This is a genomic window from Neisseria sp. P0022.S010 (assembly GCF_051956635.1).
In genome coordinates this window covers 1-47,304 of record NZ_JBQCXF010000006.1, presented here as the reverse complement: position 1 = coordinate 47,304, position 47,304 = coordinate 1, and the positions used below count along the sequence as shown (strand labels likewise).

Sequence of the window (47,304 nt, the reverse complement as noted above, 5' to 3'; positions counted from 1 at the left end):
CACTCATTAGCACACACGACAAAACCTTCCAACTCCAACAAGGCGAAACCTTATTGGAGGGCTTGGAGCGCACTGGACACGAAGTTGAATACCAATGTCGCAGCGGTTATTGCGGTTCATGCCGGGTTAAAATCTTGGATGGGAAAGTCTCTTATGATAATTTTCCGCTCGCTTTTGTCGCGCCCGGAGAAATTTTGCCGTGCTGCTGTCGGGTTACTGAAGACATCAAACTCGATTGTCGGGAGCGCATCAAAGAGCCGGATTTATTTGATGTCGATTTATTTGAAGACAAATAAAAAATGCCGTCTGAACATTGTGGCTGAAATCCTTGATTTCATGTCCACTGTTCAGACGGCATTTTGTATGGTTAAGCTTATTTACGCTCACCAACCGGCAAAACAGTACGGCCGAAAGATTCGTTGATGACCTCTGCCGCTGCCAAGTAGAACGCACCAAGTGCAGTTACCAAGCCTAAGCAACCGCCGATATGGACGATGCTGTGGTTTTGCATACCGTCGCCAATACCCAAAGCAAAGAAAGTCAGCGTCAAGCAAAAGAAAATACCGCTCAATACTTTAGGCTTGGTCAAGGTGGCCACAAACATCATCAGTGAAAACATACCCCATGCGCAGAGATACCAGCCGATAAACGCGGCAGCAGTTTCACCTTTAAAAAAGATGGTAAACAAAGCCCATGTCCACCAGAAGGCGCCATAGCTGATAAAAGCGGTAAAGCCGAACGTATTGCCTTTCTTGAACTCAAACATACCGGCAATAACTTGGGCGATACCACCAAAGGCGAGAGCCATGCCCAAAACTAAACCGACACCCTCTTGAGCAGTAAAAATGCCGCCGTTAATCAGACTGAGCAACCAAGTTGTCAATGCAAAGCCACACAGGCCTACTGGACCTGGGTTCGCCAGGTTTTCTTTAGTAGTAGTCATTTTATTTCTCCTCTAGTTATTAGAAATAGGAAACCCATTGTTACAGGTTTTATTTAAAATTAAAAGAAATAAATTTAAAAAAATCAGGCCATCTGAAAAATATTTTTCAGACGGCCTTAAATATTAATAATTAAACTATCCCAAAATTGCCAAGATTTCCCTTAATTCGTTGGCATCAATTTGGCCGGGGGCCGACGTTTTTTGTGCTGCACCAAAGGTAACAGCCGAGCCGAAAGTCGAGCCGGCCAAGCGGCTGACGGCTCCGATTTTACCCATAGACATAGTAATAATCGGGCGGTCGATAATTTGTGAAACATCATATGTTGCCTGCAATAAAGTCAATACATCTTGCGGCGATTGCGGCATCACGGCAATTTTGCAGATATCCGCGCCCCACTCGGCCATTGTTTTCAGACGGCCTGTAATGTCTGCCAAAGACGGAGTGGCTTGGAAATCGTGATTGCAAAGCAAGGCGGCAGTTTGATACTCATGCGCCAATGCGATGGTTTGTTTTACGCCGCCTTCCTCGGCAAAAAGCTCGATGTCGATAATATCGGCTTGTTTGGAACAGATAATTTTTTCCAATAATTCAAAATAATAGTCGTCCGAACAAGGCGTATTGCCGCCCTCTTGCGCCCTTCTAAACGTAAACAGCAAAGGCTTGTCAGGAAAAGCCTGTCGGGCAATGCCTAATTGCTCGGCAATAAAATCGGCATCAAGCGCTTCTTGAAAAAAATCTGCACGAAATTCAATAATGTCAAAAGCCGTCTCTTTCAATATGCGCAAAGCCTGCGCCAATTCCTGCGTATTGGCAGCCACCAGCGGCACGGCAATTTTAGGCAGACCTTTGCCGATCTCGATATTTTTGATGATGACAGGTTTCATATTGTTCCTTTTTGCTGTTCAAGCCAATCAGTGCAGATGCTCGTAAATGGTTTCCGCCAAGGCTTTGCTGATGCCTTCCACTTTTTCCAAGTCCTCACGGCTGGCGGCAATTACGCCGCGCAGGCCGCCGAATCGGGTGAGCAATGCTTGGCGGCGTTTGCTGCCGATACCGGGGATTTCACTGAGTGAGGAAGTAACGCGTGCTTTGTCGCGTTTTTTGCGGTGGCCTGTAATCGCAAAGCGGTGCGATTCATCGCGTACGGTTTGCAATAAATGTAAAGCCGGGCTGTTGGGCGGTAGGCGGAAAACTTCTCCGGTAAAAGGCAGTATGAGTTCTTCCATGCCGGCTTTGCGCTCTGGGCCTTTGGCGATACCGACCAAAGGAATGTGCAGCCCGAGTTCTTCCCATACGGATACGGCGACGCCGATTTGCCCTTTGCCACCGTCAATCAATACGACATCGGGCCATTTGACGGCCTCGCCGTTGGCTTCGGCTTCCTGCATTTTGCCGTAACGGCGCGTCAACACTTCGCGCATGGCGGCGTAGTCGTCGCCGGGTTTGGCGGTGGTGATGTTGTAGCGGCGGTATTGCGAGGGTTGGATGTTTTGCTCATCGTACACAACACAGGACGCAATCGTGGCCTCGCCTTGCGTGTGGCTGATATCGAAACATTCAAGGCGGTTGAGGCCGTCTGAATCCATGCCGAGGATTTTGGCCAGTTCATCAATACGGTGTTGCTGGCTGCTTTGTTGCAGGCGGCGTTGGGCAATCGCCATTTGTGCGTTTTGTTCCGCCATTTTCAACCAGACTTTGCGTTCGCCTATGGTTTTGGTGACAAATTGCATCTGCTTGCTGTGTTCGCCTTCCAAAGCCTCTTTCAACGGATCGGGAACGGGAAAGTTGCTGATGATGATGTCGGGTTTGCTTTTGCCCAAATAATGTTGGGCGACAAAGGCTTCGGCGTAATCTTGTCCGTTTGGTTCGGGGTCGTTTTTGGTGTCGGGGAAAAAGCTTTTATCGCCGACATGCCGTCCGCCGCGGATGCTGACCCAGTGTACGCAGACCAGGCCGTCTGAAACCGCCAGCGCAAGCAAATCGATATCGTTTGGATTGTTCGGATTTTTGCTGTCGATAAACTGATTACTCTGCATGATACCGAGCGCTTGAATTTGATCACGGTAACGGGCAGCTTCTTCAAATTGCAGATTCGCTGCGGCGGTTTGCATTTTGTGTTGCAAGGTACGCGTCAGTTCGTCGGTTTTGCCATTGAGGAAAGTCGCGGCTTCACGCACGCTGTCGCGATATTCTTCTTTGCTGATGTAGCCGACACAAGGCGCGGTACAGCGTTTGATTTGGTAAAGCAGGCAAGGACGGTCGCGGTGTTCAAACACGCTGTCTTCGCAGGTACGCAACATAAATACTTTTTGCAACACTTGAATGCTGTCGCGCACGGCGTTGCTGTTGGGATACGGACCAAAATATTGGTTGGGTTTCTTCAGCGTGCCGCGGTAATACGCCATTTGCGGATATTGATGGCCGCTGAGCATCAAATAAGGATAGCTTTTGTCATCGCGGAAAAGGATATTGTATTTCGGCGACAGGGCTTTGATGAAGTTGTTTTCGAGAATCAGCGCTTCGGCTTCGGAACGCGTGATGGTGGTTTCGATATGGTGAACCTGTTTTACCATCAATGCGATGCGCGGCGAATGGTCGTTTTTTTGGAAATAGCTGGAAACGCGCCGCTTGAGATTGACCGCTTTGCCGACATACAAAACATTGTTGTCTTCGTCAAAAAAACGGTACACGCCCGGCAGATTGGGCAGATTTTTCAGGAAAAGAGGTAAATCGAACGGTTCGGTTGCGCTCACGGGATTTTCTTTTGGAATAAGCAGGCCGTCTGAAAACTTTTCAGACGGCCTTTTTCATTGACGTTTAAGATTCTTGAGACGGAGTATCTTCAGCTTCTACCACTTGGTTTTCAGCTGCATCGCTTTCTAAAGCGGCTTCATCTTCAGCCTCTTCAGCCACGCGTTCCAAGCTGACCAAGGTTTCGCCTTCATCCAGATTAATCAGACGCACGCCTGCGGCAGCTCGGCCGGTCTCACGGATTTGCTCAACTTTGGTACGAATCAGGACGCCACCGCTGGTAATCAGCATCAGGTCGTCGGTTTCGCTGACCAAAGTGGCGGCAACCAAATCGCCGTTGCGCTCGCCGGTATTGATGGCGATATTGCCTTGGCCGCCTTTATTTTTACGACTGTAATCGGCAATCGGGGTACGTTTGCCATAGCCGTTTGCCGTAGCGGTCAATACTTGTAGATCGCTTTGCTCGGCTTCAGGAGCGAAAGTAATCAGGCTGACAATCTTGCCATCGGCCGGCAGGCGCATACCGCGCAGGCCGCCGCTGCCGCGACCGGACGGACGGACACCGTGTTTGCCGCTTGGCAATGCGTTTTCGGCATTTTCATCATCCAGGCCGTCTGAATCTTCATTTTCGGTTTCGATATCGGCATCTTCTGCTTCGTCGCTGCCAGATTTTTCCCAATATTCGTTAAAGCGGATGGCTTTGCCCAAGTTGGAGAACAACATAATATCGTCCGCACCGCCGGTTTGCGCTGCGCCGACCAAGTAATCGCCTTCTTTAAGTGCGATGGCTTTAATACCTTGGCTGCGGACGTTTTTAAACGCAGACAGCTGGACTTTTTTCACCATGCCTTGTGCAGTGGCGAAGAAGACGTATTGGTCTTCCGGGAACTCGCGGACGGCCAAAATCGCGCTGACTTTTTCGCCTTCTTCCAATTGGATAACGTTGTTAATCGGACGACCACGGCTGTTGCGGCCGCCTTCCGGCAGTTTGTACACTTTAATCCAATGGCACTTGCCCAAATTGGTAAAGCACATCAAATAATCATGCGTATTGGCAACAAACAGGGTTTCGATAAAGTCTTCGTCTTTGGTGGCCGCTGCCTGCTTACCGCGGCCGCCGCGACGCTGCGCCTGATAATCGGTGGTCGGCTGGGTTTTAATGTAGCCACCATGAGTCAGGGTAACGACCATTTCGCGTTGCGGAATCAGGTCTTCATCGGCAATGTCGCCACCGAATGGATTGATTTCGCTGCGACGCTCGTCACCGAAGTTGGCTTTAATGTCTGCCAATTCTTCGCGGATGATTTGGGTAACGCGTTCAGGTTTGGAAAGAATATCCACGAAATCAATGATTTTACTCATCAGATTTTTATATTCGCCGACAATTTCTTCCTGATCGAGGCCGGTCAGGTTGCGCAGGCTCATGCGCAGGATGGCATCGGCTTGTAATTCGCTCAGGTAATACCCTTGGCTGTGCAGGCCCAAATTCTCTGGCAAGCCTTCCGGGCGCATCATTTGCAGGTCTAAATCCGTGCGGCTGAGCATATCTTCAACCAAGCTGCTGCGCCATGGGCGGGACAGCAATTTTTCTTTAGCTTCCGGCGCATTGGCAGATTCTTTAATCAGACGGATGATTTCGTCGATATTGGACAAGGCCACCGCTTTACCTTCGGCAATATGACCTTCATGACGCGCTTTTTTCAGGCGGAACAGGGTACGGCGGGTAACGACTTCGCGACGGTGGCGCAGGAATTCGGACAGGATTTGTTTCAGGTTCAGCAAACGCGGCTGGCCGTCAACCAAGGCCACCATGTTGATACCGAAGCTGTCTTGCAGCTGGGTCAGTTTGTAGAGTTGGTTCAAAACGACTTCGGCATTTTCATTGCGTTTCAATTCGATTACGACACGCATACCGGATTTGTCGGACTCGTCGCGCAGGTCGGATACGCCTTCCAGCGTTTTTTCGCGTACCAATTCGCCGATTTTCTCAACCAGCTTGGCTTTGTTTACTTGATATGGGATTTCATCGATTACAATGGCTTCGCGCTCGCCGTTTTTGCCGATAGGCTCGATATGGGTTTTACCGCGCATGACCACGCGGCCGCGGCCGGTTTTATAGCCTTCGCGCACGCCGCTCAAGCCGTAAATAGTCGCGCCGGTCGGGAAATCGGGCGCTTGGATAATGTTGATCAGCTCGTCGATTTCTGTTTCAGGCTCGTCCAACAAGCGCAGGCAGGCATTGATGGTATCGCCCAAATTGTGCGGCGGGATATTGGTTGCCATACCGACGGCAATACCGGACGAACCATTGACTAGCAGCGCGGGGAAACGGGTCGGCAATACCAGCGGCTCATGTTCGCTGCCGTCATAGTTGGGGCCGAAATTGACGGTTTCTTCTTCAATATCCGCCAACATTTCATGGGAAATTTTTTCCATGCGGATTTCGGTATAACGCATGGCCGCCGCGGCCAATCCGTCAACGGAACCGAAGTTGCCCTGACCGTCGATCAACACATAACGCATGGAGAAGTCTTGCGCCATGCGGACGATGGTGTCGTAAACGGCCGTATCGCCGTGGGGATGGTATTTACCGATAACGTCGCCGACGATACGCGCCGATTTTTTATAGGCGGAATTCCAGTTGTTTTTCAACTCGTGCATCGCGTACAACACGCGGCGGTGTACTGGCTTGAGACCGTCGCGGACATCCGGCAGGGCTCGACCCACAATCACGCTCATGGCGTAATCGAGGTAGCTCTTGCGCATTTCGTCTTCAAGGCTGACAGGCAGGGTTTCAAGTGCAAATTTATGGTCGTTGCGGATGGTTGCGTCGGTCATGATTATCTGTAATTTCGTATGGCAAAAATCTTGTTGATTCTACCACAAAACAAGCAGTTTATGGCTTTTGCGTGAAGGCCGTCTGAAACAGGGTTTCAGACGGCCTTTATTCTTTCTAAGCAATCATTTAAAGGCTGCAAGAAACTTCATTGGAAGCCTGAAGGCTCAACGCTTTGCGTTTTTTGGCCTTTTCATAACGGCAACGTTGGCGCGGTGTATTGATTTCCAATGGCGGCACGGCAACCGGCTTGCCGTCTTCAACGGCAACCATGGTGAAGTAGCAGCTGTTGGTATGGCGAACTTCGCCGGTGCGGATGTTTTGCGCTTCAACGCGGATGCCGACTTCCATAGAAGTGCGTCCGGTGTAATTGATGCTGGCGTAAAAGGTTACCAGTTCACCGACATGGATAGGCTCTTTAAACAAAACTTTATCGACAGACAAGGTAACGCAGTAGTTGCCGCTGTATCGGCTGGCGCAGGAATAAGCGACTTGGTCGAGCAGGCGCAATAATTCGCCGCCGTGGACGTTGCCGCTGAAGTTTGCCGTATCCGGCATCATCAGCTCGGACATGATAAGTTCGTGAGAAGGAAGTTGGCGTGCTTGTTCCATGGTTTGACCTCTTGAAGTGGTTTGTTTTTAAGGCCGCCTGTTATTTCAGACGGCATGTTTTGTAGGAATTTTGATTCTACCGTTTTTGAGTGGAAAAATTCAATCTGCCGCACCTGGTCATAGCCATTTTCTACGAGAGAAGAAAATCAACAGGCAGATAATGATGCACAGCATCACACCCAAAACCATGAAATAGCCGTGATGCCAATGCAGCTCGGGCATATTGTCGAAGTTCATGCCGTAGATGCCGGTGATGACGGTCAGCGGCATGAAGATGATGGTAATAACCGTCAACACGCGCATTTGCTGGTTCATGCGGTTGGATTGGAAGGAAAGATAAATGTCCATCATGCTCAACACCATATCTCGAGAGGCATCAAGCGATTCGATAAGCTGCATATTGTGGTCGTACACGTCGCGCAGATAAACGGTTGATTCTCCTTTGAAAATGGCGAAATCGCCGCGTACGGCCAGCTGGTAAAACACATCGCGCAATGGCAAAAGCGTGCGCCGTAGACGAACGGCATCGCGCTTGAGTCGGTGGATTTTGCCGAGAATGTCGCTGTTTTCGTTTTTAAACAAGGATTTGTCTATGACTTCGACGCGGTTGTTGTACTCTTCCAGGACGATAAAATAGTCGTCCACAATACGGTCGAGCAGGCAATAAGCAAGAAACGCCGTATTTTTGTTCAAAATATTGTGCGGATTTTCATGCATCTGCCGGCGGAGATGGCTGAACAAGCCCAGCGGTTTTTGTTGGAAAGACAACACAAAATCTTTGCCGATAATCACATACACTTGGTCGGAATGGAGCTTGCCTGTGGTGGTGTAATGGTAAACCTGTGCGGCAGTAAACACATAGTTGCCGTAGTCTTCGATTTTCGGGCGCTGCTTGCGGCTGAGAATGTCTTCAATAACCAGCTCATGGATGCCGTAAGGCTCAAGCGCGTGTTTGAGCAAAGCAGCATCATTGATGCCGACAAAATGCAGCCAGTTGATTTGGCCTTCTTGTGGGCGTGCAATATCGGGCAAAGCCTTTCCGGCAAGATAATCATGCTGAACAAAGGTATCGGCGGAATATAAGGTTTGGTGGATGGCGGAACGCGGCGCATTGTCCGTGTTGCTGCGCTGCATGGCCTGCTCTTGCAGATTGTCGTTTGTCTCAACAGGATTGGCTGGTTTATTCATAAAAAGAAATCATGTTTATTGGTTTGAATGGATTGTACAGACATAAAAGGCCGTCTGAAAACTGATTTTCAGACGGCCTGATGACATTGATTAATGCTTTATTAGGCTTGAGGCGCTGTTTGTTCCAACTCTAATGCGGCGGCGAGCAAGGATAAGCGTGCCATTACGCCGTAAACGTAAAGGCGGTTGTGTTCGTTATCCACGTCGCAGTCTTTTTCGGAGCGCGGCATACCGAGCGAGTCCCATTGTTCGAATACGCGTTTGCAGGCTTCGGGGGCTTCTTGGGAGTTGTCGCCGCTGCCGGTGGGAATGCTGTTGGACAGCGGGACGAACACCATGCCGCCGGCGTTGAGGTTTTCGTCCGCTCCGCGTCCTTCGTGCACACGGAAGAAACCGCCGATAACGAAACGGTCCATCATATACACGACAGGTTCACTGACGGCGCCGTTTATGGTTTCATAGGTATAAATACCTTCTTGGACAATGACTTCGCTGACTTCCAAACCTTCTTTGACTTTTGCCATTTTATTGCGGTTTTTACGGTTCAATCCGCGCACTTCATCGGCGGATTTAACACTCATCACGCCCATGCCGTAAGTGCCTGCGTCGGCTTTGACGATCACAAAAGGCTGGTCGGAAATACCCAATTCATCGTATTTGGCTTGAATTTTCGCCAATACGCGCTCTACCGCGCCTGCCAATGCGTCCTCGCCTTCGCGCTCTTGGAAATCCAAACCGCCGATTTTTTCAAAATAAGGATTGATTTGCCATTCGTCGATGTCAATCAGCTTGGCAAATTCGGCGGCAACTTGGTTGTATGCGCCGAAATGCTCAGTTTTACGGCGCGTCGTCCAACCGCCGTGCAATGGAGGCAATACGGTTTGGCTGATGCCTTTGAGAATATCGGGAACGCCGGCGGACAAGTCGTTATTCAACAAAACAACGCAAGGCGAAAAACCGTCGGCAAGGTGGACACGCTCGCGGGTACGCAATAAAGGTTCCAGCAGGATTTTATCGCCCAACGCGGTTTCAAACTCAGTCGGCTCGGTAACTTCCGGATTCAGGCTGCCCAAACGGACTTCATACCCTGCCGAACGCAAAATCTCGCTAAGCGCGTAAACGTTTTGCAGATAGAATGTGTTGCGTGTGTGGTTTTCAGGAATAATCAATACGGATTTTGCCGTTTCACAGGCGCGCTGTACCGCATCTTGCGCGGCAACCGCCGCCAGCGGGATAAAATTTGGATTCAAATTATTGAAGCCACCCGGAAACAAATTCATATCGATAGATGAAATTTTGTAACCGGCATTGCGGATGTCAACCGAACCATAAAACGGCGGACGGTGTTCGTTCCAGTGCGAACGAAACCATGCTTCGATTTTGGCATGATTGGCAAGAATTTTTCTCTCGAATTCCTGAAATTGAGTCAGGTACTCAGGAGCCAGAACCGGTAATTTCATTCTCTATACCTCTTGGTAAATGTGGATATTAAGTGAGAATGATAGAACTTTTTAGTGCATTTCGACAAGCATTCTTTCAGATAAAATGCATCTTTTTGTCAACAATTCTACAATTTGTCTAATTTTTAATAAGAAATTTTGAAACTTTACAACAAATTTTAAAAATTGGACAAATTTCTATTGCACAGCCCCTATAAAAAGCCTAAAATCCGCCCATAAACACAAACCATCATTCATACTTACCAATTAGCAAAGAAACTCATCATGAGCGCACAAACCCTTTACGATAAACTTTGGAACAGCCACGTCGTCCGCGAAGAAGAAGACGGCACTGTCCTGCTTTACATCGACCGTCATTTGGTTCACGAAGTTACCAGCCCGCAGGCATTTGAAGGCTTGAAAATGGCCGGCCGCAAACTCTGGCGTATCGACAGCGTAGTCTCCACAGCTGACCACAACACCCCGACCGGCGACTGGGACAAAGGCATCCAAGACCCGATTTCCAAACTGCAAGTCGATACTTTGGACAAAAACATCAAAGAGTTTGGCGCACTCGCCTACTTCCCATTCATGGATAAAGGCCAAGGCATTGTGCACGTTATGGGCCCGGAACAAGGTGCCACCCTGCCCGGCATGACCGTCGTTTGCGGCGACTCGCACACCTCCACCCACGGCGCATTCGGTGCATTGGCTCACGGTATCGGTACTTCCGAAGTCGAACATACCATGGCAACCCAGTGCATTACCGCAAAAAAATCCAAATCCATGCTGATTTCAGTTGAAGGCCGTCTGAAACCCGGTGTTACCGCTAAAGACGTAGCGCTTTATATCATCGGCCAAATCGGTACGGCCGGCGGTACAGGTTACGCCATCGAGTTTGGCGGCGAAGCCATCCGCAGCCTTTCTATGGAAGGCCGCATGACCTTGTGCAATATGGCGATTGAAGCCGGTGCGCGCTCAGGCATGGTTGCCGTCGACCAAACCACCATCGACTATGTAAAAGGCAAACCTTTCGCACCTAAAGGCGAAGCATGGGACAAAGCCGTCGAATACTGGCGCACGCTGGTGTCTGACGAAGGCGCAGTTTTTGATAAAGAATACCACTTCAAAGCCGAAGACATCGAGCCTCAAGTAACCTGGGGTACATCGCCCGAAATGGTTTTGGACATCAACGGCAAAGTGCCAAACCCTGCCGAAGAAACCGATCCGGTCAAACGCAGCGGCATGGAACGCGCCCTTGAATACATGGGCTTGGAAGCGGGTACGCCATTGAACGAAATCCCTGTCGATATCGTCTTTATCGGTTCTTGTACCAACAGCCGTATCGAAGATTTGCGTGAAGCCGCCGCTATCGCCAAAGGCCGCAAAAAAGCGGACAATGTACAACGCGTGTTAATCGTTCCCGGCTCCGGCTTGGTTAAAGAACAAGCCGAAAAAGAAGGTTTGGACAAAATTTTTATCGATGCCGGCTTCGAATGGCGCGAACCGGGCTGCTCGATGTGCCTCGCCATGAATGCCGACCGCCTGACCCCGGGACAACGTTGCGCCTCCACTTCCAACCGTAACTTCGAAGGCCGTCAAGGCAATGGCGGACGCACCCATCTCGTCAGCCCGGCTATGGCAGCCGCAGCCGCGGTAACCGGCCGTTTTACCGACATCCGCACTATGGCTTAAAACATGTTCAGACGGCCTTTATTTATCAGGCCGTCTGAAACAATACATTGCCCAATTAAGTTTTCCCATTGCGCAAAACGTTTGAAAACCTTCTCAATCAATCGATACCTTGAAAGGAATCTACTATGAAAAAACTGTTTGCATTGGCTGCCGCAGCCTTCATCCTGACCGCTTGTTCCAGCACTTGGTTCGGCGCAAAAGAAGACACCAACCGCAACTGGGATAAAACCAAAGAAACTGCAGAACGTGTAGCCGACAAAACCAAAGAAACCGCTGAACGCGTAGCTGATAAAACTGAAGAAGCCGTTAAAAAAGGCGGCAATGCAGTAGGCCGCGGCGTCAGCCATGTCGGCAACAAAATTGAAGCAGCTACCGAATAATTTGGTAAGGTGGGCCGTCTGAAGCTCCTGACTCCGTTTCAGACGGCCTGATACCTTATTATTACTTTTTATTTGTTCAGACAGTTTCACGATTCCAAGCAAAGGAAGAAACAATGAGTAATCCGTCAAGCTGGTTTGGTATTCACGCTCATGATTTGGATCGAGCCAAAGCATTTTACGAATCCGTATTCGACAAGCCCCTGCAAGACGTTGGCGGCAACGGATTCCGTTTCATCATTTTTCCGGCCGATTACACACAACACGGCACGGCGGGCATGATTTGGCACGACAGCAATGCCCAACCCGGCCACGGTGGAACAACCATTTTCTTCAATTGCCCGGATTGTGCCGAAACCGCAGAAAAAGCCGTTGCAGCAGGCGGCAAACTGTTACAAGAGAAATTTCGCATTGCCAATGGCTTTGCCGCATTTATCGAAGATACAGAAGGCAACCGAATCGGTTTGCACAGCACACGCTAACCCGAATAGCCATAAAATTTCCCATTATTACTATAAGAATCTGACATGAAAGCCTTTACCAAAATTACCGCCATCGTCGCCCCGCTCGACCGCAGCAATGTCGATACCGACGCCATCATCCCCAAACAATTTTTAAAATCCATCAAACGCAGCGGCTTCGGCCCTAATGCCTTTGACGAATGGCGTTACCTCGACCACGGCGAACCGGGCATGGATAACAGCAAACGCCCGCTGAACCCCGATTTCTCCCTGAACCAACCACGCTATCAAGGCGCGCAAATCCTGTTGACGCGCAAAAACTTCGGCTGCGGCTCTTCACGCGAACACGCCCCTTGGGCATTGGACGACTACGGCTTCCGCGCCATCATTGCCCCTAGCTTTGCCGACATCTTCTTCAACAACTGCTACAAAAACGGCCTTTTACCCATCGTTTTGACCGAAGAACAGGTTGACCAGCTTTTCAAAGAAGTTGAAGCCAACGAAGGCTATCAACTCTCCATCGACCTTGCCGAACAAACCCTGACCACCCCTAGCGGCGAAACATTCACATTCGACATTACCGAACACCGCAAACACTGCCTCTTAAACGGCTTGGACGAAATCGGCCTGACCCTTCAACACGCCGACGAAATCCGCGATTTCGAAGAAAAACGCCGCCAAAGCCAGCCTTGGCTGTTTAACGGTTGATATACAAAAGGCCGTCTGAAAAATTTAAGCGTTTCAGACGGCCTTTAATCTACACAAATATATTATGATTACCGACACCATCGCCAACGCCGCCCGCTACGCCGCACTGCATCCTGACTTTGCCGAGGCCTTCCATCTGTTGCAGACCCTAGATTTTGCCAAGCTGCCGGACGGCCAATTGCCGTGCGAAAATCCCAATATCCGTATTTTTATCGGCAGCGAGCCGATGAGGACTCAAGGCGAAGCCCGGCCTGAAGCGCACTTAAAACACATTGATATTCAAACACCGATTGATGGCAGCGAAACATATGGCTGGATAGACAGAAGCCGTCTGAAAAACGGTTTGGGCTACAACGAAAAGCGCGATATTGAGTTTTTCGACTGCGAGCCGGAAACTTGGTTGACCTTGGAGCCCGGCGAATTTGCGCTATTTTTCCCGAATGATGCGCATGCCCCATTGGTCGGCGACAGAGCAAACATACGCAAAGTTGTTTTTAAAATCCGTGTTGAAACCGAATGCCTATAATTTTTCAGACGGCCTTATTTCCTTATCCAGGACACAATATGTCTTTTTTCAGCAGGTTGTTCCGCTCCAAACCTAAATTAATGACTTGGCAGGAATTTGTCGAATACTTTGCCCGTCGTATCCAAGAAGAATTGGATCTTGAGGCGAAAATCGACTGGGGCGAAAACATTGCTTCTTCGCCTATCATCGTCCAGTTGTCCGAAGATGATGAAGCATCGTTCAGCACATATTTGAGCAACCATTACACAAGTTATCTGCAGAATCCCGAGGCCTTGGAAGCTATTGTTGCTGCCAATTTAGCGGTTATCGATAAGATTCAAGACACTGATGCCAGTGTTTCAGCACAACAAATTCTTCCGACGATTAAAAATACGATTTATCTGGAAAACGTCAGACTGATTACAAATACGGACGAAGACGAGCCTGCCGATTACCTGGTATACAAACCGATTGCAGGCGATATCATGTTGCTTTATATGGTGGATACGGAAGAATCCATGCATACGCTTAATCGTGAGCATATGAAAGAGGCCGGTATTGAAGATGAAGACGCCTTGTATCGTACCGCCATGGATAATTTGCGCCAACGGATGAATGGACGTGTCCAAATTCATCATGCCGAAGGTTGGTCATTGACCCAAATCCATTTGGACAACGACTATGATGCTTCCCTGATTTTGCTTTTGGACGCAGTACTTAAAGACGATCCTATGCTGCCGGCCAACCCCGTTTTTGCAGTCCCGGCACGCAACGCCCTGCTCGTTTGCAGCCCGTCCGATGAAGAAGCTTTACAGGCGATGGCGAATATTGCCCTGCAGGCATTTGAAGACTCTGCCTACGCGATTTCTACCCAGCTTTACCAGTACCATAATGGTACAATCAGCGTTTTCAGAGCAAATTGATTTAAGGCCGTCTGAAAAACAGGCGACCTGCCCTTTACCTAAAACCTTCCCATAAGGAAATCCGAAATGACCAAACATATCGCTATCTTGCGCGGCGACGGCATCGGCCCTGAAATCGTTGCAGAAACCGTCCGTGTACTCGACAAACTCATCGAACAAGGTTTGGATGTCAGCTACGAATATGCGCCTTTGGGCGGCGAAGCCTATGACGAATACGGCCATCCTTATCCAGAATTCACGCAAAACCTTTGCCGCAAAGCCGATGCGGTCCTGCTTGGTGCAGTTGGTTCTCCTCAATACGACAATCTCGACCGTCCGTTGCGCCCTGAGCGCGGCTTGTTGGCCATCCGTAAAGACTTGAATCTGTTTGCCAACCTGCGCCCTGCCATCCTTTATCCCGAGCTGGCCAACGCTTCCACTCTGAAACCGGAAATCGTAGCCGGCCTCGACATCCTTATCGTACGCGAACTGACCGGCGATATTTACTTTGGCGAGCCGCGCGGCATCCGTGTTTTGGAAAACGGCGAACGCGAAGGCTATAACACCATGAAATACAGCGAAAGCGAAATCCGCCGTATTGCCCATGTTGCCTTCCAATCCGCCCAAAAACGCAGCAAAAAAGTCTGCTCCGTAGGCAAAGCCAACGTTTTGGAAACCACCGAACTGTGGCGCGAAATTTTTGAAGAAATCGGCAAACAATACCCTGATGTCGAGCTTTCCCATATGTACGTGGACAACGCCGCCATGCAGTTGGTACGTGCGCCCAAACAATTTGACGTGATTGCCACCGGCAACATCTTCGGCGACATCCTCTCTGACGAGGCCTCCATGCTGACCGGCTCCATCGGTATGCTGCCTTCCGCTTCATTGGACGAAAACGGCAAAGGCCTGTACGAACCGTCTCACGGCTCCGCACCCGACATCGCCGGTCAAAACAAAGCCAATCCGCTGGCGACCGTATTGTCTCTTGCCATGCTGCTGCGTTACAGCCTGAACGACGAAACACGCGCGCAACAAGTTGAAAACGCCGTACAAAAAGTACTGCAACAAGGCTTGCGTACCGGCGATATTTACGAAGAAGGTACCAAACTGGTTTTCTGCTCCGAAATGGGCGATGCCGTATTGGCCGCTTTGTAAGAGGCCGTCTGAAAAAGCGTGGGACCAATCCCACGCTTTTTTATATGCGAAAACTCGAAACCATAAAAAAGGCGTGTCTTCACACGCCCTTTCGTCTTATTCAGACGGCCTTAATATTGAAGCAATCAACCTTTTTTATGTTTGCCGCCAAAGCCGTCGTTAGCCTTACGTTTGCCTTTAAAACCTTCGCCGCCTTTTTTGAAACCGTCAGACTTCTTGAAACCGTCTTTCTTAAAGCCATCTTTTTTGAAACCGTCTTTTTTATGGCCTTCGCCGCGTGATTTGCCGCCGAAGCCTTCTTTGCCCGGTTTCTTATCACCGCGCCAGCCGCCGGATTTACGATCGCCCCAGCCGCCTTTGCCTTTCGGCTTGCCGCCTGCGGATTTACGTTTGCGTGTCGGCTCCATACCTTCGATGGTCAGTTCAGGCAATTTACGGCCGATGTATTTTTCGATTTTGTGTACTTTGACGTATTCGTTCACTTCGGCAAAAGTAATCGCAATACCGGTACGGCCTGCGCGACCGGTACGGCCGATGCGGTGGACGTAGTCTTCCGCCTGTTTCGGCAGATCGTAGTTGATAACGTGGGTAATGGTCGGTACGTCGATACCGCGTGCAGCGACGTCGGTGGCAACCAAAATTTTGCAGCGACCTTTGCGCAAGTCCATCAGCGTGCGGTTGCGCCAGCCTTGCGGCATATCGCCGTGCAGACAGTTGGCGGCAAAACCTTTTTCGTACAAATCGTCGGCGATGACTTCGGTCATGGCTTTAGTGGACGTAAAAATCACGCATTGGTCGATATTGGCATCGCGCAAGATGTGGTCGAGCAGACGGTTCTTGTGGCGCATATCGTCGCAGTACAGCAGTTGCTCTTCGATTTTGCCTTGGTCGTCCACACGCTCGACTTCGATGATTTCAGGGTCTTTGGTTAGTTTGCGCGCCAGTTTGCCGACTGCGCCGTCCCAAGTGGCGGAGAATAACAAAGTCTGACGGTCGGTCGGGGTGGCTTCGACGATGGTTTCGATGTCGTCGATAAAACCCATGTCCAACATACGGTCGGCTTCGTCCAGAATCAGCACTTCCAAACGGGCGAAATCAACTTTGCCGCTTTGCATCAAGTCCATCAGACGGCCCGGCGTAGCGACAATCAGGTCGACCGGTTTGCTCAAGGCGCGGGTTTGGTAGCCGAAAGATGCGCCGCCGACAATGCTGACGGTGCGGAACCAACGCATATTTTTGGCATACGCCAGCGCATTTTTTTCCACTTGAGCCGCCAGTTCGCGGGTCGGCGTCAACACCAATGCGCGCGGGCCTTTGCCCGGTTTTTCGCTGCGCTTGGTCAGTTTTTGCAAAGTCGGCAGCAAGAAGGCTGCGGTTTTGCCTGAACCGGTTTGTGCCGAAGCCATAATATCGCGGCCGTCCAAAGCAAACGGAATCGCTTGCGCCTGAATCGGGGTCGGGCTTTCATAACCCTCGCTGCGTACGGCAGACAAAATGTTTTTATCAAGGTTCAAATCGGCAAATTTAATAGACATATCTATCCTAAGAGACAACAACGCGCACGCCTGAACAATTTCAGACGACCTGAAGCAAAGGAAAGTAACGATACGGGAAATGTGAAGTTACAGGGTTGTCGCAAGCATCTTGCTTGTGGTTAACATCGACGACAACCTGCACAGAAAAGGCTTTGCCAATAAGTAAGCAATAAAAGAAACGCGCCCGGAACGGCGGTTTAGGTTGGAAGACGATGGCTTCGTATCAAAAGGCGAACGGCGGATAATAAAGGAGAAAACTGCCCAGGTCAAGCAAAACAGGCTGCAACTGCAAAATCAAGCTATAATGCCGTTTTATTGAATCAGCACGGATGAAGCCGACATGAAGTTTTTCAAAACCGCCGCCTTATTACCTGCACTTGCTACCGCCCTGTTGATCGGCGCGTGCAGCGGATCGGAGAGTTATCGCGGCGAATGGAAGGCCGTTGCGTCCGACGGTAGCAAAGCCGAAATCACCTTTGCCGAAAAAAGCTTTACCGTCAAAGACGAAAAAGGCAAAGAAACCGTTTACGAATACACTCAAAACCAATACAAACTAGAAAGCGGCAGAACCAGCTACGGTATCGACATCAAAAACGCCTCAGAAGCACGAATCGTGTTCCCCTTTAAAGGCAAGACTGACCGCGCCACCATGGTTGCGCCTGACGATACAATTCTCTATATGCTTGACCGCCACGCCTACGTCCCTGCTGATCAATTCTGGAAACTTCCCCAATAAGGCCGTCTGAAACCATGACCGACATTACCCCCTTTGCCAACCGCTTGGGCAAAAACATCAAACATCTTATGAAATGGGCCAAACGCAACAATATCGAAGCCTGGCGCATTTACGACCGCGATATTCCCCAATTTCCCTTTGCCGTCGATGTTTACGGCGACCAAATCCATCTTCAGGAATATGATACCGGCTGGCTGATGCAGCCCGAAGAATACGAAGCATGGCTTGCCGATGTATTGGAAGCCATCGGTTTTGTGACCGGTTTTGCGCCCGAACAAATCCACCTCAAACGTCGCGAACGCCAAAAAGGCTTACAGCAATACGAGAAAACCGGCAAAACCGGCGACGATTTCGTCATTAACGAAAACGGCCGCAAGTTTTGGGTCAACCTCGACAAATACCTCGACACCGGCCTCTTTCTCGACCACCGCAACACGCGCAAAAAAGTCGGCGAAACCGCAGCGGGCAAACACTTCCTCAACCTGTTTTCCTACACCGGCAGCTTCACCGTCTATGCCGCCACCGGCGGCGCGGTATCCAGTGAAACCGTCGATTTGTCCAACACTTATCTCGATTGGGCGAAACGCAATTTCGAACTCAACGGCATCGACACCGAACAACATAAAATCGTCCGCGCCGACGTGTTCCAATATCTGCAAAATGCCGCCGCCGAAGGCAAACAGTTCGACCTGATCGTCATGGATCCGCCCAGCTTTTCCAACAGCAAAAAGATGCTCGATATCCTCGACATCCAGCGCGACCACAAAAAGCTGATTGACGGCGCAATGAGCCTGCTCGCTTCAGACGGCATTCTGTATTTCTCCAACAACCTGCGCAGCTTTGTGTTGGACGATTCGGTCGCGGAACAATACGCCGTCAAAGATATTTCCAAGCAGTCCGTTCCCGATGATTTCCGCAACAAAAAAATCCATCAATGCTGGGAAATCAAGCATAAATAAGCTTCAGGCCGTCTGAAATCCAGTTTTCAGATGGCCTGATTGCCATATTGAATCTCTCAACCAATAGGCGCATAATTCAAGAAATTGTTGACAATATCAAAAGGAAAAGAACATGCAAAACTACCTGACGCCCAATTTCTCATTCGCCCCCATGATTCCGGAACGCGCGCTCGGCAGCCGGGTTTGGGATACCGAAGGACGAGAATACATTGACCTGTCAGGCGGTATTGCAGTAAACGCGCTGGGCCATTGCCATCCCGATTTGGTCGCAGCCTTGGCCGAACAATCACAAAAACTTTGGCACATTTCTAATATCTATACTACCCAACCGGCGCAAGAATTGGCCAAAAAATTGGTCGAAAACACCTTCGCCGACAAAGTATTTTTCTGCAACTCCGGCGCAGAAGCCAATGAAGCTGCGCTGAAACTGGCGCGCAAATACGCTCGCGATCATTTTGGCGAACACAAAACCGAAATCATCTCCTGCCTCAACAGCTTCCATGGCCGCACCCTGTTTACCGTATCCGTCGGCGGCCAGCCCAAATACAGCAAAGACTACGCGCCGCTGCCGTCAGATATTACCCATGTTCCATTTAATGATATTGCCGCATTGGAAGCCGCCGTCGGCGATAAAACCTGTGCCGTGATTATCGAGCCGATTCAAGGTGAAAGCGGCATTCTGCCTGCCACTAAAGAATACCTGCAAGCCGCGCGCCGTTTGTGCGACAAACACGGCGCCTTGCTGATTTTGGACGAAGTACAAACCGGCATGGGCCATACAGGCAAACTGTTTGCCTACGAGCATTACGGCATCACACCCGACATCATCAGCTCTGCCAAAGCCTTGGGTTGCGGCTTCCCGATTGGCGCGATACTGACCACTGATAAAATCGCCCCAACCTTCGGCCCTGGAACACATGGTTCAACCTTTGGCGGCAATCCGATGGCATGCGCGGTCGGCAGCCGTGCGTTTGACATCATCAATGCGCCCGAAACATTGGCACACGTTGAAAAACAAGGCCAAAAACTTCAGACGGCCTTGCGTGAAATAGGAGAAAAGACCGGCGTATTTAAAGAAGTCCGCGGCATGGGCTTGCTGCTTGGCTGCGTGTTGGCAGACGAATACGCAGCCAAGGCATCGGAAATCACCGCCGCCGCTTTGAAACACGGCCTGATGGTACTGGTTGCCGGCGCCAATGTCGTGCGCTTCGCCCCCAGCCTGCTGCTGAACGATGAAGATATGGCCGAAGGCTTGAAACGTTTTGAAGCGGCGTTAAAAGAGTGGACAGCCTAACCTAGCAAGATAATGAGCTAAGGTTATTGCACTTCAAATCCCAATCCGCTGACCTTTCTTATTCATAAAAGTGTTCAAACTCTTGGATTCTTGCCTGAGACCAGTATGAAAACAAGCATATAAAAGATTCAAAATAAAACTTATTATTAACTTCGAAAATATCAGCCATAATACAAAACTTATTAATTTTTCACACATTTTTTCTTTGTTTGTTATAATGTGAAATATATGCAATGTCGCATATTTTCAAAGTTAGGATTGATAAATGAAAATGAAATGGCTTGCCCTCGTAACCGCTGCTGCATTGAGTTTGACTGCTTGTGGTGATAAAAACAAACAGGCTTCCGATGAGCCTGTAAAAGCTGCTGCAGGTAATACGGCAGAAGCCCCTAAAGATACTGAAAAACCTGCTGAAGAAGCAAAACCTGAGGTAAAACCTGTGGTTTCTTCAGGCAATTTCTTGGCGGATGCGACCGCTCTGCAAGCTGCTGAAGATGCGCTGAAAGCACTGCCGCAATTCGGTGGCAAACCACTCAATATTTTCCAAAACATCCATTTCTACGGTGGCAAACGTCCGCGCATTACCGTGGAAATTCAAGACCCTAACAAACCCGAAAATATCGACCACTACGAATTTGAAGACGGTAAATGGAGCGAGCCTCAACCTGTCCGCATTTCCGGCAACGGAAATATGAAAGACAACGTTTTCCCGTTGGATGAAATCAAATTTGCCGATATCGCGAAAATCGCTCAAGCCTACGGTGAAAAAGCCAAAGAAGTAGAAGCCAAAGAAACAGACTTGCCTCATGTGTATTACTCCTTGTTCGTATCGACCGGTAAGAAAGAGTGGATCACCGGTTTCCTCAAAACCGATCGTGCGGAATACGAATTTGAATTTAACAATGACGGTACTCTGAAAAGCTTCAAAAAGCGTTGATAGCTTGGTCAGTTGGAAACTAATGGCCGACTGACTTTATTTGATTGAGACAGCCATGTTTGTCTTGATAGAGGTTGTCTGAAAAACATTTAGGTTTTAACTTTGTTGAAACCTTGCTTTCAGACGACCTTTTTACGTCTTTACTTTATTCTATAAAACAACATATTCCTACATTCCCTGTCATTTGATGTTTGTTAAAAATCGTACTGCCTCTTCGTGCTACGCTTGGCAAACAATTTGATTTTACGAAGAAAAGGAGCAGGAGATGGTATCGTTGAAAACCCAAATCGCCGGTTTTTCCTTTGACAACTGCCTGATGAACGCAGCAGGCGTGGCGTGTATGACTGTTGAGGAATTGGAAGCCGTCAGACAATCTTCGGCAGGCACTTTCGTTACCAAGACCGCAACGCTTGCCTCCCGTCAAGGCAACCCCGACCCGCGCTATCATGATGTCCCTCTCGGCAGCATTAATTCGATGGGCCTGCCAAACCAAGGCATTGATTACTATCTGGATTACCTGCTTTCACTCCAAGAGGCTCGTCCGGAAAGGGCTTTTTTCCTCTCGCTGGTCGGTATATCGCCCGATGAAACGCATATGTTGTTAAAAAAAGTGCAAAACAGCGGATTCAACGGCATTACCGAACTCAATCTTTCCTGCCCAAATGTCCCCGGCAAGCCGCAAATCGCCTATGACTTTGAAACCACCGAGTGTATTTTGAGCGAAGCCTTCAGCTACTTCGATAAACCTTTAGGCATCAAATTACCGCCATATTTCGATATCGTCCATTTCGATCAAGCGGCGGAATTGTTCAACCGTCATCCCCTAAAATTCGTCAACTGTGTCAACTCCATCGGCAACGGCATGTATATCGAAGACGAATCCGTCGTGATCCGCCCGAAAAACGGCTTCGGCGGCATAGGCGGCCAATACATCAAACCGACCGCTCTTGCCAATGTCCACGCGTTCTATCAAAGACTGGATCCGTCTATCCAAATCATCGGGACAGGCGGCATTTATAGCGGCCGTGATGCGTTTGAACACATCTTGTGCGGCGCAAGCATGGTGCAGATCGGCACGGCGCTACACCAGCAAGGCGTAGGCATTTTCGAACGGATTTCCCTTGAATTAAAAGCCATCATGGCGCAAAAAGGCTACGAAAAACTGGAAGACTTCAAAGGCAAATTGAAATATTTGGCATAAGGTTTACGCTAAAAAACGCCCAAGGCCGTCTGAAAATTTCAGACGGCCTTGTTGTATAATTGCTCCCCACATTACCCGTCTTCCTCCTTCAATGAAACTCAACCCTCAACAGCAAGCCGCAGTCCAATATCTTGGCGGCCCCCTGCTCGTCCTTGCCGGCGCAGGCAGTGGTAAAACCGGCGTAATTACGCAAAAAATCAAGCATTTGATTGTCAATGTCGGCTATCTGCCGCATACCGTCGCCGCGATTACCTTCACCAACAAAGCCGCTACGGAAATGCAGGAGCGCGTCGCCAAAATGCTGCCCAAATCGCAAACGCGCGGGTTGACGATTTGCACGTTCCACTCTTTGGGCATGAAGATTTTGCGCGAAGAGGCGAACCAAATCGGTTACAAAAAAAACTTCTCCATCCTCGACTCTACCGACAGCGCGAAAATCATCGGCGAACTTTTGGGCGGTACGGGCAAAGAAGCTGTATTCAAAGCGCAGCACCAGATTTCCCTGTGGAAAAACGATTTAAAAACGCCCGAAGTTGCCGTTCAGACGGCATCCAATGTGTGGGAGCAACAAACAGCGCGCGTCTATGCGAGTTATCAGGAAACCCTGCAAAGCTATCAGGCGGTGGATTTCGACGACTTAATCCGCCTGCCTGCCGTGCTGTTGCAGCAAAACAGCGAAGTGCGCAACAAATGGCAGCGGCGGCTGCGTTATCTGTTGGTTGACGAATGTCAGGACACCAATACCTGCCAATTTACGCTGATGAAGCTCTTGACCGGCGCAGAAGGGATGTTTACCGCCGTCGGCGATGACGATCAGTCCATCTACGCTTGGCGCGGCGCGAACATGGAAAACCTGCGTAAAATGCAGGAAGACTATCCACAGATGAAGGTCATCAAGCTGGAGCAAAACTACCGCTCCACCGCGCGGATTCTCAAAATCGCCAACAAAGTGATTGAAAACAACCCCAAGCTGTTCACGAAAAAACTTTGGTCGCAGTTCGGCGAAGGTGAAATCGTCAAAGTCGTCGCCTGCCAAAGCGAGCAGCACGAAGCCGACTGGGTCGTCAGCCAAATCGTCAAGCAGAAACTGGTCGGCGGCGACAAAACCCAATACGCCGATTTCGCCGTGTTATACCGCGGCAACCATCAGGCGCGGATTTTTGAAGAAGCCCTGCGCAGCGCACGCGTTCCCTACCAACTCTCCGGCGGGCAAAGCTTTTTCGACAAAGCCGAAATCAAAGACGTTTTGTCCTATTTGCGTCTGCTTGCCAACCCCAACGACGATCCCGCCTTCTTGCGTGCCGTGACCACGCCCAAACGCGGCATCGGCGATGTAACGCTGGGCAAGCTCAACACCTACGCGCACGAACACGAATGCAGCCTGTATGAAGCCGCGCAAACCGAAGAAGCCCTTGCCCTGTTGAACAATACCAACCGCCAACATCTGCAAGCCTTCATGGATATGATGGAAAGTTACCGCACCAAAGCCGAAACCCACGAAGCGGGCGAGCTTATCCATAATCTGCTGAATGAAATCGACTACGAAAACCACCTGTTGGCCAACGAGGAAGGCAAAGCAGGCGAGATCAAATGGCGCAACGTTACCGACCTGACCGGCTGGCTGGAACGCAAAGGCGAGCAAGACGGCAAAAACATCATCGAGCTTGCCCAAACCATCGCCCTGATGACGCTTTTGGAAGGTAAAGGTGAAGAAGAAGTCGATGCCGTCAAACTCTCCACCCTGCACGCTTCCAAAGGATTGGAATACCCCTACGTCTTCCTCGTCGGCTGCGAAGAAGGCATCCTGCCGCACAACGACAGCATCGAAGAAGACAATGTCGAAGAAGAACGCCGCCTGATGTACGTCGGCATCACCCGCGCCAAACGCCAGCTTACACTGACCCACTGCCTCAAACGCAAAAAGCAAGGTACATGGCAGTTCCCCGAGCCAAGCCGTTTCATAGACGAAATGCCGCAGGAAGACATCAAGATTTTAGGACGCAAAGGCGGCGATCCGATTGTGAGCAAGGAAGAAGGAAAAAGTCATTTGGCAGGATTGCTGGATATGCTGGGGAATAAAAAGAAAGGATAACGCAAGGCCGTCTGAAAACAAGGTTTCAGACGGCCTTATTGTCAGCAAAAAATCACAAACAACCATACAATAATCCTCACTTTATGTCGTCGCACCTATCCGACTCCATTTCGCCCAATCCTTCAAAAATAAATAAAAATAACTGAATAATCAGATATAAAATAAACAAAAGGACAGAAAGACGGCTTCTTCCGTCTTCTGTTCACAAGTAAAAATTGTCAACATTTCAAGTATAAATTCACAAGCAAAATCGCATTTTTCAGGTATAATAATGGATTCCCCAACTGCATTTTGTGAGCTGAATCCATGTCTGTTGTTCTGCCCTTGCGCGGTGTAACCGCCCTTTCCGATTTCCGTGTTGAAAAACTCTTTCAAAAAGCAGCCGCACTCGGCCTGCCCGAAGTCAAATTAAGCAGCGAATTTTGGTATTTTGTCGGTAGCGAAAAAGCACTTGATGCCGCGACAGTCGAAAAACTGCAAGCCTTACTGGCGGCGCAAAGCGTTGAACAAACGCCCAAAGCGCGCGAGGGCTTGCATTTATTTTTGGTAACGCCCCGTTTGGGCACCATTTCGCCTTGGGCTTCCAAAGCAACCAATATCGCCGAAAACTGCGGTTTGGAAGGCATTGAGCGCATCGAGCGCGGCATGGCCGTATGGCTGGAAGGTGCGCTTACCGACGGGCAAAAACAACAATGGGCAGCCCTGTTGCACGACCGCATGACCGAAAGCGTGTTGACTGACATCGATGCAGCGGCGCAACTGTTCCACCACATCCAATCGGAAACCTTCTCCAGCGTAGATGTATTGGGCGGCGGTAAAGAGGCTTTGGTCAAAGCCAATACCGAAATGGGCTTGGCGCTTTCAGCCGACGAAATCGATTATCTGGTTGAAAACTATCAGGCTTTAAACCGTAATCCGTCCGATGTGGAGCTGATGATGTTTGCTCAGGCAAACAGCGAACACTGCCGCCACAAAATCTTCAACGCTGATTTCATCCTCAACGGCGAAAAACAACCGAAATCCCTTTTCGGCATGATTCGCGACACACATAATGCGCATCCTGAAGGTACAGTCGTTGCCTATAAAGACAATTCGTCCGTGATCGAAGGCGCAAAAATCGAGCGTTTCTATCCGAATGCGGCGGAAAACCAAGGCTACCGTTTCCACGAAGAAGACACGCATATCATCATGAAAGTGGAAACACACAACCATCCGACCGCCATCGCACCGTTTGCGGGTGCGGCAACGGGTGCGGGCGGTGAAATCCGCGATGAAGGCGCAACGGGCAAAGGTTCGCGTCCGAAAGCGGGCTTGACCGGCTTTACCGTCTCCAACCTGAATATCCCGGGCCTGGAGCAGCCTTGGGAACAAGCCTACGGCAAACCCGGCCATATTGCTTCTCCTTTAGACATCATGATTGAAGGTCCGATTGGCGGCGCGGCGTTCAACAACGAATTCGGCCGCCCGAACCTCTTGGGCTACTTCCGCACCTTTGAAGAAAAATTTGACGGTCAAGTCCGTGGCTATCACAAACCGATTATGATTGCCGGCGGCTTGGGCAGCATTCAGGCACAACAAACACACAAAGACGAAATCCCCGAAGGCGCCTTGCTGATCCAACTAGGCGGCCCGGGCATGCTCATCGGCTTGGGCGGTGGTGCGGCTTCTTCCATGAACACCGGTACAAATGACGCGTCTTTGGACTTCAACTCCGTACAACGCGGCAACCCTGAAATCGAACGCCGCGCGCAAGAAGTCATCGACCGCTGCTGGCAGCTCGGCGATAAGAATCCGATTATCTCCATCCACGACGTCGGCGCGGGCGGCCTGTCCAACGCCTTCCCCGAACTCGTCAACGATGCCGGTCGCGGCGCGGTATTCAAGCTGCGCGAAGTACCGCTGGAAGAACACGGCCTCAATCCGTTGCAAATTTGGTGTAACGAATCGCAAGAGCGTTATGTGTTGTCGATTTTGGAAAAAGATTTGGACACCTTCCGCGCCATCTGCGAACGCGAACGCTGCCCATTTGCCGTAGTCGGCACGGCGACCGACGACGGTCATTTGAAAGTACGCGACGATTTGTTCTCCAATAATCCTGTCGATTTGCCGTTGAACGTTTTGCTCGGCAAACCGCCTAAAACCACGCGTACCGACAAAACGGTTACGCCGTCTGAAAAACCGTTTAACGCCGGCGATATCGACATTACCGAAGCTGCCTACCGCGTTTTGCGCCTGCCTACCGTAGCCGCCAAAAACTTCCTGATTACCATCGGCGACCGCAGCGTCGGCGGCATGACCCACCGCGACCAAATGGTCGGCAAATACCAAACCCCCGTGGCCGACTGCGCCGTGACCATGATGGGCTTCAACACCTATCGCGGCGAAGCGATGTCTATGGGCGAAAAACCGACTATTGCCCTGTTTGACGCGCCTGCTTCGGGCAGAATGTGCGTCGGCGAAGCCATTACCAACATCGCGGCGGTCAACATCGGCGACATCGGCAACATCAAACTTTCCGCCAACTGGATGGCGGCGTGTGGCAACGAGGGCGAAGACGAAAAACTCTACCGCACCGTCGAAGCAGTTTCCAAAGCCTGTCAGGCATTGGATTTGAGCATTCCCGTGGGTAAAGACAGCCTATCGATGAAAACCGTTTGGCAGGACGGCGAAGAGAAAAAATCCGTCGTATCGCCGTTGAGCCTGATTATTTCTGCGTTTGCGCCAGTGGAAGACGTACGCAAAACCGTTACGCCTGAGTTGAAAAACGTCGAAGACAGCGTATTGCTGCTGGTTGACTTGGGCAACGGCAAAGCGCGCATGGGCGGCTCGGCGTTTGGTCAGGTTTATAACAACATGACCGGCGATGCACCTGATTTGGACGATACAGGCCGTCTGAAAGCGTTTTACAACGTGATTCAACAGCTTGTCGCCGAAGACAAACTCTTGGCATACCACGACCGCAGCGACGGCGGCTTGTTTGCGACGTTGGTGGAAATGGCGTTTGCGGCACGATGCGGCTTGAACGTGGATTTGACTTCACTGGTTGCCAACCAAGCCGACGTCAACGAAGCCAGCATCCGCGCATTGTTCAATGAAGAACTGGGCGCAGTGATTCAAATTGCCAAACAAGATGTCGCGGCAGCAGAAGCCTTGTTCAAAGCGGCGGCGCTGCCCTTGCATACCGTTGCCACCATCGGTTCTGACGAAAAAATCGTTATCCGCAATCAGGCAGGCATCGTGTTGGAACAAAACCGCGCCGACCTGCAACGCGCATGGCAGGAAACCAGCCACGCCATCCAACGCTTACGCGACAACCCTGCCTGCGCCGACAGCGAGTTTGCCCTGATTGGCGACAACGAACGCAGCGCATTGTTTGCCGACGTGAAATTTGACGTGAATGAAGACATCGCCGCGCCATTCATCAACAGCGGCGCGAAACCCAAAATCGCCATTCTGCGCGAACAGGGCGTAAACGGACAAATCGAAATGGCCGCTGCCTTTACCCGCGCCGGTTTCGATGCCTACGACGTACATATGTCCGACCTGATGGCAGGCCGCGTCCACCTTGCCGACTTCAAAATGCTGGCGGCGTGCGGCGGCTTCAGCTACGGTGACGTACTCGGCGCAGGCGAAGGCTGGGCGAAATCCATCCTGTTCCACCCCGCCTTGCGCGACCAGTTCGCCGCCTTCTTCGCCGACCCGAACACGCTGACATTGGGCGTGTGCAACGGCTGCCAAATGGTCAGCAATCTCGCCGAAATCATCCCCGGCACGGCAGGCTGGCCGAAGTTTAAACGCAACCTGAGCGAACAGTTCGAAGCGCGCCTGAGCATGGTTCACGTCCCAAAATCAGCCTCCCTGATTCTGAACGAAATGCAAGGCTCCAGCCTGCCTGTCGTGGTCAGCCACGGCGAAGGCCGCGCCGACTTCGCACTTCACGGCGGCAAAATTTCAGACGGCCTCGGCATCGCGCTGCAATACGTCGACGGACAAAACCAAGTTACCCAAACCTACCCGCTCAACCCCAACGGTTCGCCGCGAGGCATCGCCGGCGTTACCAACGCCGACGGCCGCGTCACCATCATGATGCCCCACCCCGAACGCGTATACCGCGCCGCACAAATGAGCTGGAAACCGGAAGACTGGACGGAACTGTCCGGCTGGTACCGCCTCTTCGCCGGAGCAAGGAAGGCTTTGGGTTAACCGGCAGGCTGATTTGATTCGGCTTTAAAGAAAAGGTCGTCTGAAAACGATTTAGCGGATTCTGCTATATCTGTTTTCAGACGACCTTTATATGTTCTTTTGCGTATAATACCGAACCAACCGCCGTCATTCCCGTGCAGGCGGAAATCCAGCCCCCTGCATTTCAGAAATACTCAAAGACTACTGTAAATTCAAGCTTCTGGATTCCCGCCTACGCGGGAATGACGGTCATTGGAAAATCAATGCATTACCCCAAATAATTAAATTAGAAAACTTAACTTTGATAGGAAGACTTAATGGCGAAAACAAAATATTCCGCACGGATCAATGGGGAACATATTGATGGGACGATAGAAATTATAAAAAGAATCGTCTTACATCTGCATGATATGGGCAAAACACAATTTAAGGTAAAAGATGTAGATGAACAGATTGAAGAACTAAAAAACCAATGGCAGATTACTCCTGACTATAATGATGATACACATGCTTCTTTGCATGTACTTAGTGTCAATTCAAACTCAAGGAAGCATTATCACGAATCAATGCACCAAGACTTTTTATGGTGGAAAAAAGGAGGAATATTTGAATTATACAAACCAACAAATTTTCAAATAAACTCAACCCAATCTTTGGAACAAGATCTCAGTAAACTCAAAGAACAATTAGCATCCGAAATTGAACCAGAAAAGCGAACCGAAATCGAAACCTTAATAAAAGCTCGTCAAGGGCAAGGCAGATTCCGGCAAAAACTACTCGAACTGTATCCGAGCTGTCCGCTAACAGGTCTAGATATCCAGCCTTTACTCATCGCCAGCCATATTAAACCTTGGAGTAAGTGCAACGATAAAGAGCGGTTAGATCCCTTCAACGGTCTGATGCTCGCACCCAATATCGACGCATTATTCGATAGCGGTCTGATTACGTTTGATATCGACGGTACGATAAAAATCAGTCCAAAAATCAATCTGGAAAATCAAAAGCGGCTTGGAATTTTTCCCGATATGAAATTAGAAATTCGACCAAAAAGCAAAAAATATTTCGAGTATCACCGCAACCACGTTTTCCAAAAAGAAGAATAGGTAGTGTTGAACAGTCCGTTGATTTAAGGTCGTCTGAAAACGATTTAGCGAACCACGCTATATTTGTTTTCAGACGGCCTTTTTGCGTCCTTTTGCGTATAAAGACCAAACCCGCCGCCATCATTCTGTATAATTCCCTCTTTTAAACTATAATCGACATATTCAGACGGCCTTTCCCGACATTATGACTCGACAAGCCTTTATCCTCAGTGATTGCGAATTTCCCGAATGCGGCGAAAAGCCTTACGCCCTATTGACCGCAAATCCGACGAAGGAACACCACTTCATCGCCCAAACCGAGCAGCGGCAACATGCGCATAATCCACAGGTCAGCCCGCAAAACCAAAACGTTTATCGCCTGCCACTGTCCATATTCCATCCTGGCGAAAAAGCCCGCGGCAAAGAACAAAACCGCAGCGAAGCGACAAGCGTCAACATCATCGGCAACTTGGCGGCGAAAAACCTCTATACGCTGACCTTTGTCGAAGACTCTGCCAACCAATACAATCTGGAAAGCTGGTTCAACCGTCATGAAAGCGGCTACGAAGATGCCTGCGACCATCTGCGCATCTTACCCGCAGGCCGTCTGAAAACATCTACGGCAAATGCCGATACCGTCAAAGTACCGGATGCCTTGTGGCGGATATTGCGGCTGAAATTCCTCGGTATTCTGCGCAATCCGCACAACCATAAAAACCTGTTTGCCCACCGCCTGAACCAAACGCTTCGGGCGCGGCTGCCGGAAGTCGGTTTTGAATTTGTCCGCTTGATCAGCAAACGCGACCCCAAGCGCATCGAAGCCATTATGCAGGACTACCGTTTTTCCTTTCTCGGCTATGTCGATTGGCTGGGCGGGCTTTACGGTATGTTGAGCGAAGGCGTGGCGCAGCCGTCGTTGTTTGAACGGCTGTTTTGCAACATCTTTGCCGAACCCGAAGCCGTGAAAATCGAATTGTTCCGCTATCCTGAAAACACGGGGCTGTGCCTGTTTGGCGACAGCGGTTTCTGCCTGCAAGCCTCGGCCAAGCTATTGAGCGTCGGCGTCAATATTTCGCACGATATGTTTGCCATCGTCCATCTGCAAGCTGACCGTTGGCACGCGTTTAAAAACACCTTTCATCACGACGCGCCCAAACTGCAAGGCCAAGTGCGGATTATCGACGGTGACCAAACCCAAAGATTGCTGTTCAACCGACTGTGCATCCAGCAAGCCCATGAAGCCGTGTTCGGCCAAAGTCCGAATATCAAAGATTATTTAGAGGCCGTCTGAAACCCCAAACCAGAAGAAAGCATATGAAAATCACACCAATCCAAGCCCTAAACGACAACTACATCTGGATGATTCAAGAAGGCAACCATACCGTCTGCGTCGATCCGTCCGATGCCACGCCGGTCTTAAAATTCCTTGTTCACAACCACTTGATGCTGGCACAAACATGGATTACCCATCCCCATCATGACCATATCGGCGGCGCAAAAGCGCTGCACAACGGCTTCTTAGAATCCCCAATCTATGGCGAAAGCGACATCGACGTGGCGACGCATACCGTCACCGCAGGTACGCAGTTCCCGTTTGGCGAAGGCTTGGTTACCGTTTGGGCAACTCCCGGCCATACCGACCGACACATCAGCTATCTGCTGGAAAATTCAGACGGCCTGCACGTTTTCTGCGGCGATACCTTGTTTTCCGCCGGTTGCGGCCGCGTATTTACCGGCACAATCGAGCAGCTTTACGACAGCTTCCACCGATTCAACCAGCTGCCCGAAGAAACGCTGTTTTATCCGGCGCACGAATATACCGCCTCCAATCTGCGCTTTGCCCAACATATCGAGCCGGACAACGCCGACATTCAGACGGCCTTGGCCGCAGCCGAACACACGCCGACACTGCCTGTCAGCCTGGTGCACGAACGCAAAGTCAATCCGTTTTTCCGCGTACACCTGCCCCAAGTTCAGGCACGCGCCGAAGAATTAAGCGGACGAAAATTAAACAGCGAACTCGAAGTCTTCGCCGCTTTGCGTGAATTGAAAAATCAATTTTGATTGGGCTTAGTCCCTAAAGAATAAGGCCGTCTGAATAAGCGTGAAACCATGAATCACGCCTGTTCAGACGGCCTTAAAGCCTTCATCAATATCATAACCATAAAAGCATAAGCCTACGGCTGCTTTTTATGTTTCACACATTCCGCAGCATATTGCTCGCCCCAACGGTGTATGGCTTCGATCACAGGCATCAGCGTCCGCCCAAACTCAGTCAGCGAGTATTCCACCTTCGGCGGTACCTGCGGATACACTTCCCGATGAACGATACCGTCGTTTTCCAATTCGCGCAGCTGCAGCGTCAACATCCGCTGGGTAATACCTGCCAACAAACGCTGCAACTCATTGAAACGTCGGGTTTCCCCGTGTAAATAATATAAAATCAATACCTTCCATTTGCCGCCGATAATATCCAAAGTATTAACGACCGGACAGCAAGAGCCGTGTGCGTGTTCTGTTTCCGACATACAAAATCTCCAAACCACAGTATCAAAAATGTGCGTACTTGTTATAAAGTTTGTACCCCCTATAATACAAGCATTCTGTAACAAAAGGCCATCTGAAAGGCTTCAGACGGCCATAAAAAGAAGGAACTTTATCATGCGCAACATCAAACAAATCTACCGAGCCGACAGCCAACACTGGGTAGGCAACGGATTCCTCGTGCAACCTTTGTTCTCCCACATGGCTGACGACCGCGGCACCAATCCATTCCTGATGCTGGACTATGCCGCACCGTATGAATTTGCACCCAACGAAACGCACGGTCCGCGCGGTGTCGGACAACATCCGCACAAAGGCTTTGAAACCGTTACCATCGCCTACCACGGCGAAGTAGCACACCGCGACTCCAGCGGCGGAGGCGGCATTATTTACGAAGGCGACGTGCAATGGATGACCGCTGGCTCAGGCATTATTCATGAAGAATTCCACTCTGAAAACTTCAGCAAAAAAGGCGGACTCTTTGAAATGGTGCAACTTTGGGTCAACCTGCCCGCCAAAGACAAAAACACGCCGCCACGCTATCAGCATCTTGCCAAAGCAAATATTCCCGTCGTCGAATTTCCCGACGAAGCCGGCTACTTACGTCTGATTGCAGGCGAACATGACGGCGTAAAAGGCGCGGCGAACACGTTCACCGAAATGAATGTTTGGGATATTGTGCTTCATGCCAATAAAGAGGCTGAATTGGCAGTACCCGACAATCACAATCTGTCTATGGTTGTCCTGCGCGGAGCGGTGACGTTTAATGGCAATGAACAGGCAACAGCCGGAGAATTGGTCAATTTTGAGCAAACCGGCGGTAAAGTGCGCGTAAAAGCCAGTAGCGAAGAAGCCAAAATCTTGCTGCTTTCCGGCGTTCCGATTGATGAACCCGTAGTCGGCTACGGCCCATTTGTGATGAATACTGCCGAAGAAATCCGACAAGCCATCAGCGATTTCAAAAGCGGCAAATTCGGCCGTATTGATTAAGATATTTGCTTAAACCGCTAACGGAAAGTTTGCTGATTGATTTCATTGTATGCGTTAACCAAGCTCATCAGTGCAAAAAAGGCCGTCTGAACAATATCTGTTCAGACGGCCTTTATTATTTAGGGATTATTCCCACTCAATCGTGGCAGGCGGTTTGCCGCTGACATCATAAACCACGCGGTTGATGCCTTTGACTTCGTTGATGATGCGGTTGGACACGCGGCCGAGCAGCGAGTATGGCAGTTCTGCCCAGTGCGCAGTCATGAAGTCGCTAGTAATCACGGCACGCAAAGCTACGACGTAATCGTATGTGCGACCGTCGCCCATCACGCCGACGGATTTCACAGGCAGGAATACGGCAAAGGCTTGGCTGGTCAGGTCGTACCAAGATGTACCGTTTTCATCGGTAGTATTGCGCAATTCTTGGATGAAAATGTCGTCCGCCTGACGGAGCAAGTCGGCGTATTCTTTTTTCACTTCACCCAAGATACGCACACCCAAACCCGGGCCCGGGAACGGATGACGGTACACCATTTCGCGTGGCAAGCCCAAAGCCACGCCCAATTCGCGTACTTCGTCTTTGAACAAATCACGCAACGGCTCAAGCAATTTGAGCTTCATGTTTTCAGGCAGGCCGCCGACATTGTGGTGGGATTTGATGGCGTGGGCTTTTTTGGTTTTCGCACCTGCGGATTCGATTACGTCGGGGTAAATCGTACCTTGCGCCAACCATTTGGCGTTGGTGAGTTTTTTCTCTTCCGCATCAAATACTTCGATAAATTCCGCACCGATGATTTTGCGTTTTTTCTCCGGATCGGCCACACCGGCAAGTTTCGCCAAAAACTGCTCTTCGGCATCAACGTGAATCACGCGTACGCCCAAGTTGCGGGCAAACATATCCATCACCATCTTGCCTTCGTTCAAACGCAATAGGCCGTGGTCAACAAACACGCAGGTCAGTTGGTCGCCGATGGCACGGTGAATCAGCGCGGCCGCTACGGAAGAGTCCACGCCGCCGGACAAACCTAAAATCACTTCGTCGCTGCCGACTTGTTCGCGGATCTTGGCAACGGCTTCTTCGATGTAGTTCGGCATGGTCCAGCTGGGTTGTGCGCCGCAAATACCCAAGACAAAGCGGTTCAACAGCGCGCGGCCTTGTTTGGTGTGGGTCACTTCAGGATGGAATTGGATGCCGTAGAATTGTTTCTCAGCGTTTTCCATCATGGCAATCGGGCAAGACGGCGTATCGCCGATGACAGAGAAGCCGGTAGGCAGTTTGGAAACTTTATCGCCATGGCTCATCCAAACGTCGAGCGTATTAGGCGCATCATCTTGAATGCCGCGTGTCAGCTCGCTGTCGATGGTTTTCACTTGCGCATAACCGAATTCGCGTTGGTTGCCCGGGCTGACTTCGCCGCCCAAGTGGTGCGCCATAAATTGCATGCCGTAGCAAATACCCAAAACCGGAATGCCCAAATCGAAGATACCGGTATCGGCTTGATAGTCGGATTCGTAAACGGAATTGGGACCTCCGGAGAGAATGATGCCTTTCGGATTGAAGGCTTTGATTTCTTCCAAAGGCATGTCGAAAGAATGCAGTTCGCAGTAAACGTGGGCTTCGCGCACGCGGCGGGCGATCAGCTGGGTAACTTGCGAGCCGAAGTCGAGGATGAGGATTTTGTCTTGGGTCATGGCGGAAACTTTGCAAAATGTAAGAAAACGGTGCGGCCGGGAGGGTAAATTTCAAATTTAAACCACAATAAAAAAGGCCGTCTGAATCGGCGGATTATACCATTGTTCAGACGGCCTTTATAGGGCAAAACCCAAATCTCTCATCTTTCTATTTTGTGTGTTTCTCAGGAATCATATCGCTGCGCGAGAGCAACAGCAGGCAACCCAACACGACCATGCCGATGGCCAATAACGGCGAAAGGTAAATCCAGTAACTCATGTGCAGATAAATGGCTGTACCGATATAAACCAACATCGGGCCGGAAACGATGGACTGTTTGTTGATGCCGTCCATAATCAACACGGCAAAGCCCAAAATAATTAATGCGCTGGCAATCATGGTCGATGTCGCAGGCAAAATATCCGTAGCACGTAAAAACCAAATCGCGCCAAAGATAATCAAAAATAAAGGCAGGAAAAGTGAGGGGCGGGACATAACAACGCTCCGTAAAGGTTTCAGACGGCCTGTATTATTGGGTGCGCCGGACATGCAGGCAAGATATAAAAATGCAATCTTGTGTGTAATTATGCAAAGGTTGGCACAACAAAAAGGCCGTCTGAACCGTGGCAAACCGAAATCGAATATTTCAATTTATCCTGTTTCAAACGGCCTTTTAAATCATCAGGCTTTGCCGGTGCTGCCGAATCCGCCTTCACCCCGCTCGCTGGCAGCAAACTCGTCCACAACCTTAAACGCAGCTTGGACAACCGGCACAATCACCATTTGCGCGATACGCTCCATCGGCTCGATGGTAAACGCTTCTTTACCACGGTTCCACAAAGAAACCTTCAATTCGCCTTGATAATCCGAGTCAATCAAACCGACCAAATTGCCCAAAACAATACCGTGTTTATGACCCAAACCGGAACGTGGCAACAAAACGGCTGCATACGCAGGGTTGGCCAAATGCACCGCCAAACCGGTCGGCACAAGATACACATCGCCTGGCTGCAATACAACGGCTTCATCCAAGCAGGCACGCAAGTCCAAACCGGCAGAACCGGGCGTTGCATAAGCAGGCAGGGAATCGGCCATTTTCGGATTTAAGATTTTCAGTTCGACTTCGGTTTGCATGACGGGACTCCATATGGTTCTAAATTAGAAAGGGCTACGATTATACACAAATGCCCTTGAGGCCGTCTGAAAAAACGGAGTATGATTCAGTCAGACCTAAGGAGAAAAATCATGGATTTACACAATATCCGCGAAGATTACAGCAAACGCGAGCTATCGGAAGCCGAGTGCCACGCCGACCCGATTGTCCAATTCGAGCAATGGCTGAACGAAGCGATTCACGCCGAAGTCAACGAGCCGACCGCGGTCAACGTTGCCGCCGTAGGCGAAGACGGCAGACCCAACAGCCGCATGGTGCTGCTGAAAGAAGTCAACCCCAAAGGCTTTGTTTTCTTTACCAATTACCACAGCCGCAAAGGCCGCTCCTATACGGTACACCCCTTTGCCGCCATGACTTTTTTCTGGCCGGAACTCGAGCGCCAAGTGCGCATTGAAGGACGCATCGAAAAACTCGACGCCGCCGCTTCGGACGAATATTTCGAAAGCCGCCCCTACACCAGCCGTATCGGCGCATGGGCAAGCGAACAAAGCGAAGTGATTTCCAGCAAAGCCGTCTTGGTGGCCAAAGCCGCAGCCGTCGGTGTCAAACATCCCCTGCATGTTCCCCGCCCGCCGCATTGGGGCGGATACCTCGTTATTCCCGACCGCATCGAATTCTGGCAAGGCCGCCCCAGCCGCCTGCACGACCGCATTCAATACCGCCTGGTTGACGGCAACTGGATACGCGAACGCCTTTCGCCATAATTTTCGGATTTTCAAACAAAAATTTACTGGTTGAGTTACAATACAGCCTTTCATCGGCAGGCCGTCTGAATCTGATTTTCAGACGGCCTTTTCCCCCAATCCAACCCCTGCCGCAACCGCCGCAGAAGAACCGCTTTTTCAAGCGAGTTAGGAAAAATCATGTCCAAACAGCCTTCCAGCAAACGCCAATGGCGCGACGGCGTATCATCTGCCGCCAAGAAACCTTCCAAACCGGCCAAATCCTTCGCCAATAAAAAACGTCCAGACAACGAACGCAAAACATCAGGCAAACCTTACGGCCAAAAAGTTTCAGACGGCCCTAAAGCTCAAAATATTGCCCCAAAACAACGTGCCGCCAAAGCCAAAAAACTGGTTGTCCGCAACCCAAATCAAAAAATCATGGAGCACGCCCGCGATTTGAAAGAACGCCGCAGCGACCTTTCCCGCTTTGAACCCGAGCGTCTGCAAAAAGTCCTGGCCGCCTCCGGGGTCGGCTCACGTCGCGAAATGGAAGAATGGATCAGCAACGGCTGGGTAACGGTCAACGGCCGCGTCGCCCAACTGGGCGAAAAAGTCACACCCGACGACCATGTTACCGTCAAAGGCAGCATCATCAAACTCAAATGGGCAGACCGCCTGCCGCGCATCATCCTCTACTACAAACAAGAAGGCGAAATCGTTTCCCGCGACGACCCGCAAGGCCGTGTCAGCATTTTTGACCGCCTGCCGCAAGCAGCCAGCAGCCGCTGGGTGGCCATCGGCCGTTTGGACATCAATACCAGCGGCCTTTTGATCCTGACCACCTCAGGCGAACTGGTTCAACGCTTTGCCCACCCTAGCTTTGAAGTCGAACGCGAATACGCCGTGCGCGTATTGGGCGAGTTGACCACCGAACAAATGCGCGTCCTGACCGAAGAAGGCGTGATGCTCGAAGACGGTTTGGCAAAAGTAGAACGTATCTACGAACAAGGCGGCGAAGGCGCAAACAAATGGTACAACGTCGTCATCAAAGAAGGCCGCAACCGCGAAGTACGCCGCATTTTTGAAAGCCAAGGCCTCACCGTCAGCCGCCTCGTCCGCGTAGGCTTCGGCCCTATCGGCCTGCCAAACCGCCTCAAACGTGGCCAGTTCTACGAACTCAATCCGGCAGAAGTTGCCAACATCATCAAATGGGCAGATATGCTGCTGCCAGGCGAACGTCGCCGGAAGAAAAGTTAATGTAAGATAAATCGGGGCTGAGGCCTTTACAAAATCGTCTCAGCCCGACAAAATCTTGCCTAAGTCATAAAATAGTGGGTTAAGTTTAGACCAGTACCGCATTACTCCGCCTTGTCCTGATTTAAACTTAACCCACTATTCACACATTAAAATCCAAATAAAAAGTGACTCTGCGCTCTCGTTGAATCTGCCAATACACTGCCATCAACACTTTATAATAATCAGCATGTGATATTTTCCTGGAGCTTAAATCATGCCCCGTTTCTTCCTAAAAACCGTTTCCATACTCACTTTGGCAGCTTTGACTGCGTGTTCTGACTCAAAAGAATACTCGAACCCCTCTTTTGGTCCCTCTCTAGGATTCAAGGAAAGCCAAATTGTTGCCATACAGAAGGTTAAAACACCTACTGTCAAGGTTCGAAATACAGAACGCTACCAAGACCAACCCGACCAACCGGTTAAATCCGTTGCTCAAGAACCTGTTTCCACATTCAGCATCGATGTCGATACCGGCAGCTACGCCAACGTCCGCCGATTTCTGAACAACGGCAAACAGCCGCCCAAAGATGCCGTGCGCATTGAGGAAATCATCAATTATTTCCCTTACAACTATCCACTGCCTACTGACGGCCGTCCCTTTGCCGTTCACACTGAAACCATTGATTCTCCATGGCAACCGGAAGCCAAGCTGATCAAAATCGGTATCCAAGCACAAGACACGGCAAAGAAAGACCTGCCGCCCGCCAATCTTGTGTTCCTCGTGGACGTATCCGGCAGTATGGCTGCAGAAAATAAACTTCCGTTGGTTCAAAAAACGCTGCGTATCTTGACCCAACAATTACGCCCGCAGGACAAAGTTACCCTGATTACCTATTCATCAGGCGAAGAGCTGGTGCTTCCGCCCACATCAGGTTCAGATAAAGAAACCATCCTGAAGGCCATCGACAAGCTGAAAGCCGCAGGCTCGACTTCGGGCGAATCCGCTTTACGCATGGCATACGAAGAAGCGCAAAAAGCCTTTGTACCCAACGGCATCAACCGTATCCTGTTGGCGACCGATGGCGACTTTAACGTTGGCGTATCTGATACCGAAACCCTCAAATCCATGGTTGCCGAAAAGCGTAAAACCGGCGTTTCACTCAGTACGCTAGGCTTCGGTACGGACAATTACAACGAAGACATGATGGAACAAATTGCCGATGCAGGCGACGGCAATTACAGCTACATTGACAACGAAAAAGAAGCGAAAAAAGTCCTGCAACAGCAGCTGACCTCCACACTCGCCACCGTTGCACAAGATGTCAAAATCCAAGTCGAATTCAATCCTGCCACTGTCAAAGAATACCGCTTGGTCGGCTACACCAACCGCACCCTGCGCAATGAAGACTTCAACAATGACAAAGTAAATGCGGGCGATATCGGCTCAGGCCACAGCGTGACCGCCATCTATGAAATCATTCCGGCAGGCAAAAACGGTTGGCTGAACGAATCACGCTATCAAAAAGCCCCGGCCGCCAAAGGCAGTAAAAACGAATACGCCTTTGTCAAAGTACGCTACAAACTACCTGGAAAAAAAGACAGCAAGCTGATGGAACAAGCAATTCCCGTTGGTAGCAAACCGCTGGAGCAAGCCGATAAAGACACCCTGCTCGCCCTTGCCGCAGCTTCCTATGCGCAAGCCCTGCGCGGCGGTGAATACAACGGCAAACTCAGTTGGAGAGACATCGAAAACATGGCACAGCAAGTCCAAGGCGATGATCCGTTTGAGCTGAAATCGGAATTTCTCCAATTGGTTCGCATTGCCGCCGGTAATGAAAAGCAATCAGGTCCTTTGGTTAAAGAATAAAACCTGAAAAAGGCCGTCTGAAAAACATTCAGACGGCCTTTTAATTACACTTTTTATTTTTCCGATTTCAACACGCGTTGACGGCGTGTTTCGCTCAATACCATGCCAGCGCTGACGGAAACATTCATGCTTTCGACTGTGCCAAACATCGGAATCGATACCAGCATATCACAATGTTCGCGCGTCAGGCGGCGCATGCCCTCGCCTTCGTTGCCCATCACCCAAGCCACACTGTCGGGCAGGTCGCAGTGGTAAAGGTCGGAGTCGCCGCCCATGTCCGTACCGACAATCCAAATGCCGTATTCTTTCAATTCACGCAAAGTACGGGCAAGATTGGTTACGGTAATATACGGCACGGTTTCCGCCGCACCACAGGCAACTTTGCTGACGGTCGCATTCAGGCCGACACTTTTGTCTTTGGGCGCAATCACGGCATGCACGCCCATCGCATCGGCAGTACGCAGACACGCGCCGAGGTTGTGCGGATCGGTAATGCCGTCCAATACCAGCAAAAACGGTGGTTCGCTCAGGTTTTCCAACACATCTTCCAAGTGAACATGGTTTTTGGAAGCATCGATAAATCCGACCACGCCCTGATGACGCGCCCCTTTGCTGATGGCATTCAGGCGGTCGGCATCGGCAAAATGCACGCGTACGTTTTCAGAGGCCGCTTTATCCAATACATCGCGGGTGCGCGCATCGGATTTGCCCTCTTGGATATAGAGTTCGGTAATCGATTTCGGGTTTTGCCACAAACGGGCATTGACGGCGTGAAAGCCATAGATGAGTCGTTGGTTTGCCATGTTTTTGCTTTATCAAAAAATTCAGACGGCCATTATAACAAGTAAGGCCGTCTGAAAATTTTTTATTTCATCAAATAACCGAGTATGCCCGATGTGCCAACGCCGATTAATACCGTCACCAACATCGAAAACCGGCTGGCGGCCAATACTGTTAAAGCAATGGCAATCAGCTCATGCGGTTTGTCCGATACAAAATAAGGCGCAATCACGGAAATCAACACGCAGCCCGGCGCGGCCTCCATAACCACTTGCGCGCGACGGCTCAACGTACGGTTGCGCAATGCAAAAAAGCCGATTAATCGGGTCGAATAGGTTACGGCCAACATACTTAAAAACAGCAAAAACGATTGCAGCGACAACAAATCCTTCATTTTTGCTCTCCCCAAAAATACGCCGCCAACAAACCCGACAACGCTCCGGCCGGAACATACCATGCGCCGTCCACGGTCAAATAGGTTACGCACGCCACAATCAGGCTGACAAACCAAGGGCGTGAAGCCGCAAAGCTCTTCCACATACCGCGCAGCAACACCAAAAACACCGCAGGAAACGCCATGCCGAAGCCCCAAGCCGCCACATCGCCGAACATCGGACCGACTGCCGCGCCAAACGCCGCAAAACCAATCCACGTTACATACAAAATAAAACACACACCGGCATAAAACGGCATATTGAACGCAGGCAAGCCTGCCGCCTTACGCTTTTGAATTTCAGCAAACGCCATTGCCCAGCTTTCATCACACATCACAAACAGCGCAGGCATCGCCTTTTTCAACGGCATATCCCTCATATACGGCGCAATCGCCGCACCCATCAGAATATGGCGCGAATTAATCATAAACGTTACCGTTGCAATCAGCAGAATCGGCAAAGGATTTGCCCACAAATTGACTGCGGCGAATTCCGAACCTCCGGCAAAATTCATGCCCGTCATCAGCAGCATTTCCAGCCAACTCATGCCCTTCTGCCCGCCCTGCATACCCAAAATCAGCGCCCACGGCAACAGACCGATCAACATGGGCGAGGTTTCTTTGATACCGCGCAGAAATTCCGATTGGGGAGAAACAGTGTGATTCATTTTAATTGAAACGGTTTATTAAAAAGAAGCGACGTATTATAAAGCATGCTGTCTGAACAAGGGTATAATACGGAAAAATAGATTTATTTACGGAAACCGATATGACCCACACCGTCCATCTGCAGTTTGAAGAAATTGACAATACCGTATTGCAACGCCTGTGCGGCGCACTCGACAGCAATCTCGAAGCCTTAGGCAAAGCCCTTAATATCCAAATCAGCCACCGCTTCGAACATTTCACCTTCATGGGCGAACTGGCACACGCCGGCCGCCGTGCCTTGCTGTCGCTTGCCGAAGCCGCAGAAAAAGGCGACTTGGACGACAACGCCATCAGCCTCGCGGCCGTTGAAGCCAAAACAGCAGATGAAAAACACGAAGAAAAACACCACGACCAACAATACTATTTCCGCACCAAACGCGGCAGCATCGGCGGCCGCACACCGCGCCAAAACGGCTATATCCGCGCCTTGCTCAACCACGATGTCGTGTTCGGCTTAGGCCCGGCCGGTACGGGCAAAACCTATCTTGCCGTTGCCGCCGCCGTCGATGCCATGGAAAAGCACCAAATCGAACGCATCGTTTTGGTGCGCCCAGCAGTCGAAGCAGGCGAAAAATTAGGCTTCCTGCCGGGCGATTTAGCGCAAAAAGTCGACCCCTACCTGCGACCGCTTTACGATGCGCTTTATGACTTGATGGGCTTCGACCGCGTGACCAAACTGATGGAAAAAGGTTTGATTGAAATTGCACCGCTGGCCTATATGCGCGGCCGCACGCTCAACGGCGCGTATGTCATTTTGGACGAAGCGCAAAACACCACCCCCGAACAAATGAAAATGTTCCTGACCCGTATCGGCTTCGGTGCCAAAGCAGTCATTACCGGCGACATCAGCCAAATCGACCTGCCGCGCAACATCAAATCCGGCTTGAAAGATGCACGCGAAAAACTGCGCGACGTAGAAGGCCTGTATTTCCACACCTTCACCAGCGAAGACGTTGTCCGCCATCCATTGGTACAGAAAATCGTCGAAGCCTATGAAGCTGCCGAAGAACAAGCTGAAAAGAAAAACGACGAATAATCTTTTCAAACACTGAAGGCCGTCTGAAAATTAAATTTCAGACGGCCTTCCTACATCATTCGTCACATAATGCTGCTATAATCCGAAAATCAAGTAAAACAACGACTTCAAAAGGAAAAATATGACCCTCAAGCCACCCGTCCGAATCGCCGTTACCGGCGCGGCAGGCCAAATCGCCTACGCCACCCTCTTCCGTATCGCCGGCGGCATTATGCTCGGACGCGACCAACCCGTTATCCTGCAACTGCTCGACCTGCCACAGGCGCAACAAGCATTGCGCGGCGTGATTATGGAAATGCAGGATTGCGCCTTCCCACTCTTGGCCGACATCTTCGCCACAGACGACCCCGAAGTCGCCTTCAAAGATGCCGACATCGCCCTCTTGATTGGAGCGCGCCCGCGTACGCAAGGCATGGAACGCGCCGACTTGCTGCACGCCAATGGCGAAATTTTCAAAGTACAAGGCGCGGCGTTAAACAAAGTTGCCCATTGCAACGTCAAAGTCCTCGTCGTCGGTAACCCAGCCAACACCAACGCCTACATCGCCATGAAGTCTGCACCCGACATCCCGCCGGAAAATTTCACCGCCCTGATGCGTCTCGACCACCACCGCGCCGTCAGCCAAATTGCCGAAAAAATCAACCGCCCGATTACTTCCATCGAGCAAATGTGTGTCTGGGGCAACCACAGCCCGACCATGTACGCCGACTACCGCTACGCCACCAGCAACGGCGAGTCCGTCCAAAACATGATTACCGAACCCGACTGGAACACCGAAGTCTTCATGCCGAAAATCGCCGGACGCGGTGCCGCCATTATCGCCGCGCGCGGCTCATCATCCGCAGCCTCCGCCGCCAATGCCGCCATCTACCACCTGCGCGACTGGCTGCTCGGCAGCAGCGGCAAATGGGTAACGATGGGCGTTCCATCCGATGGCTCTTACGGCATTCCCGAAGGTTTGGTTTTCGGCTTCCCCGTCATTTGCGACGCAGGCAGCTACCGCATCGTCCAAGGCTTAGATTTGTCAGACGAATTCAGCCAAAAACGTATTGCAGCCACGCTGGCCGAATTGGAAGAAGAGCGTTCAGCCATCCAAGATCTACTCTAAAACAAAGGCCGTCTGAAAACCAAATTTCAGACGGCCTAAATAATTAAATGCCCATTCTACAATCATTTTTAAAGGGGCTGTACTAGATTAGCAGATATGTTACCCTCGAAATATGAAGATAACGCACTGCAAATTAAAGAAAAAAGTACAGAAAGAACTGCTCCGTTTTTTTGTGCTGGAAGTTACCGCCCGTTCTGCCGCCGATATTTTGGGCATCCATCCCAATTCGGCAGCACTGTTCTACCGTAAAATCCGCACGGTTATCAGCCATCATTTGGCCTTGGCTGCCGATGAGGTTTTTGAGGGCTCTGTTGAGTTGGACGAAAGCTATTTCGGCGGACGGCGTAAAGGCAGACGTGGTCGCGGTGCGGCAGGAAAGGTGGTTGTCTTTGGCATCCTGAAACGCAACGGACGGGTCTATACCGTTGTCGTAGATAATGCTAAGTCCGATACTTTGATGCCTGTTATCAAACGGAAAATTATGCCGGACAGTATTGTTTATACTGGTAGTCTGAGCAGTTACGACAAGTTGGACGTGAGCGGTTTTATCCATTACCGCATCAACCATTCCAAGGAATTTGCAGACCGTCAGAACCACATTAACGGCATTGAGAACTTTTGGAATCAGGCAAAACGCGTCTTACGCAAATACAACGGAATCGATCGCAAATCCTTCCCGCTGTTCTTGAAAGAATGCGAATTTCGGTTTAACTTCGGCACACCCTCCCGGCAGCTTAAAATCCTGCGGGAGTGGTGTGAAATTTAGGGCTAATCTAGTACAGCCCCTTATTTTTTTCAGCATAAACTGATAGTTTATCGATAGTAGTAGCAAATTGTTTTTCAGTAAATTTGACAAACCTCTTATTTTGAAGACTACTAAATAGGCCGTTCAAATATTTGTTATATTTTTCCTGATACTTTCTGAACACATCCAATACCTTCCGCTGCCCGCTTTCACTCCAGCCGCCGTAGAAATATATAGTAATGCCCAGCCCCATCTTGGCATACAGCCTGTGTTCGTCGTCGTACAGTTCGCAACGCTGCGCATGAAACATAATGTCGTTCAAACGGTTTTTTTGTTCTTTAGGGGTCATGCTTTGTCCTTTCGTAGAGATTGAATATTTTAAGCCGTCTGAAAAACCGTTTTCAGACGGCCTGTTCGCTTACCTGGCCGCCGCACCAACTGCTGCCGCACCTAATCCTATAAAAGTCAAAAAAGCCTGAACCGAAACGGCGTAGGGCGCAGTACCCGTCCCAGCAGTGAAAAACGTAACCGCCGCACCAATGGCAATAACTAGAACCACCACCGCGCCGATGGCAATCACCTGCATCCAGTCAATCTTTTTAATTTCCTCCTGCTCTGTTAGTTGAACTACATGTGCTTATTTTTTATTCAATTTCAGATAAACATTTATTAATAATAGAAAAGAATATAAAAAAAATATTAAAATTAGTTCAATATTAAATTTCATACTAGAAAAAATTATATTTAAAAATAAATTTATTTCTACCATTTTACTTGTTAGATAAAATATACAAATAAAGAATATAATTCCAATTGTTTTCTTATTAAACACAATAAAAAAAATAGAAAAATTATTAAGTATAAAAAACAATTTAATAATAATTGCCCCACCCTCAATATCGCCTTGTAAATCAGATAATTTATAGACATCGCCATCTTTTATATAGTCTGAAATATAAAAATTTTCAGAATCAAGTAAGAGCGAAACTAAAAATATAAATATTAAAATAATAAAATTAAATATTCTTGTATAATTATTAAAAATACTGTTTTCCATCATATACCCATTTATTTGTATTGTATTCAATATATACGTTACAATTAGTACTATCACATTTATCAGGCATGTTGGTTACAATTCCTTCCAACGCAAGAGCTATTGCATTTTGCCACTTCCAAGATCGGCCATATACACTACTATTAATTTTATGTTGAGGAATTTCTCCTTCTACATAACTTTGTAAGCCAAGCCTACCTGAATTATGAAAAACAGTAGCTTCAAACGTATTCAATTTCCTATTCCGTCTTCGCTGTTCACGAGCTATATTTTTTGCAACTAAATCCATCGCAATAACAGCATCAGAAGTAATAACATAAAATGTTTCTTCTAAATAATTTTCCCTACCCTTTATTCCAAGTAATTCTGCAGCTAAATCTAATTGCATTTCACCAAATCCGTATGATGCTGTCGGTTTTAATATTATCCCCCCCATACTACTCAATTGATTTTTTCTCGCAGCCCAAATACCATGAAATTTTTCTTGAAAAACAATGGATGCAATAGCTATTTTATCTACTCCATTTTTTTGAGCTGCTAATTTGATAGGTTCACGGAGGAATGAAACCCATCTTAATCCATACGGGACATCAATTGTTAAGCGTAAAGATACCGTTTTTATCGGCTGTACTTGTTGATTATTAGGGTTTTGATTGGTAATACCCTTCGTTATTTTAAATTCAATGATAGTATAGAAAATATCTTCTAATAATGGCTGTCCTTGAACTCTATATTGATATAAATTGGCCAAAGAGCCTCTGTATTCTTCATGAATGCTTCTATCTGAAACTTTCAATAAGAATCCTCTCTCATTAACCCTATGATTATTCTGTAAATAAAAATGTACAAATGCATTTACATCTTTAATTGATTCATTAGATTTAAGTGTTATTACCTCTTCCGATGATTTTCCATTACTCCCCAACTGTTTAATACCTGTAGATACGGTTCTACTTCTCCCTATTTTAAAATATATCTCATATCTAACAACTTTTACCTTGTTATCTTTTATCCAAAATCTAGTATATACTTTTTTCATATAATTCCTTTAAATCTTATCACTCTTCATCATACCAATTATTTATATCATGATGTATATGTATTTTTATAGATTCTGGCTCAAGAGTTAGAAACACTTTAGTAAAACCTTCTTTATCAGTTATGCCATTGATAATTTGTTCATTTGGCAAAAAAGCTGTATATTTTTTGTTTGAATAGGGAATTCCATTTTCATTACATAGTTTAAATTGTATATTACATATCATCCCTGAAAATACCGGAAAATCAATGCTATTATAACTTTGTGAATCCGATACCACCAACGGTGCCCTCACCCGCACCACCTTCGGACTTCCGATCTCAACTTCCCCGTTACTCAACTTGATATACGCCCCTTTGCAGGTGATCAGAATCTCTTCCTTCGCCGCAATGGTGACTTTCCCTGCGCTGCTGGTTAACGCTGCGTCCTTCAAAGCATTCAGCTGCAATTCGTCATTCTGTGCCTGTACAGTGACTGCACCCTGATTGGCCTGCATCTTGATGCCGCTGCTTTGCGCAAATAGGTTAAGGCTCTCTGCCGCATGGGCGGTCAGGCTTTGGCCGGCGGTAATGTCGGTATGGTTGCCGCTGATAAGGTGGATGTTTTCATTGGCGGTATGCAGTTGGCTTTGCTCTGTTGTGGTGGCGATGCCGGCC

45 protein-coding genes are annotated in these 47,304 nt (G+C 49.6%); 25 read left to right on the top strand and 20 right to left on the bottom strand.

Annotation, left to right across the window (positions count from 1 at the left end; all coding sequences use genetic code 11):
* Nucleotides 1-296, top strand: a 296-nt coding sequence (gene yfaE, locus ACTHUT_RS01725; RefSeq protein WP_440418665.1) for a class I ribonucleotide reductase maintenance protein YfaE, incomplete at its 5' end; no start/stop codon positions are given.
* Nucleotides 297-373: 77 nt separating this feature from the next.
* Here yfaE and ACTHUT_RS01720 read toward each other — a convergent pair.
* The 7 genes from ACTHUT_RS01720 to gshA all read right to left on the bottom strand — a co-directional run bounded on the left by ACTHUT_RS01720 (nucleotide 374) and on the right by gshA (nucleotide 9,791).
* A complete protein-coding gene (locus ACTHUT_RS01720) occupies nucleotides 374-943 on the bottom strand; it encodes an acetate uptake transporter (protein WP_440386647.1) in 570 nt (189 codons plus the stop codon).
* Nucleotides 944-1,078: 135 nt separating this feature from the next.
* On the bottom strand, nucleotides 1,079-1,828 hold the full coding sequence (gene aroD, locus ACTHUT_RS01715; protein WP_440386646.1) for a type I 3-dehydroquinate dehydratase: 750 nt from the start codon (nucleotides 1,826-1,828) through the stop codon (nucleotides 1,079-1,081).
* Nucleotides 1,829-1,855: 27 nt separating this feature from the next.
* Nucleotides 1,856-3,697, bottom strand: a complete 1,842-nt coding sequence (gene uvrC / locus ACTHUT_RS01710; RefSeq protein ID WP_440386645.1) for an excinuclease ABC subunit UvrC — start codon at nucleotides 3,695-3,697, stop codon at nucleotides 1,856-1,858.
* Between the two features lie 64 nt (nucleotides 3,698-3,761).
* Nucleotides 3,762-6,533 carry a DNA gyrase subunit A gene (gene gyrA / locus ACTHUT_RS01705; protein ID WP_440386644.1) on the bottom strand — a complete coding sequence of 924 codons (2,772 nt, stop codon included), beginning with the start codon at nucleotides 6,531-6,533 and terminating at the stop codon, nucleotides 3,762-3,764.
* 127 nt (nucleotides 6,534-6,660) lie between these two features.
* The gene (locus ACTHUT_RS01700) at nucleotides 6,661-7,143 is read right to left on the bottom strand and encodes an acyl-CoA thioesterase (RefSeq protein WP_003746615.1); all 483 of its coding nucleotides are present in this window, start codon (nucleotides 7,141-7,143) and stop codon (nucleotides 6,661-6,663) included.
* 117 nt (nucleotides 7,144-7,260) lie between these two features.
* Entirely contained in the window at nucleotides 7,261-8,331 is a 1,071-nt protein-coding gene (gene corA, locus ACTHUT_RS01695) for a magnesium/cobalt transporter CorA (protein ID WP_440386643.1), read from the bottom strand.
* Nucleotides 8,332-8,432: 101 nt separating this feature from the next.
* Nucleotides 8,433-9,791 carry a glutamate--cysteine ligase gene (gene gshA / locus ACTHUT_RS01690; RefSeq protein WP_440386642.1) on the bottom strand — a complete coding sequence of 453 codons (1,359 nt, stop codon included), beginning with the start codon at nucleotides 9,789-9,791 and terminating at the stop codon, nucleotides 8,433-8,435.
* A gap of 264 nt (nucleotides 9,792-10,055) precedes the next feature.
* Here gshA and leuC point away from each other — a divergent pair, with 264 nt between their 5' ends.
* The 7 genes from leuC (at nucleotide 10,056) to leuB (ending at nucleotide 15,576) form a co-directional block, all read left to right on the top strand.
* Complete coding sequence (leuC, locus tag ACTHUT_RS01685) at nucleotides 10,056-11,465, top strand: 3-isopropylmalate dehydratase large subunit (RefSeq protein ID WP_188212001.1); 1,410 nt, start codon at nucleotides 10,056-10,058, stop codon at nucleotides 11,463-11,465.
* A gap of 125 nt (nucleotides 11,466-11,590) precedes the next feature.
* On the top strand, nucleotides 11,591-11,845 hold the full coding sequence (locus ACTHUT_RS01680; protein WP_222571518.1) for a hypothetical protein: 255 nt from the start codon (nucleotides 11,591-11,593) through the stop codon (nucleotides 11,843-11,845).
* A 113-nt stretch (nucleotides 11,846-11,958) separates the two neighbouring features.
* Complete coding sequence (locus tag ACTHUT_RS01675) at nucleotides 11,959-12,324, top strand: VOC family protein (protein ID WP_003686332.1); 366 nt, start codon at nucleotides 11,959-11,961, stop codon at nucleotides 12,322-12,324.
* A 45-nt stretch (nucleotides 12,325-12,369) separates the two neighbouring features.
* Nucleotides 12,370-13,011 (top strand): 3-isopropylmalate dehydratase small subunit, encoded by a 642-nt coding sequence (leuD, locus tag ACTHUT_RS01670; protein WP_049322418.1) that lies wholly within the window; start codon nucleotides 12,370-12,372, stop codon nucleotides 13,009-13,011.
* A 64-nt stretch (nucleotides 13,012-13,075) separates the two neighbouring features.
* Complete coding sequence (locus ACTHUT_RS01665; RefSeq protein WP_440386641.1) at nucleotides 13,076-13,537, top strand: YhcH/YjgK/YiaL family protein; 462 nt, start codon at nucleotides 13,076-13,078, stop codon at nucleotides 13,535-13,537.
* Nucleotides 13,538-13,575: 38 nt separating this feature from the next.
* Nucleotides 13,576-14,439, top strand: coding sequence for a DUF1444 family protein (locus ACTHUT_RS01660; RefSeq protein ID WP_440386640.1), 864 nt, complete (start codon nucleotides 13,576-13,578; stop codon nucleotides 14,437-14,439).
* Nucleotides 14,440-14,505: 66 nt separating this feature from the next.
* Entirely contained in the window at nucleotides 14,506-15,576 is a 1,071-nt protein-coding gene (gene leuB, locus ACTHUT_RS01655) for a 3-isopropylmalate dehydrogenase (RefSeq protein ID WP_440386639.1), read from the top strand.
* A gap of 125 nt (nucleotides 15,577-15,701) precedes the next feature.
* Here the strand turns inward: leuB and ACTHUT_RS01650 are convergent, their stop codons facing one another.
* Nucleotides 15,702-17,111, bottom strand: coding sequence for a DEAD/DEAH box helicase (locus tag ACTHUT_RS01650; RefSeq protein ID WP_440386638.1), 1,410 nt, complete (start codon nucleotides 17,109-17,111; stop codon nucleotides 15,702-15,704).
* A gap of 340 nt (nucleotides 17,112-17,451) precedes the next feature.
* Between ACTHUT_RS01650 and ACTHUT_RS01645 the strand changes: the two genes are divergently transcribed.
* The 10 genes from ACTHUT_RS01645 (at nucleotide 17,452) to gloB (ending at nucleotide 31,658) form a co-directional block, all read left to right on the top strand.
* Nucleotides 17,452-17,847 (top strand): glycosyl transferase, encoded by a 396-nt coding sequence (locus tag ACTHUT_RS01645; protein WP_070849955.1) that lies wholly within the window; start codon nucleotides 17,452-17,454, stop codon nucleotides 17,845-17,847.
* 14 nt (nucleotides 17,848-17,861) lie between these two features.
* Entirely contained in the window at nucleotides 17,862-18,806 is a 945-nt protein-coding gene (locus tag ACTHUT_RS01640) for a class I SAM-dependent methyltransferase (protein ID WP_440386636.1), read from the top strand.
* 112 nt (nucleotides 18,807-18,918) lie between these two features.
* On the top strand, nucleotides 18,919-20,100 hold the full coding sequence (locus tag ACTHUT_RS01635) for an aspartate aminotransferase family protein (RefSeq protein ID WP_440386635.1): 1,182 nt from the start codon (nucleotides 18,919-18,921) through the stop codon (nucleotides 20,098-20,100).
* Nucleotides 20,101-20,365: 265 nt separating this feature from the next.
* Entirely contained in the window at nucleotides 20,366-21,037 is a 672-nt protein-coding gene (locus ACTHUT_RS01630; RefSeq protein ID WP_440386634.1) for a hypothetical protein, read from the top strand.
* Between the two features lie 265 nt (nucleotides 21,038-21,302).
* Nucleotides 21,303-22,238 (top strand): dihydroorotate oxidase, encoded by a 936-nt coding sequence (locus ACTHUT_RS01625; RefSeq protein WP_440386633.1) that lies wholly within the window; start codon nucleotides 21,303-21,305, stop codon nucleotides 22,236-22,238.
* 91 nt (nucleotides 22,239-22,329) lie between these two features.
* The gene (gene rep, locus ACTHUT_RS01620) at nucleotides 22,330-24,330 is read left to right on the top strand and encodes a DNA helicase Rep (RefSeq protein WP_440386632.1); all 2,001 of its coding nucleotides are present in this window, start codon (nucleotides 22,330-22,332) and stop codon (nucleotides 24,328-24,330) included.
* A gap of 306 nt (nucleotides 24,331-24,636) precedes the next feature.
* A complete protein-coding gene (purL, locus tag ACTHUT_RS01615) occupies nucleotides 24,637-28,533 on the top strand; it encodes a phosphoribosylformylglycinamidine synthase (RefSeq protein ID WP_440386631.1) in 3,897 nt (1,298 codons plus the stop codon).
* A gap of 296 nt (nucleotides 28,534-28,829) precedes the next feature.
* Nucleotides 28,830-29,615 carry an HNH endonuclease gene (locus ACTHUT_RS01610; RefSeq protein WP_440386630.1) on the top strand — a complete coding sequence of 262 codons (786 nt, stop codon included), beginning with the start codon at nucleotides 28,830-28,832 and terminating at the stop codon, nucleotides 29,613-29,615.
* A gap of 184 nt (nucleotides 29,616-29,799) precedes the next feature.
* Entirely contained in the window at nucleotides 29,800-30,885 is a 1,086-nt protein-coding gene (locus tag ACTHUT_RS01605) for a hypothetical protein (protein WP_440386629.1), read from the top strand.
* 23 nt (nucleotides 30,886-30,908) lie between these two features.
* Nucleotides 30,909-31,658, top strand: coding sequence for a hydroxyacylglutathione hydrolase (gene gloB, locus ACTHUT_RS01600; RefSeq protein WP_440386628.1), 750 nt, complete (start codon nucleotides 30,909-30,911; stop codon nucleotides 31,656-31,658).
* 113 nt (nucleotides 31,659-31,771) lie between these two features.
* Here the strand turns inward: gloB and ACTHUT_RS01595 are convergent, their stop codons facing one another.
* Nucleotides 31,772-32,122 (bottom strand): winged helix-turn-helix transcriptional regulator, encoded by a 351-nt coding sequence (locus ACTHUT_RS01595; protein WP_440386627.1) that lies wholly within the window; start codon nucleotides 32,120-32,122, stop codon nucleotides 31,772-31,774.
* A gap of 133 nt (nucleotides 32,123-32,255) precedes the next feature.
* Between ACTHUT_RS01595 and ACTHUT_RS01590 the strand changes: the two genes are divergently transcribed.
* On the top strand, nucleotides 32,256-33,128 hold the full coding sequence (locus ACTHUT_RS01590) for a pirin family protein (RefSeq protein WP_440386626.1): 873 nt from the start codon (nucleotides 32,256-32,258) through the stop codon (nucleotides 33,126-33,128).
* Between the two features lie 126 nt (nucleotides 33,129-33,254).
* On the opposite strand, the gene guaA is transcribed toward ACTHUT_RS01590, so the two are convergent.
* From guaA to dut, 3 genes are all read right to left on the bottom strand, one after another.
* Nucleotides 33,255-34,820, bottom strand: coding sequence for a glutamine-hydrolyzing GMP synthase (gene guaA, locus ACTHUT_RS01585; protein WP_440386625.1), 1,566 nt, complete (start codon nucleotides 34,818-34,820; stop codon nucleotides 33,255-33,257).
* A gap of 148 nt (nucleotides 34,821-34,968) precedes the next feature.
* Entirely contained in the window at nucleotides 34,969-35,295 is a 327-nt protein-coding gene (locus ACTHUT_RS01580; protein WP_440386624.1) for a hypothetical protein, read from the bottom strand.
* Nucleotides 35,296-35,481: 186 nt separating this feature from the next.
* Complete coding sequence (dut, locus tag ACTHUT_RS01575; protein ID WP_003680707.1) at nucleotides 35,482-35,934, bottom strand: dUTP diphosphatase; 453 nt, start codon at nucleotides 35,932-35,934, stop codon at nucleotides 35,482-35,484.
* Nucleotides 35,935-36,045: 111 nt separating this feature from the next.
* Here dut and pdxH point away from each other — a divergent pair, with 111 nt between their 5' ends.
* From pdxH to ACTHUT_RS01560, 3 genes are all read left to right on the top strand, one after another.
* A complete protein-coding gene (gene pdxH, locus ACTHUT_RS01570; protein WP_440386623.1) occupies nucleotides 36,046-36,678 on the top strand; it encodes a pyridoxamine 5'-phosphate oxidase in 633 nt (210 codons plus the stop codon).
* Between the two features lie 159 nt (nucleotides 36,679-36,837).
* The gene (locus ACTHUT_RS01565; protein WP_440386622.1) at nucleotides 36,838-37,896 is read left to right on the top strand and encodes a pseudouridine synthase; all 1,059 of its coding nucleotides are present in this window, start codon (nucleotides 36,838-36,840) and stop codon (nucleotides 37,894-37,896) included.
* Nucleotides 37,897-38,149: 253 nt separating this feature from the next.
* Nucleotides 38,150-39,742: a vWA domain-containing protein gene (locus ACTHUT_RS01560; RefSeq protein ID WP_440386621.1), complete on the top strand. Its 1,593-nt coding sequence runs from the start codon at nucleotides 38,150-38,152 to the stop codon at nucleotides 39,740-39,742.
* Between the two features lie 53 nt (nucleotides 39,743-39,795).
* Here the strand turns inward: ACTHUT_RS01560 and rlmB are convergent, their stop codons facing one another.
* From rlmB to ACTHUT_RS01545, 3 genes are all read right to left on the bottom strand, one after another.
* Nucleotides 39,796-40,545, bottom strand: a complete 750-nt coding sequence (rlmB, locus tag ACTHUT_RS01555; RefSeq protein ID WP_440386620.1) for a 23S rRNA (guanosine(2251)-2'-O)-methyltransferase RlmB — start codon at nucleotides 40,543-40,545, stop codon at nucleotides 39,796-39,798.
* Between the two features lie 62 nt (nucleotides 40,546-40,607).
* On the bottom strand, nucleotides 40,608-40,916 hold the full coding sequence (locus tag ACTHUT_RS01550) for an AzlD family protein (RefSeq protein ID WP_003680717.1): 309 nt from the start codon (nucleotides 40,914-40,916) through the stop codon (nucleotides 40,608-40,610).
* Nucleotides 40,913-41,623 (bottom strand): AzlC family ABC transporter permease, encoded by a 711-nt coding sequence (locus ACTHUT_RS01545; RefSeq protein WP_440386619.1) that lies wholly within the window; start codon nucleotides 41,621-41,623, stop codon nucleotides 40,913-40,915. The genes ACTHUT_RS01550 and ACTHUT_RS01545 overlap by 4 nt, the downstream gene beginning before the upstream one ends.
* A 101-nt stretch (nucleotides 41,624-41,724) precedes the next feature.
* Between ACTHUT_RS01545 and ACTHUT_RS01540 the strand changes: the two genes are divergently transcribed.
* From ACTHUT_RS01540 to ACTHUT_RS01530, 3 genes are all read left to right on the top strand, one after another.
* Nucleotides 41,725-42,699, top strand: coding sequence for a PhoH family protein (locus ACTHUT_RS01540; protein ID WP_440386618.1), 975 nt, complete (start codon nucleotides 41,725-41,727; stop codon nucleotides 42,697-42,699).
* A gap of 121 nt (nucleotides 42,700-42,820) precedes the next feature.
* Nucleotides 42,821-43,807 (top strand): malate dehydrogenase, encoded by a 987-nt coding sequence (locus tag ACTHUT_RS01535; RefSeq protein ID WP_440386617.1) that lies wholly within the window; start codon nucleotides 42,821-42,823, stop codon nucleotides 43,805-43,807.
* A gap of 112 nt (nucleotides 43,808-43,919) precedes the next feature.
* A complete protein-coding gene (locus ACTHUT_RS01530) occupies nucleotides 43,920-44,573 on the top strand; it encodes an IS1595 family transposase (RefSeq protein WP_440386616.1) in 654 nt (217 codons plus the stop codon).
* A gap of 7 nt (nucleotides 44,574-44,580) precedes the next feature.
* Here ACTHUT_RS01530 and ACTHUT_RS01525 read toward each other — a convergent pair whose 3' ends face one another.
* The 5 genes from ACTHUT_RS01525 to ACTHUT_RS01505 all read right to left on the bottom strand — a co-directional run.
* Nucleotides 44,581-44,901: a hypothetical protein gene (locus tag ACTHUT_RS01525; RefSeq protein WP_440386615.1), complete on the bottom strand. Its 321-nt coding sequence runs from the start codon at nucleotides 44,899-44,901 to the stop codon at nucleotides 44,581-44,583.
* Nucleotides 44,902-44,970: 69 nt separating this feature from the next.
* On the bottom strand, nucleotides 44,971-45,138 hold the full coding sequence (locus ACTHUT_RS01520) for a hypothetical protein (protein ID WP_440386614.1): 168 nt from the start codon (nucleotides 45,136-45,138) through the stop codon (nucleotides 44,971-44,973).
* 51 nt (nucleotides 45,139-45,189) lie between these two features.
* Nucleotides 45,190-45,612: a transcriptional regulator gene (locus ACTHUT_RS01515; RefSeq protein WP_440386613.1), complete on the bottom strand. Its 423-nt coding sequence runs from the start codon at nucleotides 45,610-45,612 to the stop codon at nucleotides 45,190-45,192.
* Nucleotides 45,590-46,648, bottom strand: a complete 1,059-nt coding sequence (locus ACTHUT_RS01510; protein WP_440386612.1) for a hypothetical protein — start codon at nucleotides 46,646-46,648, stop codon at nucleotides 45,590-45,592. The genes ACTHUT_RS01515 and ACTHUT_RS01510 overlap by 23 nt, the downstream gene beginning before the upstream one ends.
* A gap of 19 nt (nucleotides 46,649-46,667) precedes the next feature.
* Nucleotides 46,668-47,304 (bottom strand): DUF2345 domain-containing protein (locus ACTHUT_RS01505; RefSeq protein ID WP_440418664.1); only part of this gene is annotated, 637 nt, incomplete at its 5' end.

What these genes read in the sequence shown, in the direction of transcription:
- ACTHUT_RS01520 (WP_440386614.1), bottom strand. Translation starts at nt 45,138, where the DNA reads ATGCAGGTGATTGCCATCGGCGCGGTGGTGGTTCTAGTTATTGCCATT.
- ACTHUT_RS01595 (WP_440386627.1), bottom strand. Translation starts at nt 32,122, where the DNA reads ATGTCGGAAACAGAACACGCACACGGCTCTTGCTGTCCGGTCGTTAAT.
- rlmB (WP_440386620.1), bottom strand. Translation starts at nt 40,545, where the DNA reads ATGGCAAACCAACGACTCATCTATGGCTTTCACGCCGTCAATGCCCGT.
- guaA (WP_440386625.1), bottom strand. Translation starts at nt 34,820, where the DNA reads ATGACCCAAGACAAAATCCTCATCCTCGACTTCGGCTCGCAAGTTACC.
- leuB (WP_440386639.1), top strand. Translation starts at nt 14,506, where the DNA reads ATGACCAAACATATCGCTATCTTGCGCGGCGACGGCATCGGCCCTGAA.
- ACTHUT_RS01610 (WP_440386630.1), top strand. Translation starts at nt 28,830, where the DNA reads ATGGCGAAAACAAAATATTCCGCACGGATCAATGGGGAACATATTGAT.
- ACTHUT_RS01560 (WP_440386621.1), top strand. Translation starts at nt 38,150, where the DNA reads ATGCCCCGTTTCTTCCTAAAAACCGTTTCCATACTCACTTTGGCAGCT.
- rep (WP_440386632.1), top strand. Translation starts at nt 22,330, where the DNA reads ATGAAACTCAACCCTCAACAGCAAGCCGCAGTCCAATATCTTGGCGGC.
- pdxH (WP_440386623.1), top strand. Translation starts at nt 36,046, where the DNA reads ATGGATTTACACAATATCCGCGAAGATTACAGCAAACGCGAGCTATCG.
- ACTHUT_RS01640 (WP_440386636.1), top strand. Translation starts at nt 17,862, where the DNA reads ATGACCGACATTACCCCCTTTGCCAACCGCTTGGGCAAAAACATCAAA.
- ACTHUT_RS01540 (WP_440386618.1), top strand. Translation starts at nt 41,725, where the DNA reads ATGACCCACACCGTCCATCTGCAGTTTGAAGAAATTGACAATACCGTA.
- leuD (WP_049322418.1), top strand. Translation starts at nt 12,370, where the DNA reads ATGAAAGCCTTTACCAAAATTACCGCCATCGTCGCCCCGCTCGACCGC.
- ACTHUT_RS01625 (WP_440386633.1), top strand. Translation starts at nt 21,303, where the DNA reads ATGGTATCGTTGAAAACCCAAATCGCCGGTTTTTCCTTTGACAACTGC.
- ACTHUT_RS01590 (WP_440386626.1), top strand. Translation starts at nt 32,256, where the DNA reads ATGCGCAACATCAAACAAATCTACCGAGCCGACAGCCAACACTGGGTA.
- aroD (WP_440386646.1), bottom strand. Translation starts at nt 1,828, where the DNA reads ATGAAACCTGTCATCATCAAAAATATCGAGATCGGCAAAGGTCTGCCT.
- ACTHUT_RS01530 (WP_440386616.1), top strand. Translation starts at nt 43,920, where the DNA reads ATGAAGATAACGCACTGCAAATTAAAGAAAAAAGTACAGAAAGAACTG.
- ACTHUT_RS01680 (WP_222571518.1), top strand. Translation starts at nt 11,591, where the DNA reads ATGAAAAAACTGTTTGCATTGGCTGCCGCAGCCTTCATCCTGACCGCT.
- ACTHUT_RS01535 (WP_440386617.1), top strand. Translation starts at nt 42,821, where the DNA reads ATGACCCTCAAGCCACCCGTCCGAATCGCCGTTACCGGCGCGGCAGGC.
- ACTHUT_RS01605 (WP_440386629.1), top strand. Translation starts at nt 29,800, where the DNA reads ATGACTCGACAAGCCTTTATCCTCAGTGATTGCGAATTTCCCGAATGC.
- purL (WP_440386631.1), top strand. Translation starts at nt 24,637, where the DNA reads ATGTCTGTTGTTCTGCCCTTGCGCGGTGTAACCGCCCTTTCCGATTTC.
- ACTHUT_RS01545 (WP_440386619.1), bottom strand. Translation starts at nt 41,623, where the DNA reads ATGAATCACACTGTTTCTCCCCAATCGGAATTTCTGCGCGGTATCAAA.
- ACTHUT_RS01630 (WP_440386634.1), top strand. Translation starts at nt 20,366, where the DNA reads ATGAAAATGAAATGGCTTGCCCTCGTAACCGCTGCTGCATTGAGTTTG.
- ACTHUT_RS01510 (WP_440386612.1), bottom strand. Translation starts at nt 46,648, where the DNA reads ATGAAAAAAGTATATACTAGATTTTGGATAAAAGATAACAAGGTAAAA.
- ACTHUT_RS01645 (WP_070849955.1), top strand. Translation starts at nt 17,452, where the DNA reads ATGAAGTTTTTCAAAACCGCCGCCTTATTACCTGCACTTGCTACCGCC.
- ACTHUT_RS01515 (WP_440386613.1), bottom strand. Translation starts at nt 45,612, where the DNA reads ATGATGGAAAACAGTATTTTTAATAATTATACAAGAATATTTAATTTT.
- ACTHUT_RS01635 (WP_440386635.1), top strand. Translation starts at nt 18,919, where the DNA reads ATGCAAAACTACCTGACGCCCAATTTCTCATTCGCCCCCATGATTCCG.
- ACTHUT_RS01650 (WP_440386638.1), bottom strand. Translation starts at nt 17,111, where the DNA reads ATGTCTATTAAATTTGCCGATTTGAACCTTGATAAAAACATTTTGTCT.
- ACTHUT_RS01665 (WP_440386641.1), top strand. Translation starts at nt 13,076, where the DNA reads ATGATTACCGACACCATCGCCAACGCCGCCCGCTACGCCGCACTGCAT.
- ACTHUT_RS01565 (WP_440386622.1), top strand. Translation starts at nt 36,838, where the DNA reads ATGTCCAAACAGCCTTCCAGCAAACGCCAATGGCGCGACGGCGTATCA.
- gloB (WP_440386628.1), top strand. Translation starts at nt 30,909, where the DNA reads ATGAAAATCACACCAATCCAAGCCCTAAACGACAACTACATCTGGATG.
- ACTHUT_RS01550 (WP_003680717.1), bottom strand. Translation starts at nt 40,916, where the DNA reads ATGAAGGATTTGTTGTCGCTGCAATCGTTTTTGCTGTTTTTAAGTATG.
- leuC (WP_188212001.1), top strand. Translation starts at nt 10,056, where the DNA reads ATGAGCGCACAAACCCTTTACGATAAACTTTGGAACAGCCACGTCGTC.
- ACTHUT_RS01525 (WP_440386615.1), bottom strand. Translation starts at nt 44,901, where the DNA reads ATGACCCCTAAAGAACAAAAAAACCGTTTGAACGACATTATGTTTCAT.
- gyrA (WP_440386644.1), bottom strand. Translation starts at nt 6,533, where the DNA reads ATGACCGACGCAACCATCCGCAACGACCATAAATTTGCACTTGAAACC.
- ACTHUT_RS01720 (WP_440386647.1), bottom strand. Translation starts at nt 943, where the DNA reads ATGACTACTACTAAAGAAAACCTGGCGAACCCAGGTCCAGTAGGCCTG.
- ACTHUT_RS01660 (WP_440386640.1), top strand. Translation starts at nt 13,576, where the DNA reads ATGTCTTTTTTCAGCAGGTTGTTCCGCTCCAAACCTAAATTAATGACT.
- gshA (WP_440386642.1), bottom strand. Translation starts at nt 9,791, where the DNA reads ATGAAATTACCGGTTCTGGCTCCTGAGTACCTGACTCAATTTCAGGAA.
- dut (WP_003680707.1), bottom strand. Translation starts at nt 35,934, where the DNA reads ATGCAAACCGAAGTCGAACTGAAAATCTTAAATCCGAAAATGGCCGAT.
- corA (WP_440386643.1), bottom strand. Translation starts at nt 8,331, where the DNA reads ATGAATAAACCAGCCAATCCTGTTGAGACAAACGACAATCTGCAAGAG.
- ACTHUT_RS01700 (WP_003746615.1), bottom strand. Translation starts at nt 7,143, where the DNA reads ATGGAACAAGCACGCCAACTTCCTTCTCACGAACTTATCATGTCCGAG.
- ACTHUT_RS01580 (WP_440386624.1), bottom strand. Translation starts at nt 35,295, where the DNA reads ATGTCCCGCCCCTCACTTTTCCTGCCTTTATTTTTGATTATCTTTGGC.
- ACTHUT_RS01675 (WP_003686332.1), top strand. Translation starts at nt 11,959, where the DNA reads ATGAGTAATCCGTCAAGCTGGTTTGGTATTCACGCTCATGATTTGGAT.